At 68.5% G+C, this 56,841-nt stretch carries 50 protein-coding genes and 1 riboswitch (2 of these 51 only partly in view); of the genes, 20 read left to right on the plus strand and 30 right to left on the minus strand.

The features are described from left to right. The 7 genes from B3Z70_RS08695 to B3Z70_RS08725 form a co-directional block, all read right to left on the minus strand. Window positions 1-662, minus strand: partial view of a pyridoxal phosphate-dependent aminotransferase gene (locus tag B3Z70_RS08695; protein ID WP_292023942.1) — the 5' portion only. Its footprint begins 463 nt before the window's first position; only the first 662 of its 1,125 coding nucleotides appear in the window; its start codon is at window positions 660-662; its stop codon lies beyond the left edge, outside the window. 9 nt (window positions 663-671) lie between these two features. Continuing rightward, window positions 672-1,481 (minus strand): 16S rRNA (adenine(1518)-N(6)/adenine(1519)-N(6))-dimethyltransferase RsmA, encoded by an 810-nt coding sequence (gene rsmA / locus B3Z70_RS08700; protein WP_292023944.1) that lies wholly within the window; start codon window positions 1,479-1,481, stop codon window positions 672-674. Window positions 1,482-1,490: 9 nt separating this feature from the next. Beyond that, complete coding sequence (pdxA, locus tag B3Z70_RS08705) at window positions 1,491-2,495, minus strand: 4-hydroxythreonine-4-phosphate dehydrogenase PdxA (protein ID WP_292023946.1); 1,005 nt, start codon at window positions 2,493-2,495, stop codon at window positions 1,491-1,493. Further along, window positions 2,492-3,877: a peptidylprolyl isomerase gene (locus B3Z70_RS08710; protein ID WP_292045373.1), complete on the minus strand. Its 1,386-nt coding sequence runs from the start codon at window positions 3,875-3,877 to the stop codon at window positions 2,492-2,494. Before B3Z70_RS08710 ends, pdxA begins: the two co-directional genes overlap by 4 nt. 72 nt (window positions 3,878-3,949) lie before the next feature. After that, the gene (locus B3Z70_RS08715) at window positions 3,950-6,415 is read right to left on the minus strand and encodes an LPS-assembly protein LptD (protein ID WP_292019954.1); all 2,466 of its coding nucleotides are present in this window, start codon (window positions 6,413-6,415) and stop codon (window positions 3,950-3,952) included. A gap of 33 nt (window positions 6,416-6,448) precedes the next feature. Beyond that, window positions 6,449-7,600: an LPS export ABC transporter permease LptG gene (gene lptG, locus B3Z70_RS08720; RefSeq protein ID WP_292019955.1), complete on the minus strand. Its 1,152-nt coding sequence runs from the start codon at window positions 7,598-7,600 to the stop codon at window positions 6,449-6,451. Further along, on the minus strand, window positions 7,597-8,733 hold the full coding sequence (locus B3Z70_RS08725; RefSeq protein ID WP_292019957.1) for an LptF/LptG family permease: 1,137 nt from the start codon (window positions 8,731-8,733) through the stop codon (window positions 7,597-7,599). Before B3Z70_RS08725 ends, lptG begins: the two co-directional genes overlap by 4 nt. 142 nt (window positions 8,734-8,875) lie before the next feature. On the opposite strand from B3Z70_RS08725, the gene B3Z70_RS08730 reads away from it, so the two are divergent. Genes B3Z70_RS08730 through B3Z70_RS08745 form a run of 4 tightly spaced genes read left to right on the plus strand, consistent with a single transcriptional unit; the run spans window position 8,876 to window position 11,469 of the window. After that, complete coding sequence (locus B3Z70_RS08730) at window positions 8,876-10,351, plus strand: leucyl aminopeptidase (protein WP_292019959.1); 1,476 nt, start codon at window positions 8,876-8,878, stop codon at window positions 10,349-10,351. A 21-nt stretch (window positions 10,352-10,372) separates the two neighbouring features. Further along, a complete protein-coding gene (locus B3Z70_RS08735) occupies window positions 10,373-10,831 on the plus strand; it encodes a DNA polymerase III subunit chi (protein WP_292019961.1) in 459 nt (152 codons plus the stop codon). Further along, the gene (locus tag B3Z70_RS08740; protein WP_292045376.1) at window positions 10,789-11,145 is read left to right on the plus strand and encodes a hypothetical protein; all 357 of its coding nucleotides are present in this window, start codon (window positions 10,789-10,791) and stop codon (window positions 11,143-11,145) included. Before B3Z70_RS08735 ends, B3Z70_RS08740 begins: the two co-directional genes overlap by 43 nt. A 24-nt stretch (window positions 11,146-11,169) precedes the next feature. Continuing rightward, complete coding sequence (locus tag B3Z70_RS08745; protein ID WP_292019964.1) at window positions 11,170-11,469, plus strand: hemolysin; 300 nt, start codon at window positions 11,170-11,172, stop codon at window positions 11,467-11,469. A 4-nt stretch (window positions 11,470-11,473) separates the two neighbouring features. Here B3Z70_RS08745 and B3Z70_RS08750 read toward each other — a convergent pair whose 3' ends face one another. Then, window positions 11,474-12,400: a LysR family transcriptional regulator gene (locus tag B3Z70_RS08750; RefSeq protein ID WP_292019966.1), complete on the minus strand. Its 927-nt coding sequence runs from the start codon at window positions 12,398-12,400 to the stop codon at window positions 11,474-11,476. A gap of 120 nt (window positions 12,401-12,520) precedes the next feature. Here B3Z70_RS08750 and B3Z70_RS08755 point away from each other — a divergent pair, with 120 nt between their 5' ends. Next, a complete protein-coding gene (locus B3Z70_RS08755; protein WP_292019968.1) occupies window positions 12,521-13,219 on the plus strand; it encodes a pirin family protein in 699 nt (232 codons plus the stop codon). 84 nt (window positions 13,220-13,303) lie between these two features. Further along, entirely contained in the window at window positions 13,304-13,702 is a 399-nt protein-coding gene (locus B3Z70_RS08760; RefSeq protein ID WP_292045377.1) for a DoxX family protein, read from the plus strand. A 69-nt stretch (window positions 13,703-13,771) separates the two neighbouring features. On the opposite strand, the gene pip is transcribed toward B3Z70_RS08760, so the two are convergent. The 5 genes from pip to B3Z70_RS08785 all read right to left on the minus strand — a co-directional run bounded on the left by pip (window position 13,772) and on the right by B3Z70_RS08785 (window position 18,761). Beyond that, entirely contained in the window at window positions 13,772-14,746 is a 975-nt protein-coding gene (gene pip, locus B3Z70_RS08765; protein WP_292019972.1) for a prolyl aminopeptidase, read from the minus strand. A 29-nt stretch (window positions 14,747-14,775) separates the two neighbouring features. After that, window positions 14,776-15,132 (minus strand): DUF423 domain-containing protein, encoded by a 357-nt coding sequence (locus B3Z70_RS08770; RefSeq protein WP_292019974.1) that lies wholly within the window; start codon window positions 15,130-15,132, stop codon window positions 14,776-14,778. 43 nt (window positions 15,133-15,175) lie between these two features. Then, a complete protein-coding gene (locus tag B3Z70_RS08775; RefSeq protein ID WP_292019976.1) occupies window positions 15,176-15,784 on the minus strand; it encodes a hypothetical protein in 609 nt (202 codons plus the stop codon). 84 nt (window positions 15,785-15,868) lie between these two features. After that, the gene (locus B3Z70_RS08780) at window positions 15,869-18,454 is read right to left on the minus strand and encodes a tipN (protein ID WP_292045380.1); all 2,586 of its coding nucleotides are present in this window, start codon (window positions 18,452-18,454) and stop codon (window positions 15,869-15,871) included. A 124-nt stretch (window positions 18,455-18,578) separates the two neighbouring features. Then, window positions 18,579-18,761: a hypothetical protein gene (locus tag B3Z70_RS08785; protein WP_292019448.1), complete on the minus strand. Its 183-nt coding sequence runs from the start codon at window positions 18,759-18,761 to the stop codon at window positions 18,579-18,581. Window positions 18,762-18,933: 172 nt separating this feature from the next. On the opposite strand from B3Z70_RS08785, the gene B3Z70_RS08790 reads away from it, so the two are divergent. Next, window positions 18,934-20,412, plus strand: a complete 1,479-nt coding sequence (locus tag B3Z70_RS08790) for a phospholipase D-like domain-containing protein (RefSeq protein WP_292019446.1) — start codon at window positions 18,934-18,936, stop codon at window positions 20,410-20,412. Here the strand turns inward: B3Z70_RS08790 and B3Z70_RS08795 are convergent. The 5 genes from B3Z70_RS08795 to B3Z70_RS08815 all read right to left on the minus strand — a co-directional run bounded on the left by B3Z70_RS08795 (window position 20,397) and on the right by B3Z70_RS08815 (window position 24,483). Further along, window positions 20,397-21,134: an endonuclease/exonuclease/phosphatase family protein gene (locus tag B3Z70_RS08795; RefSeq protein ID WP_292019445.1), complete on the minus strand. Its 738-nt coding sequence runs from the start codon at window positions 21,132-21,134 to the stop codon at window positions 20,397-20,399. The genes B3Z70_RS08790 and B3Z70_RS08795 overlap by 16 nt on opposite strands. A gap of 74 nt (window positions 21,135-21,208) precedes the next feature. After that, the gene (locus B3Z70_RS08800) at window positions 21,209-21,886 is read right to left on the minus strand and encodes a TPM domain-containing protein (protein WP_292045383.1); all 678 of its coding nucleotides are present in this window, start codon (window positions 21,884-21,886) and stop codon (window positions 21,209-21,211) included. Further along, window positions 21,886-22,728, minus strand: a complete 843-nt coding sequence (locus B3Z70_RS08805) for a TPM domain-containing protein (RefSeq protein ID WP_292045640.1) — start codon at window positions 22,726-22,728, stop codon at window positions 21,886-21,888. Before B3Z70_RS08805 ends, B3Z70_RS08800 begins: the two co-directional genes overlap by 1 nt. An 89-nt stretch (window positions 22,729-22,817) precedes the next feature. Beyond that, window positions 22,818-23,501, minus strand: a complete 684-nt coding sequence (locus B3Z70_RS08810) for a LemA family protein (RefSeq protein WP_292045387.1) — start codon at window positions 23,499-23,501, stop codon at window positions 22,818-22,820. Between the two features lie 61 nt (window positions 23,502-23,562). Further along, entirely contained in the window at window positions 23,563-24,483 is a 921-nt protein-coding gene (locus B3Z70_RS08815; protein ID WP_292020297.1) for a bifunctional methylenetetrahydrofolate dehydrogenase/methenyltetrahydrofolate cyclohydrolase, read from the minus strand. Window positions 24,484-24,575: 92 nt separating this feature from the next. Here B3Z70_RS08815 and B3Z70_RS08820 point away from each other — a divergent pair, with 92 nt between their 5' ends. The 3 genes from B3Z70_RS08820 to B3Z70_RS08830 all read left to right on the plus strand — a co-directional run bounded on the left by B3Z70_RS08820 (window position 24,576) and on the right by B3Z70_RS08830 (window position 28,283). Continuing rightward, window positions 24,576-26,459 (plus strand): PPC domain-containing protein, encoded by a 1,884-nt coding sequence (locus B3Z70_RS08820; protein ID WP_292020299.1) that lies wholly within the window; start codon window positions 24,576-24,578, stop codon window positions 26,457-26,459. 7 nt (window positions 26,460-26,466) lie between these two features. After that, window positions 26,467-27,498 (plus strand): type 2 isopentenyl-diphosphate Delta-isomerase, encoded by a 1,032-nt coding sequence (gene fni / locus B3Z70_RS08825; protein WP_292020301.1) that lies wholly within the window; start codon window positions 26,467-26,469, stop codon window positions 27,496-27,498. Window positions 27,499-27,542: 44 nt separating this feature from the next. After that, a riboswitch (yybP-ykoY riboswitch) is annotated at window positions 27,543-27,686 on the plus strand. 27 nt (window positions 27,687-27,713) lie between these two features. Next, window positions 27,714-28,283 carry a manganese efflux pump MntP family protein gene (locus tag B3Z70_RS08830; protein WP_292020303.1) on the plus strand — a complete coding sequence of 190 codons (570 nt, stop codon included), beginning with the start codon at window positions 27,714-27,716 and terminating at the stop codon, window positions 28,281-28,283. Window positions 28,284-28,308: 25 nt separating this feature from the next. On the opposite strand, the gene hutH is transcribed toward B3Z70_RS08830, so the two are convergent. The 3 genes from hutH to hutG are packed head-to-tail and all read right to left on the minus strand — an operon-like array spanning window position 28,309 to window position 32,320. Continuing rightward, window positions 28,309-29,838: a histidine ammonia-lyase gene (gene hutH / locus B3Z70_RS08835; RefSeq protein ID WP_292020306.1), complete on the minus strand. Its 1,530-nt coding sequence runs from the start codon at window positions 29,836-29,838 to the stop codon at window positions 28,309-28,311. 2 nt (window positions 29,839-29,840) lie between these two features. After that, entirely contained in the window at window positions 29,841-31,505 is a 1,665-nt protein-coding gene (hutU, locus tag B3Z70_RS08840; RefSeq protein WP_292020309.1) for a urocanate hydratase, read from the minus strand. After that, window positions 31,502-32,320, minus strand: coding sequence for an N-formylglutamate deformylase (hutG, locus tag B3Z70_RS08845; RefSeq protein WP_292020311.1), 819 nt, complete (start codon window positions 32,318-32,320; stop codon window positions 31,502-31,504). Before hutG ends, hutU begins: the two co-directional genes overlap by 4 nt. A gap of 77 nt (window positions 32,321-32,397) precedes the next feature. Here hutG and B3Z70_RS08850 point away from each other — a divergent pair, with 77 nt between their 5' ends. Genes B3Z70_RS08850 through hutI form a run of 3 tightly spaced genes read left to right on the plus strand, consistent with a single transcriptional unit; the run spans window position 32,398 to window position 35,692 of the window. Next, window positions 32,398-33,789 (plus strand): formimidoylglutamate deiminase, encoded by a 1,392-nt coding sequence (locus B3Z70_RS08850; RefSeq protein WP_292045389.1) that lies wholly within the window; start codon window positions 32,398-32,400, stop codon window positions 33,787-33,789. Next, on the plus strand, window positions 33,786-34,499 hold the full coding sequence (gene hutC, locus B3Z70_RS08855) for a histidine utilization repressor (RefSeq protein ID WP_292019338.1): 714 nt from the start codon (window positions 33,786-33,788) through the stop codon (window positions 34,497-34,499). Before B3Z70_RS08850 ends, hutC begins: the two co-directional genes overlap by 4 nt. Beyond that, window positions 34,496-35,692 carry an imidazolonepropionase gene (hutI, locus tag B3Z70_RS08860; protein WP_292019336.1) on the plus strand — a complete coding sequence of 399 codons (1,197 nt, stop codon included), beginning with the start codon at window positions 34,496-34,498 and terminating at the stop codon, window positions 35,690-35,692. The genes hutC and hutI overlap by 4 nt, the downstream gene beginning before the upstream one ends. Before the next feature lie 5 nt (window positions 35,693-35,697). On the opposite strand, the gene B3Z70_RS08865 is transcribed toward hutI, so the two are convergent. After that, entirely contained in the window at window positions 35,698-36,075 is a 378-nt protein-coding gene (locus B3Z70_RS08865) for a response regulator (protein ID WP_292019333.1), read from the minus strand. Then, window positions 36,075-37,604: a sensor histidine kinase gene (locus B3Z70_RS08870; RefSeq protein WP_292019331.1), complete on the minus strand. Its 1,530-nt coding sequence runs from the start codon at window positions 37,602-37,604 to the stop codon at window positions 36,075-36,077. Before B3Z70_RS08870 ends, B3Z70_RS08865 begins: the two co-directional genes overlap by 1 nt. Window positions 37,605-37,735: 131 nt before the next feature. On the opposite strand from B3Z70_RS08870, the gene B3Z70_RS08875 reads away from it, so the two are divergent. Next, window positions 37,736-39,256: a carboxylesterase/lipase family protein gene (locus tag B3Z70_RS08875; RefSeq protein WP_292045391.1), complete on the plus strand. Its 1,521-nt coding sequence runs from the start codon at window positions 37,736-37,738 to the stop codon at window positions 39,254-39,256. 5 nt (window positions 39,257-39,261) lie between these two features. On the opposite strand, the gene gor is transcribed toward B3Z70_RS08875, so the two are convergent. Further along, on the minus strand, window positions 39,262-40,644 hold the full coding sequence (gor, locus tag B3Z70_RS08880) for a glutathione-disulfide reductase (RefSeq protein ID WP_292022291.1): 1,383 nt from the start codon (window positions 40,642-40,644) through the stop codon (window positions 39,262-39,264). A 167-nt stretch (window positions 40,645-40,811) separates the two neighbouring features. On the opposite strand from gor, the gene B3Z70_RS08885 reads away from it, so the two are divergent. From B3Z70_RS08885 to B3Z70_RS08895, 3 genes are all read left to right on the plus strand, one after another. Next, window positions 40,812-41,276 (plus strand): hypothetical protein, encoded by a 465-nt coding sequence (locus tag B3Z70_RS08885; RefSeq protein ID WP_292022290.1) that lies wholly within the window; start codon window positions 40,812-40,814, stop codon window positions 41,274-41,276. A gap of 102 nt (window positions 41,277-41,378) precedes the next feature. Then, window positions 41,379-43,754, plus strand: coding sequence for a TonB-dependent receptor (locus B3Z70_RS08890; RefSeq protein WP_292022288.1), 2,376 nt, complete (start codon window positions 41,379-41,381; stop codon window positions 43,752-43,754). Window positions 43,755-43,835: 81 nt separating this feature from the next. Next, a complete protein-coding gene (locus tag B3Z70_RS08895; protein WP_292022285.1) occupies window positions 43,836-44,999 on the plus strand; it encodes a metallophosphoesterase in 1,164 nt (387 codons plus the stop codon). Between the two features lie 28 nt (window positions 45,000-45,027). Here the strand turns inward: B3Z70_RS08895 and B3Z70_RS08900 are convergent, their stop codons facing one another. The 5 genes from B3Z70_RS08900 to B3Z70_RS08920 form a co-directional block, all read right to left on the minus strand. Further along, window positions 45,028-48,036: a TonB-dependent receptor gene (locus tag B3Z70_RS08900; RefSeq protein WP_292022283.1), complete on the minus strand. Its 3,009-nt coding sequence runs from the start codon at window positions 48,034-48,036 to the stop codon at window positions 45,028-45,030. Between the two features lie 86 nt (window positions 48,037-48,122). After that, on the minus strand, window positions 48,123-49,121 hold the full coding sequence (locus tag B3Z70_RS08905; protein WP_292045392.1) for a FecR family protein: 999 nt from the start codon (window positions 49,119-49,121) through the stop codon (window positions 48,123-48,125). Window positions 49,122-49,208: 87 nt separating this feature from the next. Next, on the minus strand, window positions 49,209-49,787 hold the full coding sequence (locus B3Z70_RS08910; protein WP_292020029.1) for an RNA polymerase sigma factor: 579 nt from the start codon (window positions 49,785-49,787) through the stop codon (window positions 49,209-49,211). Window positions 49,788-49,832: 45 nt separating this feature from the next. Then, window positions 49,833-52,583 (minus strand): TonB-dependent receptor, encoded by a 2,751-nt coding sequence (locus B3Z70_RS08915; protein ID WP_292020027.1) that lies wholly within the window; start codon window positions 52,581-52,583, stop codon window positions 49,833-49,835. Window positions 52,584-52,726: 143 nt separating this feature from the next. Then, window positions 52,727-54,562 (minus strand): Ca2+-dependent phosphoinositide-specific phospholipase C, encoded by a 1,836-nt coding sequence (locus B3Z70_RS08920; RefSeq protein ID WP_292045393.1) that lies wholly within the window; start codon window positions 54,560-54,562, stop codon window positions 52,727-52,729. Window positions 54,563-54,681: 119 nt separating this feature from the next. On the opposite strand from B3Z70_RS08920, the gene B3Z70_RS08925 reads away from it, so the two are divergent. The 3 genes from B3Z70_RS08925 (at window position 54,682) to B3Z70_RS08935 (ending at window position 56,322) form a co-directional block, all read left to right on the plus strand. Further along, a complete protein-coding gene (locus B3Z70_RS08925; protein WP_292020379.1) occupies window positions 54,682-54,894 on the plus strand; it encodes a hypothetical protein in 213 nt (70 codons plus the stop codon). Window positions 54,895-55,195: 301 nt separating this feature from the next. Further along, window positions 55,196-55,549, plus strand: coding sequence for a hypothetical protein (locus tag B3Z70_RS08930; RefSeq protein WP_292045394.1), 354 nt, complete (start codon window positions 55,196-55,198; stop codon window positions 55,547-55,549). Between the two features lie 95 nt (window positions 55,550-55,644). Continuing rightward, window positions 55,645-56,322 carry a CPBP family intramembrane glutamic endopeptidase gene (locus B3Z70_RS08935; protein WP_292020377.1) on the plus strand — a complete coding sequence of 226 codons (678 nt, stop codon included), beginning with the start codon at window positions 55,645-55,647 and terminating at the stop codon, window positions 56,320-56,322. A 13-nt stretch (window positions 56,323-56,335) separates the two neighbouring features. Here the strand turns inward: B3Z70_RS08935 and B3Z70_RS08940 are convergent, their stop codons facing one another. Next, window positions 56,336-56,841, minus strand: partial view of a response regulator transcription factor gene (locus B3Z70_RS08940; RefSeq protein ID WP_292020376.1) — the 3' portion only. The gene runs 169 nt beyond the window's last position; only the last 506 of its 675 coding nucleotides appear in the window; the start codon falls outside the window, past its right edge; its stop codon occupies window positions 56,336-56,338.

A 56,841-nucleotide genomic window follows, 5' to 3' on the forward strand; every position in this document is an offset into this window, starting at 1 on the left:
TTGGAGAAGCTGTTGATCACCACGGCATCCGGCGCGAACTGCAGCATGGACGAGGTCGGCCCGACGTAGCTGAGGCCGTGGTAGATTTCGTCCGAGACGATGGCGATGCCGCGCTGACGGCACACCTCGGCGATGGCGGCCAGTTCGGCGTCCGGAATGATGGTGCCGGTCGGATTGGCAGGGCTGGCGATGACGACCCCGGCAGGCGCGGGGTCCAGCGCCCGAAGTTGATCGGCCGTCAGCTGGAACCGGGTCTCCGCCCCGCAGGCGATCTCGACCGGCTCCAGGTGCAATGCGCGCAGGGTGTTGCGATAGGCGACATAGCCGGGCCGGGCCAGGGCGATCCGGGCGCCGGGCTTGAACAGCGTGCTGAGCGCCAGAACCAAAGCCGGAGAGGCCCCGCAGGTCAGCAGGATGCGGTCGGGGTTGACCGTGACGCCGTAGCGGTCGTCATACAGGCGGGCGATGCGGGCGCGCAGGTCCGGGCTTTCCCAATAGCCCATGGCGTCGTCGTCCAGCACCTGATGGGCGCGGGCGATGGCGGCGGCGGGCGCGCCCGTCGACGGCTGGCCGAACTCCATATGGATGATCGACCGGCCTTCGGATTTCAGCTGGTGGGCCAGACGGCTGACGGATATCGCGCGGAAGGGTTCGACGGTCATGTCAGATACTCAGGAAAGCGCATCGGCCAGGCGCAGGAATCCCGCCACGTCGATGGTCTCGGCGCGGGCGTCGGGCTCGATCCCGGCCGCTTGGCACAGGGCGGCGCCGCCCAGTTGCTTCAGGCTGGAACGCAGCATCTTGCGGCGCTGGCCGAAGGCGGCGGCGGTGACCCGCTCCAGCTTCTTCAGGCGCTCGGGGCTGGGGCGTTCGGCCAGCGGGACCAGATGCACGACGGCCGAGGCCACCTTGGGCGGCGGGGTGAAGGCGGCGGCGGGCAGATGCATGACGATGCGCGCGGTGCAGACGGCCTGGGAGATCACGGCCAGACGGCCATAGGCGTCTTCGCCCGGAGCAGCGGCGACACGCTCGGCGACCTCCTTCTGGAACATCAGGGTCAGGCTGTGCGGCAGCCAGGGGCCTGTCAGCCATTTGATCAGCAGGGCCGTGCCGACGTTGTAGGGCAGGTTGGAGACCAGATGGGCGGGGCCGGAGACCAGATCGGCCTCCTTCACCTTCAGGGCGTCCGCCTCGACGATGGTCAGGCGGCCCGAGCCGTCGTCCAGCTCGGACAGCAGGGGAACGAAGCGGGGGTCCTTCTCGACCAGAACCACCGGACCGGCGTCGGATTCCAGCAGGGCGCGGGTCAGGCCGCCGGGACCGGGGCCGACCTCGATCACGGGGCGCCCCTCGAACGGACCGGCGAGGCGGACGATCTTGCGGGTGACGTTCAGGTCCAGCAGGAAATGCTGGCCGAAGCTCTTCTTGGCCGAGAGGCCGTGGGCGTCGAGGGTTTCGCGGAGGGAGGGAAGGTCGGTCACGACCGTGTGTTAGCGCGCGGCGCGCGCCGCCGCCATCTCCGAAGCCAGACGGATGGCGGCGATCAGGCTGTCGGGGCGCGCGACGCCCTTGCCCGCGATGTCGAACCCGGTGCCGTGGTCGGGCGAGGTGCGGATGACGGGCAGGCCCAACGACACGTTCACGCCGCCCCAGAAGTCCAGCGTCTTGACCGGGATCAGCGCCTGATCGTGATACATGCAGATGGCGGCGTCATAGGTGGCGCGCGCCGCGTCGTGGAACAGGGTGTCGGCCGGCCTGGGATCGGTGATGTCGACGCCCTCTGCGCGCAGCTGTTCAGCGACCGGGATCAGAATGTCCATCTCCTGAAGACCCAGGGCGCCGCCTTCGCCCGCATGGGGGTTGAGCGCCGCCATGGCCAGACGCGGGCGGGCGATGGCGAAGTCGCGCTTCAGGCTTTCATCGACGACACGGGCGGTGCGGGCCACGCGCTCGGCCGCGACGAGTTCCGGCACCTGGTCCAGAGCGACGTGGATGGTCACCAGACAGGCGCGCAAGTCTCGCGCCGTCAGCATCATCACTGGGCCGCGCGTTCCCTGATAGGGGGCGTCGGCGGTCAGTTCGGCGATGAACTCGGTATGGCCTGGAAAGCGGAAGCCCGAGGCGTACATTGGCGCCTTGGCGATGGGGGCGGTGACGACGCCGGAGGCTTCGCCGGACAGGGCGAAACTGACCGCCTCCTCGATGCCGTCCGCGACAGCCAGGGCGTTGGCGGGATCGGGGCGACCGACCTCGACCGGGGCGGGCAGGGGTCTGTGAATGACGGGCAGGGCGCGGGCGAAGCGGTCGGCCGCGTCGCCGGGCGTGCTGACTTCCACCACCGGCACGTCCTGCGCGCGCATCAGGTCGGCGTCGCCGATGACGGCGAAGGCCAGCGGTTCGTGTCTCAGGGCAGTCCAGGCGGCGGCGACGATCTCCGGCCCGACGCCGGCGGGCTCGCCCAGCGTCAGGACCAGAGGCGCGACCGATCCGGTCACTTGAACTCGATCAGGGCGTCGCTGCGCAGGTCGCGCAGATAGCGCCGCTCCAGAACCTGAAGGTTCTGCGCCCGCAGGCGGTTTTCGACCTGCTGGCGGCTGGGGGCCTCGGGGCCGCCGACGCGACGGCCGCAGACGGCGACCAGGTGCAGACCCAGGGGCGTTCGGATCGGGGTGGAGACGGCGCCAAGCTCGCCGGTGCGGGCGAACTGCTGGAACTGGGGCGCCAGGTTGGCCACGTCCGATTCGCCCAGGTCCGCGCCGATCACGCCCTCGGTAGCGCGAGCCTGCGACAGGATGTTGTCGCAGGTCAGGCCCGCGCGCATGGCCTGAAGCTTCTGAGTGGCGGCGGTTACGTCCGCTTCGGACGCGGTCTCGGGCAGTTCGACCATGACCTGACGCAGCGAAACCAGGCTGGTCGAGGCGCCGTCGCGCTTGTCGCGCAGATAAAGGATATAGACCCCGCCATCGACGACGATGGGGTTGGACAACTGGCCGGGTTGAAGCTGATCGACCACGGTCTGGACGGCGGGCTGCAGCGAATCACGCACCACCCAGCCCGCGTCGCCCGGCACCCTCGCGTTGGCGGACGGCGCCGAGGAAAACTGCTGGGCCACGGCCTGGAAGGGCGCGCCCTGAATGATCTGCTGCACCAGTTGGCGCGCGCCGTTCAGCGCGGCCTGCGGTCCGCCCACGCGGGCGGCGTCGATATAGATTTCGCCCAGCAGGAACTGGGGCTTGGAGGCCGCCTCGTTCAGGCGGCGCAGTTCCTGATCGACCTGCAGGCTGCTGGCGCGGGCGCGGCTGTTGAAACGACCGGGGACCAACTGGCTCCAGCCGATCTGGGTGCGCAGGTTCTCGCGGAAGGCGGCGGGCTGAATGCCGCCCTGTTGCAGGAACTGCAGATAGTTGGCGGGCGTGGTGCCGGCGGCGCGGGCCATCTCGGCGATTTCCTGATCCACCTCTTCGTCGGTGACCTTCAGGCTCTCGAACTTGGCCATCTCCTGAACCTTCAGGCGGTCCTCGATCAGGGCGTTCAGCGCCGCCTGCTGGATCGCGGGCAGGTTCTGTTCGGTCGGTTGAACCTGAGACGAGGCGATCAGCATCAGCATCCGCTGGCGCAGATCATAGCCGGTGATGATCTTGTCGTTGACGGTGGCGACGATGCCGTCGGCCATTTCGAACTGAGGTTCGGCGCGCGCGGTCGTGGGGGCTTCCTCGGCCGCCGGATTGGGCGCGCCGGCGGCGACGCCTTGGCCCGGCGTCTGAGCCGGAGGCTGGGCGGACCCTTGCGGGCGGGCCGGGGCCGTCTGGCCATGGGCCGAACCGGCGAGCAGGAGCGCCGCGAGCGCAGCCCCCGTCGAATAACGCATCAAACCCATTGCTCGTCCTGATTCCTCACAGCGGTCCGCCAGCCAGACGGGCAGGCGGTCGCGCCCCGTAAAGCGTCATGCTCAACGCATGTCGCCCTGTCCATAACCTGAACCTCCGAAAGTGGCGAGGTTTAGGCGCACATAGATGCCTTCGGACGGTCCGCCCGGCCGGGCGCGGGTGTTGTCGCGGCGATAGCCCAGTTCGAACCGGAGGCAGTCGTCGTCGAACAGCAGGCCGACTTCGGACCGGGTGATCTCGTTCTCGTCCAGATCGGCGATGCCGGCGACGGTGAAGCCCCAGTTGCGATACAGGAACTGCTGGCCCGCCAGTTGAACGAACTCGTAGTTCCGGTTCAACGGGCCGTCGACCGGGTTGGACTGATCCAGGATATAGCTGACGGTGGCCAGGTTGCGCCGTCCCCAGCGACCATCCAGCGCCGCCTCCGCCCGGCGAACCTCGCCCGATCCGTCCACGGTGGCGTGGAACCAGCTGCGGATCCGGTCCGACGGCGAGAAGTCGCCCTGAACCACCCAGTCGGAGGTTTCGGACGCCAGCCCCGTGGGATCGTAGAGACGCGCCGGCGCGTCGGGGATGGAAGTCCTGAAATCGTCCTGCTGCTGGAAGCGATAGCTGCGGCCGATGAACAGGCTGGCCTTTCGTCCCTCGGACCAGCGGATCGTGGCGCGACCGCCGGCGGTCAGACGCGCCCCGCCTTCCAGCAGGTCGTAGCCGGAGAAGCGGTCCATGCGGAACAGGGACGATTCGTCCAGCTCCAGGACCTGGGCGTCCTCGATCGGAATGCGCGGGTCCAGATTGACCTTGTTGGACACCGAGAACTGGCCGACCGGCTCCAGGATGATGTCGGCGTCGCCGGCGCGTTTGATCAGCGGATAGGTCACGTCCACCCCGGCGCTGAGGCGAGAGCGGCTGATCGTGGCGTCGCTGTCGATCCCCATCATCGGCGGCAGGTTCGACATGGAATAGAGATCGACGCGGGTGTCCACGAACGGCTCGACCCGCACGCCGATCGGCAGGATGACAGTGCGCCGCCATTCCAGCTGGCCGGTGATGCGGCGGCTGTCCACGCCGGTGAGGCCAGCGGTGACCGGCGGCACGATCTCGGGGTTCAGGATCGGCGCGCCGACGAAGCTGTCGCGATAGAGCGACACCGCCGAGCCCTTCAGCCGAAGCCGGCCGCCCATGACCAGCTCATGCGGTTCCCACCGGGCGTCGATCAGGGGCGCGACCAGGGGCAGGGTGTGGTCGTCCTCGAACACCTTGAACCCGGCCGGGTCGCGGAAATCGGTGGCGGCGAAGGCGGGGTCAAGCCGCAGGCTCTGGATCGAGAAGGCGGCGACCGACACATAGGAGCGGTCGGTCTGATGCTCGGCGTAGATCTGGCTGATCAGGCGGCGCCGGTCGCCGTAATAGAGACCGTTGTCCTGATAGGGAGAGCGCACGTCGTAGCGGTCGAACAGCGTCTTGTCCGAGGTCCGTTCGGCCGTGAAGCCGAAGCGCCAGGGACCATCGGGATCGAACTCGCCATGCGACAGCAGATAGCTGCGGTTCTCACGGTCGCCGAAACGGACGTTACTTTCCAGCCGGCCGTCGCCGTCGATGTCGAAGTCGCCGAAGTTGCGCTCGTTGGTATAGCCGCCGCGCGCCACGATCATCCCGTTGGCGAATCGGCGCCGCCATTGCAGATTCAGCAGCGGGGCGACCTTGGTGTTGATCTGCGGGCTGATCAGCCAGTCTTCGGACGGGGAGACGACGTGCAGATAGGGAACCTCCACCGACACGCCCCGGCCCTCGTCGAAGTTGACGATGGGCACCAGCACGCCGGACGCCCGTTCGACCGAAGGATCGGGGTGGGCGAAGAAGGGCGTGTAGAAGACCGGCAAGGGGCCGATGTAGAAGACGGCGTTCCGATACAGGATGGCGCGAAGCTGCTCGTCCTGAACCACGCGCTCGGCCTGGATCGAGATGGTGGGACGGCGCGGCCCGTTCTCGTCGCAGATCGGGCAGGGGGTGAACCGGGCGTAGTTCAACTCGTTGACGTTCGCGCTGCGGCGCACGGCCGTGGCGGCCATCAGGCTGGCGCCATTGGGCAGGCGGGTGGCGAAATCCACGGCGACGCCGGTGGTCAGGTTCTGGTCCAGCTCCAGACGGCTGGCGTAGACGACCGTGCCGTTCGGGGCGATGGCCTCGACATCGCCCTGGCCCGTCGCCGAACCGGCGTTCAGATCGTAGGACAGGCTTTCGCCGCGCAGCACATGGCCGCGCGTGCGCACATAGGCGCGGTTCTCGGGCGTGCCGTTGACCACGATTGAGTCGCCGACCCGCTGGGCGTTGTCGGCATCCACATAGACGGCGTTCGGCGCCAGACCGTCGGACGGCGCGGCCACCTGCACCGCAGGCGGGGCGGACCGCGCGTCGGACTGAGCGAGGGCCGGCGTGGCCAGGGGCGCGCAGGCGACCAAGGCGGCGCCGGCGAGAAGCCTTGCTCTGAAAGCGTTGCGGCGCCGATCGTGGCGATCACCCTGCATAGGCCATCCGTATTCTGAGAAGCGAGCGCCCGATTAGCCGTCTTCGGTATAGAACAGCAAGGTAAAGGCTGCGAGCGCCGTCAGAACGGGCGGGAGCCACGCGGCGACGAAGGGCGCCACGACCTCGGCCGATCCCATGGCCGAAGAGAACTGGTTCAGGAAGAAGAAGGCGAAGCCCAGCACCACGGCCGCCGCGCTCATCCGCGCCAGGTCGCCTAGCCGCATCAGACGCAGCGAGAAGGCGGCGGCCAGGATCGACATGGCGGCGAACACCAATGGCGTGGCCAAAAGCTGCTGGAAGCGCAGTCGATAGGCGGTGGAGGTGAAGCCCGCGTTCTCGATCCGGCTGATCTGGTTGGGCAGGGACCAGAAGGGGGTCGACTGCGGTCGGGCGAACCGTTCGAACGCCTCCTCGTCGGCCAGGCTGGAGACCAGGGTCAGGCTGGAATAGCTGACCGCGCGCTGGCCGATCTGGGCGCCGACCGCATCGGTCAGCCGCCAGCTGCCGGCGTTCAAGGACGCGGACTTGGCGTCGATCCGCTCCGAGAAGGTGCGGCCGCCGCCGGGCGCGGTGGTGTAGATGAAGAAGCTGACGTTCAGCAGGCGCGCATTGGCGCGGTCCTGGCGGCCGGCGCGAATGATCATCTGGCGCTGGTCGTCGCCTTCGCGCAGCCAGATCGCCGCGTTCGGATCGCCGCCGGGCGCCGTTCCCGAGATGCGGGCGCGCTCGCGCTGCCACAGCCCGTCGCCGGCCGAGGCCAGAGGCCCCAGGACCGTGACCGTCAGCACGCCCAGCACGAAGGCCATCCCGGCCGCCGGCAACACGAACCGCCAGGCCGATACGCCCGCCGCGCGCATGGCGATCAGCTCGCTTCGCCGGTTCAGGCCGATGAAGGCCGACAGGGTGCCGAACAGGAACACGAACGGCATCAGCTGCAAAATCACCGAGGGCGACTTCAGCAGCACCAGACCGAAGATACGCACCGCCGACAGGTCCTGATCCGACCCCAGGCCACGCGAAACCTCCACGAAGTCGATCAGCATGACCAGGGCGGCGATCACCGCCAGCGAGACGGCCAGCGACTTCGACTGCTGCACCAACACATAGCGCTCGATGACGCCCAGGCGCGGGATGTGCGGAGAACGACGGACGGGCGCGGTCGAACGCGGGGTGACGGCGGTCATGCGAACCTCGCCTTCAGATCGCGCAGGACGCGGGCGCTGCGGCTGCGGCGCGGCTTCAGGGCGCGGAAGAGGACCCGCAGGGATACGGCGACGGCGACGATCGGCACGACATACTGCAGCACGTTCAGGCTGCCGTTCCAGGCGCTGCCGGCGACCAGGCCATAGCCGATCACGCGCAGCAGCAGGAACAGGCCCGCGGCCTTGGCGATCCGCAGGGTATAGCCGGTGCGGCTGAACGATCCGCCCAGAATGGCCGATAGCGCAAGCGCCATGGCGACCAGGGCGTAGAGGGGCGAGGACAGGCGCGAATGGGCCTCGGCCAACAGTTCGCCGCGCGTGCCAGCGACCTCCACGATCTTGGCCGTGGGGTTCAGCAACTGCCGCAGATAAAGGTCGGTGGGCTTGAAGCGCAGGGTGTCGGTCACGCCGACGAACGGCGCCAGGGAGAAGTCGTAGCGACCGAACGACAGGGTCTCCAGCACCCCGCCCGACGAATAGCGCTGTGCCGAGCCGTCGATCATGGTCAAGACCGGCGTGCCGGCGGCGTCACGGCTGAACCGCGCCTCTGCGGCGTTCCAGGTGGTCACCTTGTCCTTGTCGTCCAGATAGACGAACAGGTTTTTCAGCAGGCCGTTCTGCTCGATCTGCTGCACATAGACGGTCAGGCCGTCAGGCCCCTGAACGAACTGCCCCTCTTCGACCAGCAGGGCGGCCAGATCGGTGCGGATGTCGAACGCCTGGCGTCGCGCCTCCTGCTGCGCCCACGGCAGCAGGAAGACATTGACCAGCAGGGTGACCAGGGCGACCAGCACGGCGATGCGGGCGGCGGGGGAGATCACCTGCCACCGGGTCATGCCGCCCGCGAAGCTGGCCGTCAGCTCCTGCTCCCGCTGCAGGCGGGTCAGGGCGATCAGGGCGCCGACGAACAGGCCGATGGGCAGAATCACCGCCAGCAGCTGCGGCAGGGCCAGCAGCGTCAGCTTGACCATGATCCACACGCTCTGGCCCCGCTCCACGATGACCTGGAGTTGGTCGAGGCTCTGGCTCAGAATTCCGATTCCCGCCAGCGCCGCGCAGGCGGCGACCACCGGGAAGAGGATTTGGCGGAAAAGGTATCTTTGAATCAGGTTCATGGGCGGATGGACTTCGCCCGGTTGCAGGCGGCGACATTGAGGCGCATCTAGTAGCACATCACGGCGCGTCGGCGACAAGCGGACGCGCCATTGTCTTTTAGTCTTTGCAGACGCCGGGTGGGGCCTGGCTGGAGTTGGTTGAATGAAGATCGAATTCGTCGCCGCCGTGGACGCCGCCGAGATTGTCGCGGTTCCGGTATTCGAAGAGCGCGCCCTGACCTCGGCCGGTTCGGCGCTGGACGGCAAGGCGGGCGGCGCCCTGACCAAGGCGATGACGAAGGGCCGCTTCACCGGCAAGGCGGGCCAGAGCCTGCTGATCGCCGCCCCGACGGGCGTGGACGCGGATTCGGTCCTGCTGATCGGCGCGGGCGACAAGGCCAAGCTGGACGATCTGGCGGTCGAGGCCTTCGGCGGTTCGGCCTATGCGGCGGTCAAGCTGTCGGGCGCCGAGGTGCTGACCATGGACGCCTCTGACCTGACGCCCGAGCAGGCGGCGCGCGCCGGCTTCGCCGCGCGTCTGGCGGCCTATCGCTTCGACAAATATCGCACCACGCAAAAGGCCGACAAGATTCCGTCCATCACGGCGGTTCGCGTCGTCACCTCCGACCTGCGCGCCGCCGAGGCGGCGCTGGAGCCGTTGTCGGCCGTGGCGGACGGCGTGATCTTCGCCCGCGACCTGGTGTCGGAACCCGCCAACGTCCTCTATCCGGCCGAGTTCGCCAAGCGCGTCAAGGCGCTGGAAAGCCTGGGCCTGGAGGTCGAGATTCTGGGCGAGGCCGAGATGGAGAAGCTGGGCATGCGCACCCTGCTGGGCGTCGGCCAGGGCAGCCGTCGCGAAAGCCAGCTGGCCGTGATCCAGTGGAAGGGCGGCGAGGCGGGCGGTCAGCCCATCGCCTTCGTCGGCAAGGGCGTCTGCTTCGACACCGGCGGCATCTCCATCAAGCCGGCCGACGGCATGGAGGACATGAAGTGGGACATGGGCGGCGCGGCCGCCGTGACCGGAACCATGATCGCCTTGGCCGGCCGCAAGGCCAAGGTCAACGCCGTGGGCGTTCTGGGCCTGGTCGAGAACATGCCGGACGGCAACGCCCAGCGTCCGGGCGACGTGGTGGTGTCCATGTCGGGCCAGACGGTCGAGGTCATCAACACAGACGCCGAGGGCCGCCTCGTGCTGGCCGACGCGCTCTGGTACACGCAGGAGCGTTTCAAGCCCAAGTTCATGATCGACCTGGCCACCCTGACGGGCGCCATGATCGTGGCCCTGGGCCTGGATTACGCCGGCGTCTTCTCCAACTCCGACGACGTGGCCGATCCGATCCTGGCGGCGGCCAAGAAGGTGGGCGAGAACTTTTGGCGGATGCCGATCCCGGCCATCTACGAACAGCACATCGATTCCAAGATCGCCGACGTGAAGAACACCGGCAACGGTCGCGCCGGCGGTTCGATCACCGCCGCCCTGTTCCTGCAACGCTTCACCAACGGCGTGCCGTGGGCGCACCTGGACATCGCCCCGACCGCCTGGGCCAACAAGAGCCCCAACCCCACCGTGCCCGAGGGCGGCGTCGGCTTCGCCGTACGCACCCTGGACCGTATGGTGGCCGACACCTACGAAGCCTGATCGTCGGATAGGTAGGGCCGGATGAGCGGCAAGCCCGAAATCTGGTTCTACCACCTGGAGCGGTCCACGCTGGATCAGGTGCTGCCGACCCTGCTCGAAAAGACGATCGAGCGGGGCTGGCGCGCCATGGTGAAGTCGTCGCATTCCCATCGTCTGGACGATGTGGACGAACTGCTCTGGACGTTTCGCGAAGACAGCTTCCTGCCCCATGGTCGGGCCGACCAGCCCCATGCCGAGCGTCAGCCCGTGCTGTTGAGCGAAACGGGTGAGAACCTGAACGGCGCTCAGGCGCTGTTCATTGTCGACGATGCAGACATGGGCGCAACGGAAGGGTTCGAACGATGCTTCATAATTTTCGACGGGCGGGACGAACCGGCGCTGCAGCACGCGCGCGGGCGCTGGAAGACGCTGAAGGATCAGGGCGCCGATCTGGCCTATTGGAAACAGTCGGACGAAGGGCGCTGGGAAAAGGCGGCCTGATCGCGCTGGGCCTGCTGGCGGCCTGTTCGACGCCGGTGTCCGAGGCGCCGGCCCCACGCGCCGTCGAGCAGGCGCAGCTCAACCCGCCCGTCGGCAGCCGAATGCCGACCGGACAGACCGAAGACTTCTGCAAGGCCGGAGAGATGCAATATCTGGTCGGCAAGCCGCGCACCGAGATTCCGGTGCCGGTCGAGGTCGTCAATCGCCGCGTCACCTGCACCACCTGCCCGGTGCAGCAAGATTTCTCGGCCTATCGTCTGAATATTTTCTATAATGAGCAGACCGGCGTAATCGAACAGGTTCGCTGCGGCTGAGCCGACTAGGAAAAGGGACGGATCATGAAAATCATCGTCAGCACGCTCCTCGCAGCCGGCGCCTTTGCGCTCTCGGCCTGCGCCCCGACCCAGACAACGACGCCGCCGACGAGCGGATCGGAAACCGCCTTCAAGGCGTGCAAGGTCGAGGATTATCAGAGCTACGTCGGGCGCAATCGCTCGACCATTCCGACCGCACCGGCCGGCCAGACGTTCCGCGTCCTGTGCACCACCTGCCCGGCGACGATGGACTATCGCGAGAACCGGGTGAACTTCGTGTTCGATGAGGCCACCAACATCGTCAAGGACGTGAAGTGCGGCTGACGCCCTATCGCCCGACCATATCGCCGGGCCATAACGGCTTGCTGAACCGATCGGCCAGATAGTCCATCAGGGCCGTGACCCGCGCGGGTCGCGGCCCGCTGTTGGGCGCCACCAGGTGAAGCGCGATGGGCGGCAGGCTCCAGTCGGTCATGACCGTCTCCAGATGACCGCCCGCGACATCTCTCCAGTAGATGAAGTCCGGCTGGGGGAAGATGCCCAGCCCCGCGCACAGCGACGCTGTCAGGGCGTCCGAGTTGTTGGCGCGCAACGGCCCCTGCGGCCGCACCACCACCTCTTCACCCGCCGCATTGCTGAACCGCCAGATGTCGGGCGTCGGCATATAGGCGTAGCAGAGGCAGGCGTGGCGGTTCAGGTCGTTCGGGTGGGTCGGCCGCCCTCGTTGCGCCAGATAGGTGGGCGAGGCCACCAGGGCGCGTCTGACCGGCCTCAGCTTGCGCGCGGTCAGCGAGGAATCGGGCAGGGCGGCGATCCGCAGGGCGCAGTCGAAGCCGCCGCCCACAAGGTCGATCACCTCGTCTGACAGATGCAGGTCCACCGAAATGTCGGGATGGGTGGCCAGGAACTCGGGCAGGGCGGGGGCCACATAGGCCATGCCGAACGACATGGGCGCGGCCAACCGCACCAGACCGCGCGGCGTAACCGACATGTCCAGCGCCTCGGACACCGCCCCTTCCGCCTCGGCCAGCATATGGGCGGCGCGGGCGGCCAGGCTTCGGCCCGTGTCGGTCAGGGCGAACCGGCGCGAGGTGCGGTGCAGGAGCGTGGTCCCCAGCGACTGCTCCAACCGCGTCACCGCCTTGGACACCGTCGCCTTGGACAGGCCCAGCGTCTCGGCGGCGCCGGAGAACGACTGCGCATCGGCCACCTTGGCGAAGATGGCCAGGGCTTCGAGGTCGGGCAGGCGGTTCATCGGGGGCGACCTGTCTGGAAACAATGAGTTTCGGCGGTTTCTGTTTCTGATCGGTCGCCGATCTCTATCTTGGCGTCAAGCAAAGGCGTCGGACGGTTCCGGCGCGAAAGGACCCCACCGATGATCGAGCGCAGACCGTTTGAATCCCTTGGCGGCGCCAACCATGGCTGGCTGAACGCCAAACACCATTTCTCCTTCGCCAACTACTACGATCCCAACCGGATGAGCTGGGGCAATCTGCGCGTCTGGAACGACGACGAGATCGCGCCGGGCAGCGGTTTTCCGCCCCATCCGCACGCCGACATGGAGATCATCACCTACGTCCGCGACGGCGCCATCAGCCACGAGGACAGCCTGGGCAATAAGGGCCGCACGGTTGCGGGCGATGTTCAGGTGATGAGCGCCGGCACAGGCATCCGCCACGCCGAGTACAATGCCGAAACCGAGTTGACCCGACTGTTCCAGATATGGATCGAACCGACCCGTCGCGGCGAGAAGCCCAGCTGGGGCACCAAGCCCTTCCCCAAGGGGGAGCGTGCGGGACAGTTCGTGGTCCTGGCCTCGGGCTTTGAGGATGACGCCGACGCCCTGCCGATCCGCACCGAGGCGCGGGTTGTCGCGGCGACGTTGAAGGCTGGCGATGTCGCCGAATATCCTGTCGGCGCGGCCCGCCGGGCCTATCTCGTCGCATCGCTGGGCGAGATCGAAGTGAACGGCGTCAAGCTGAGCCCGCGCGACGGCGCCGCCATCGCCCAGGAAGACGTCATCACGGTTAAGGCCCTGTCGGACGCCGAGATCGTGCTGGTGGACGCGGCGTAACTTTCGGATCAAGCTTCACGGCCGGACTTCGGTACGGCCGTGAAATCCGCATCGCGCCAGCGCGTGCAAAAGGGAGGGAAGACAGTGTTCAACCAAGCAAGCACGTGGTCGCCAAGGGCCTTGGCGGCGCTACGGATCGTCGCCGGTCTGCTGTTTCTGGCCCACGGTCTGGTCAAGCTGTTCGGCTTCCCGGCCGGCGCCGAACCTGGCCAGCAGGAACTGTTTTCCCTGTTCGGCATCGGCGGCGCCATCGAACTGGTGACGGGCGTGCTGCTGGTGCTGGGCCTGTTCACTCGCCCGGCGGCCTTCATCGCCTCGGGTCAGATGGCGGTGGCCTATTGGATGTTCCACTTCCCGCGCGACCCGATGCCGGCGGTGAACGGCGGCGATGCGGCCATCCTGTTCTGCTTTGTCTTCCTCTACATCTTCACCGCAGGGCCAGGCGCCTGGAGCCTGGACGAGCGCGGTTCCAAACGGTTCTGAACTCAAGCAAGCGAAAGGGCCGCCACGTGATCGACGTGGCGGCCCTTTTTCTCTGACTTGCGATTGGCGTCAGGCGGTCGCGGCCCAGTCGGTGGCGCGCACCAGGCTGTCGACGATGCCCGGCTCCGACGAGGCGTGGCCGGCGTCGTCCACGATATCCAGACGCGCCTCGGGCCAAGCGCGGTGCAAGGCCCAGGCGCCGGAAATCGGCGTGACCACGTCGAACCGACCCTGGGCGATCCAGCAGGGAATGTGGCGCATTCGGTCCACATTCTTCAGGATCCAGCCGTCCTCCTCGAAAAAGCCGGCGTTGGTGAAGAACCAGTTCTCGATCCGGGCGAAGGCCACGGCGAACTCCGGCTCGGCGAACTTCTCGGGGCGGGCATTGGGGCCTTCCACGCTGACGGTCTCGCCCTCCCAGCTTGACCAGGCGACCGCGCAGCGCTCGCGTTCCGCCACGTCGTCGCCGATCAATCGCTTGTAATAGGCCGCCATCAGGTCGCCGCGCTCCGCCTCGGGGATGGGCTCAAGGAACCGCTCCCAGGCGTCGGGGAAGATCATCGAGGCGCCGTCCTGATAGAACCAGTGCAACTCCTTTCTGGTCAGCAGGAAGATGCCGCGCAGCACCAGGGTCCGAACCCGCTCAGGGTGCGTGATGGCGTAGGCCATGGACAGGGTCGAACCCCACGAACCGCCGAACACCACCCACTTCTCGACGCCGCACAGAACGCGCAGCCGCTCGATGTCCGCGATCAGGGTCCAGGTGGTATTATCCTCCAGCGAGGCGTGGGGGCGCGACAGGCCGCAGCCGCGCTGGTCGAACATGATGATGCGATAGACGGCCGGGTCGAAGAAACGGCGCATTCCCGGATTGACCGCGCCGCCCGGACCGCCATGCAGCACGATGACCGGCACACCCTGCGGATTGCCGGATTCCTCGTAATAGATCTCGTGCACGCCCTCGGTCGTCATCCAGCCCGAAGTGTAGGCGTCGACCTCGGGATAGAGGATACGACGCGGATCAGCGGGCGTGGGCAAGGCCATGGAAATGGGCTTTCTACTCAGACGAACAATCAGGAACGAAGGGCGGCGATGGCCAGGCACAGCCAGCCGGCGATCATCAGCACCCCGCCGACAGGGGCGACCGCGCCGAAGGCTGGCACGCCGAGGAAGGCGATCAGCAGCAGGGACAGACAGAAGATCAGGCCACCGACAGACGCCAACCAGCCGGCCACGGACGCCAGTCGTCCGCCCGCCTGCCACTGAACGGCGGCGACCGCCAGAACGGCGTGGATCAGCTGATACTGGGCGCCGGTGGTCAGCAGGGTTTTGATCTGCGGCCCCGCCCCATGGGCGGCGAAGGTGCCGACGGCGACCGCCATGGCGCCGTTCAAGGCGGCGAAGAGGATCAGTTTGCGACTCACGATCATCTGGCCAACCTAGACCGTGGATCGACCGATGTCTTTCGCCGGTTCAATTGACGCGGGGCAGGGGCGTCAGGTGGCTGGCCATGGCCGAGGCGGCGGCCTTGATACCCTTGCGCACGGCGGCCTCGTTGGCGGGGGCAGGCGCGCGCAGCAGGCCGATGGAGGGCGTCAAGGGGCCGTCCGGCAGATCGGCCAGAACCCGATAGAGCAGATAGGAGCCCGCGTCCTTCTCCGCCTCGGACGAGGCGTCGGCTTCAAGCCCCGCCGCCGTCAGGGCGCGCACGATGTCGGCGACCGGGGCGGTGGCGCGAGCGACGCCGGGGCCGGTGCTGGACAGGCGATGCTTGTGATCCAGGGTGCGGTTTTCGGCGCGCATCTGGACGCGGAAACCCTGGCCCTGATGCGTGCGGCCGACCAACAGGACGGCGCGGCATTCGCCGCTGCCCAGACGCGCCGCCAGGGTCGAGGCCAGGGCGTCGGGGTCGTCGCCGACGATGGGGACGGCGCGCGCGCCCACGGGGCTCCAGATTTCGCCGGACAGGTCCTCGACCAGGTCCCAGCCGGCATCCTCGCCTTCATAGGCGCAGATGATGATGCCGGGGCGTCGGTCGTCGTTTCGGGTGTCGGCGTCCGCCGGCCTGTCGATTTCACTCATCGTGCTGGCCATCGCCACGCCCATGACAGTTCGGTGACCCGCAAGTGGCGGCAACTGGAGGGCATCGTCAAGTCCCGTCGCTCCCTAGCCCAGATCGCCGACAGCGGCGTCCAGCAGCATGAAGGCGCGTCCGGCGTCCGACGCCAGCGCGGTCTGCACCGCCGCCGCATCGCCCGCGCGCGCGGAGGCGGCTAGGCCGCTGGCGAAATGGCGTACATAGCGTTCGGCGTCGGCGCGCAGTTCGGCGTCGCTGAGCACCCGGCGCGACACGCTGCGGACGGCGGCCGGCGCCACGCGGCGCACGATCTGGCGCCCGCCGTCCGGGTCGCCCTTGCCGATGGCGCGCGCCGCCTCCTCGACCCGCGAGCGCGGCAGAAGGGCGTTGGGATCGACGCCCATGCGGCGAATGGCGGCCATCACCCGTTCGGACAGGGCCTCGGCCTCGGCCGGCGTGGGGCCTGCGGCCGCAGCGGGCGTGTCCAGATCCAGCGGCGGCTCGTCCCCGTCATCCTGGGAGACCAGGTCGCTCCAGTCCAGGCGGTCGTCGGTCGATGGACGAGGGGGTTCGGTCGGCTCAAGCCGCAGGCGGCTGCGCAGGCCGAACTTGCGCTCTTCGACAGGCGGCGTAACCGGCGTCCGCGCCGCGCGCGGTTCGGCGCGTTCGGACTCGGGGGGCGGCTCGCGACGGCGGGCAGGCGAGGCGTCGCCGGACACGACGCCCATCAGCCGCACCGCCTCGGTCAGCATGTCGTAGTTGCGGCGCACGCGCTCCTGGAACCCCAGGTCCAGCGCCTCGGTGTCCTCGGCCGCCTTGCGCGAGGCGGCGGACAGGGACGCCAGGCCGTCCTCGACCGTGGCGCGCACGGCCTCGGCGCGGACGCGGGCCTCCTGAGGCAGGCGGGCGGCGCGCTCGTCGATGTCGGCGACGGCGGTGTCGATCTCGGACAGTGCCTCGTTCAGGCGACTGACCAGGGACTCCAGACGGTTGACCATTCGCTCGCCGGCCTCTTCCACGATGCCGGAGGTCTCGCCAACGATGCGGCGCGCATCCTCGATGCGGGCGTCGGCGGCGTTGTCGGCCTTCTGCGCCGCCTCGAACAGGGTTTCGCCCAGGCGGTCGGCGCGCAGACGGGCCTGTTCGGCGGCGTCGGCGGCCGCGGCGCGGGAATCCTCGGCGGTGGCGCGCATCTGCTCCAGCGCGCGACGTGTCTCCTCCATCAGGGCGTCTCGGGCCTCGGCGGCCAGGGCCTCGAAGCGGTCCAGCGCGACCTTGGTGGCGGAATCGAAGCCGTCGGCCTCACGCTGGGACATGTCCACCAGGGCGCGGAATTGATCGGCGGCGGCCTCGACCAGATCGCGCATGGCGTCGACCGAGGTCTGGGTCGTGCGGTCCAGATCGCCGGCGGCGGTGCGGGTCGCCGACAAATGCTCGACCAACTGGGCGCGCTGGCTCTCGACCTGGGCCGAGAAGTCCTCCTGATCGGTGCGCAGCGCATAGGCGGCGGTGACCAGCGAGGCGCGCTGCTGGCCCAGGCCCTCTTCCACCGACTGGATCTGTTCGGCCACGCCTGAGCCGGCGTTCTCCAGCCGGATCGTCTGGCGGGCCAGGTCTTCGGCGGCCACGCGGGCGGCGTCCTGGGCCTCGCCGGCGGCGGCGGCCAGATCGGCGGCGCGGGCGGCGAGCGCGGCTTCGGCCTCGCGCAACTGGGCCTGGGCCAGGTCGGAGGCGTCGGCGACCATGCGCGACTGGCGTTCGACCGCGTCGATCACGCCTGTCGCCTGGGTGTCCAGATGAAGGCCCAGGGTCTGCATCTGATCGCGTTCGCGGCCCAGGTTCTCGGCCAGGCGACGGGCGGTGCGACCGGCGTTGTCGGCCGCCTCGTTCAGGCGCGCCGTCTCCTCGGCCAGGGCTTCGCGCAGCAGGGCCATGTCGGTGCGCGCCCGCTCGGCCGCCAGGGCGGCGTGGTCGATGTCGGAGCGCAGGGATTGAAGCACGTCGCCGGTCTGCTGGGCGGCCAGCGCCGTGGGGGCCACCAGGGCCTCCGCCAGTTGACGCGCGCGACGGGTCTCGGCCGCCAGTCCCGCGCCCTGCCGCACCGCATGGGCCAGCATGATGGCCAGACCCGCCGGCGCCAGGGCGATCAGGGCGTAGATAGCGATCCGCAACGGATCCAGTTCGGCCCCGCCGGCTCCGAACTCATAGGCGGCCCAGGAGGCGACGCCCCCGATCCAGAGCGCGGAGGCGATGCCCGCGATCAGATAGGCGTGACGGCCGGACGGCTCGCCGGCGCGCTTGGCCACGACGGGCTTGACGGCCGGCGGCGACGACAGTTCGAAGGGGGCGGGGGGCTTGCCGGCCGCGACGGCCAGTTCGACCTTGGCCGGCGATTCCGGCGCCGGTTCGGCGGGCGGCTCGGGCGAGGCGGCGGCATGCTGGGCCTGAGCGGCGCGCTCCTCGGCCAGGCGCTGCTCTTCCAGCAGGCGGCGACGGCGACGTTCGGACATCGGTCGTTCGAACGTGGGCTGCACGATCTCCAGATCGGCGTCGGTCAACGGTTCCGGTTCGAACGGGGCGTCGGCGACCGGCGTCTCCTCGACGGACGGCGCATCGACGGGGGCGACGATCTCTTCGTCGGTCAGCTTCAGCGGCGGCCGTTTGGGAGACTTCATCAGCTCAAAAACTCGATCTCTACGCAGGCGTCCGACAGCGCCGCCAAGACCCTAGAACAGGAATGAGGCGGACGGAACCTGCTGGCGCGCGTAAGCTGTCGATCGACCAGGACCCTACACGGCGTCAGCAGTCGCGCTTGCCCTCGGTCATGACTGCGGACGAAGCGGCGACGTCGCGGCATTCGGCGACCCGTCTGACCTCGCGGTCGGAATGATTGGTGGTGTGGGTATCGACGCCGAACTGCGACAGGACGGCTGCGGCCAGCAACGCGATGAAGCCGGCGATCAGTTCGACCAGCGCCTGCATTCCACCCTCCCTCGCGGCCCGAACGGCCCTGCACCTTATGCCTCAGATCGACGAACGTCACAATCCCGCCTCACGGCCCGCTCCCTTCGGAGATTGACCCGACGCCAAGCGCGTGAAACGGAGGACCAGGGCGCTCCGACACCGTGTCACGCGAATCAGGCAGAGGGGTTGCATGGGGCAAGGCGGCGACAGTTACGACGGCAGTTTGCTGGAGCCGGGGCCGGGTCTGTGGACCTCGGCCGTCGCCCATCGGTTTTCCGTGCTGATGGAGAACCAGGCCTATTTCGACGCCCTGTCCTCGGCCCTTCAGAAGGCGGAACGGTCCATTGTCCTTCTGGGCTGGCAGTTCGATCCGCGCACCCATCTGGATCCCGAGACGCGGCCGGGCGACAAGAGCGCCGAGATCGGTCGCCAGCTGAGAATGCTGGTCAAGAAGAAGCCCGATCTGGATGTGCGTCTGCTGATCTGGAAGTCGCCGCTGCTGATCGCGGCGTCGCAGGGCTTCTATCCCCATCGCGCCCAGCGCTGGTTTCGCAAGCGGATGGTGGAGTTCCGGCTGGATTCGCCCGGCCCCATCGGCGCCTGCCATCATCAGAAGGTGGTGGTGATCGACGACAAGCTGGCCTTCTGCGGTGGGGGCGACATCTCGACCGACCGCTGGGATTCCGACGAGCATCTGGACGGCGATCCGCGCCGCGCCCTGCCCAGCGGCGTCATCTGCAAGGCGCGTCACGAGGTGATGTGCGTGATGGACGGACCGGCGGCGCGGGCGCTGGGCGATCTGGCGCGCGAACGCTGGTTCAAGGCGACCTGGGAACGAACCATTCCCGACCAGGTCGATGGCGATCCCTGGCCCGACGGCGTGCCGGTCCAGATGAGCGACGTCCCCGTCGGCATCGCCAGGACCGAACCCAAATGGGCCGGCCGGCATGAGGTGCGCGAAAGCGAGGCCCTGCATCTGGACTCCATTCGGCGCGCCAAGAAGCTGATCTATCTGGAGAACCAGTATTTCACCTCGCCGGTGATCGCCGCCGCCCTGGCGCAGCGTCTGGCCGAGCCGGACGGGCCGCAGATCATCGTCGTCTCCACGGCCAAGAGCCCCAGCTGGTTCGACAGCCTGACGATGGATACGGCGCGCGCGGAGGTGCTGTACCGGCTGGAGCAGGCGGACAGGTTCAACCGCTTCTTCGCCTTCGCGCCCCTGACCGAGGAGGGCGACCGGATCATCGTCCACGCCAAGATGTCGATCATCGACGACCGCCTGCTGCGGATCGGATCGACCAATCTGAACAACCGTTCGATGGGGCTGGACACCGAATGCGACATCGCCGCCGAGCCGACGGATGCGGCGGGGCGCGCCGTCATCACCGCCCATCGCCATCGCACCATCGCCCACTGGCTGGGCGTCGCGACCGACGACTATGCTGCGGTGGAAGCGGTGTTCGGCTCGGTCGGACAGGCGATCTGCAGCTTCGAGACGGATCGTCTGAAGCCGCTGGGTTCGGACCCGCCGACCCGGATCCAGCGGATGTTCGCGGAATGGCAACTGGGCGATCCCACGTCCTCGACCGACGCCTGGCGTCCGTGGAAGCGGCTGAACCGCTCGCACCGGACGCGACCGGCATCAGAGGGCGGTCAGGCGCCCGGCTGAACCACGTCGAAATCGACGATCAGCGGCAGATGGTCCGACGCCACCCGCGCCAACGGTGAAAAGGCCGAGCGAACCGCGCGTATGTGAATGTGCGGGCTGACGAAGCAGTGGTCGATACGGATGGCCGGAAAGGCCGAGGGGAAGGTCTTGACGCTGGGCTTTACGCCCAACTGACGCTGGCAGTCTTCAAGACTGCGGCACAGGGTCTGATAGGGGCGGGTGATCGAGGTGGCGTTGAAGTCGCCCGCCAGCAGGGTCGGTCCGGTGCAGCCGCCCAGCCATCCGGGTCCGGTCAGGGCGGCCGCCTGCAGGCGCTGCTCTCTGGGGACCAGACCCAGATGGGTGTTGAAGACGTTCAGGGCCACGCCGTCGATTTCGATCTCCGACCATATGGCGCCCCGCGGCTCCAGCCCCGGAATGCCGCTGACGGTCGGCAGGGCGTCGGCGCGGATCAGCCGTTCGGGATGGGCGGTCAGGATGGCGTCGCCATACAGTTCCGCCTCCACCCGCATCGCCGGGTGAAAACGCGAGGTCATGGCCAGGCCGTCGGCGATGGCGCGCGCCTGATCCACGCCGTTGGTGCGCGACCGGCCGACGTCCAGCTCTTGCAGGCAGACGATGTCCGGCTCGTACTCGCCGATGACGGCGACGATGCGATCCACGTCCAGACGACGGTCTGTGCCGACGCATCGGTGAACATTGTAGGTGAGAAGGCGGGGCATGGCGTGGGGATGTCGTCTGGCTTCGACCGTGGGCTAGGCCTTCTGGCCCCGGATTGCGACCCCGATACGACGATTCACAACAGGATCAGATGATCCGGCAACTCATTGGGATTGTCGGCGCGGGGCGGGAAGTGCTGGGCCAACACCTGGCCGCACAGGGCGATGGCGGCTGAAAAGCCCTCGACCGGACGGTCGGCGCGCAGTTCGCGGGTCAGGGCGTTCACCGCCTGGGCCCAGGCGTCTTCCTCGACCTTGGCGTGAATGGATTCGTCGGCGATCAGCTCGACCTGGTGTTCGTCCAGAGCGGCGAAGATCAGGACGCCGGTGCGTTCGCGCGTGACGTGGACGCCGTGGGCCAGGAACTGTTGCAGGGCCGCCTCCCGCACCCGGCCGCGTCGCACGCCGGCGGGCGTGGCGAGACGGCGCAGAACGGGAATTCGGGTCAGCAGGAAGACGCCCACGAACACCGCCGCCTGCGACAGGGTGTAGATCGCCAGGGCCTGCCCGGCGCCAGCCGCCTCGGCCGCCTGATGGGCCGCCTCCCAGCCGCCGCCTGGCCACCGCAGGTCCAGAACGAAGGGCACGAAGACGATGGGCGCGATCAGGGCCGCGCCGGCCGCCCAGGCCAGGCTGACGTCCAGATAGGACGAGACGCGCCGCGCCACGACACAGAAGATTTCGCCCGAGGTCTGCTGTTCGGCGCCGGCGATGGCCTCGGCGATGCGGGCGCGGTCGCTGTCCGTGATCTGCATCACCATCCTCCCGATGCGCCGCCGCCGCCGAAGCCGCCGCCGCCTCCGCCAAATCCGCCCCCGCCGCCGAAGCCGCCGCCTCCGCCGCCCCAACCGCCGCCGCCGCGTCCCGAGTTGCGCAGNNCGCCGCCGCCGAAGCCGCCGCCGCCTCCGCCAAATCCGCCCCCGCCGCCGAAGCCGCCGCCTCCGCCGCCCCAACCGCCGCCGCCGCGTCCCGAGTTGCGCAGGGCCTCGGAAGCCGCCCACAGCAGGACGGAACCCACGCCGCTGCGCCGCCCGCGACCGGATCGCGCCGCAGCCATGAACATGAACAGGAAGATGATCGCGACGATCACCAGGGGTGCGATGGAGTCGCCCTTGTCCTTGGCCTGTTCGTCCGCGACGGCCTGGGCGCGGGCCTGGGCTTCGGCGGGATCGAGCGAAAGCTGGGCGATCAGGGCGTCCACGCCCTTGACCACGCCGGTCTTGTAGTCGCCATCGCGGAAGGATGGCAGGATGTCATTGCGGATGACCTGCGACGAGAAGGCGTCGGTCAGGATCGGCTCCAACCCATAGCCGACCTCGACCCGGACCTTGCGCTCATTGGGCGCGACGATCAGCAGGGCGCCGTTGTCCTTTTCCTTCTGACCGATGCCCCAGGCGCGACCCAGCTGATAGCCGTAGTCCTCGATCTCCTGGTCCTGCAGGCTGCTGACTGTCACGACGACAAGCTGATCGGTCGTCGCGGCCTCCAGCGCCGCCAGCTTCTCGGTCAGGGCCTGTTCGGTCGCCGGGTCGAGCAGACCGGCCTGATCGACCACGCGGCCGGTCAGGGGGGGGAAGTCGATCTTGGACTGGGCCATCGCCGGAACGGCGAACAGCAGCACGACCGCCAGAGCGATCAGCCACGCGGCGACGCCGGTCGGACGTCGCCCCGGCGCGAGCAGGCGTGTCACTGGGCCGGCGGGGTGGAACCGGGCGCGACGGCGGCCGCGCCGCCGCCGGGCGCGGAGGCGTTCGAGGGCGGGGCGTTCAGGTTGAAGTTGACCTGCGGCGCCGACTGGGCGGCGGCGGTGGCGGTGAACAGCTGCATCGGCTTGGAGCCGCCATGCAGGGTCTTGGCCCAGATCACCTGCGGGAAGGTGCGCAGGGTGGTATTGTAGTCGCGAACGGCCTCGTTGTAGTCGCGGCGCGCGATCTGGATGCGGTTCTCGGTGCCTTCCAACTGCGACTGCAGGGTCAGGAAGTTCTGGTTGGCCTGAAGCTGGGGATAGGCCTCGACCGTGACCAACAGGCGCGACAGGGCGCCCGACAGCTGGCCTTGCGCCTCCTGATACTGCTTGAAGGCCTGCGGATTATCCAGATCGTCGGCCGAGACATTGACCGAGGTGGCGCGGGCGCGGGCGTTGATCACGTCCGTCAGGGTCGTGCGTTCCTGGATCGCGGCGCCCTGGACCGTGGCGACCAGGTTCGGCACCAGGTCGGCGCGCCGTTGATACTGGCTCTGCACATCGGCCCAGGCGGCCTCGGCGCGCTCCTGCTTGGTCGGAATGGTGTTGTAGCCGCATCCCGCTGCGGCCGGGGTGATCAACAGGGCGGCCGTTACAGCCAGCGCACGCGCATTGAGGCGAACCATGACATCTCCCTATCGGCGCAGATCGCCGTCAGGTCGAATATCGACCCGCCGCATCGATCCATCAAGCGTCCAATGGCTCCGGTTGGAGATTGTTGATGCGGCAGGCGGCCGAATAGGTGTTGGCCAGCAGGCAGGCGATGGTCATGGGTCCCACGCCGCCGGGAACCGGGGTGATGCGGCCGGCGACTTCCACGGCGGTCTTGGCCACGTCGCCGACGACGCGGGTCTTGCCCTCGGCCGCCTTGACCGGATCGGCGGAGAGGACGCGGTTGATGCCGACATCGATGACCGTGGCGCCGGGTTTGATCCAGTCGTTCTGGATCATCTCGGGCCGTCCCACCGCCGCCACCAGAATGTCGGCCGCGCGGCAGACGGCGGGCAGGTCCCGCGTGCGCGAATGGGCGATGGTGACGGTGCAGCTTTCGCCAAGCAGCAGTTGCGCCATCGGCTTGCCGACGATGTTGGAACGGCCCACCACCACGGCGTTCAGGCCCGACAGATCGCCCAACTGATCCTTCAGCAGCATCAGACAGCCCAGTGGCGTGCAAGGGACCAGGCCCGGCAGGCCGACGGCCAGACGCCCGGCGTTGACGACATGAAACCCGTCCACGTCCTTGTCCGGGTCGATGGCGTCCAGCACCACGGTTGCGTCGATGTGAGCGGGCAGGGGCAGCTGCACCAGAATGCCGTGAATGCCCGCGTCGGCGTTCAACTGGTCGATCAGGGCCAGAAGCTCGTCCTGGCTGGTCGTGTCGGCCAGGCGATGGGTGTCGGATCGCATCCCGGCGCGCAGGGTCGTCTCGCCCTTGTTGCGGACGTAGATCTGGCTGGCCGGATCCTCGCCGACGATGACGACCGCCAGGCCGGGCTTGACGCCGTGTTCGGTCCCCAGCCGCTCGACGGCGGCCGCCACCCGCTGAACCAGCGTCGCCGAAAAGGCCTTGCCGTCGATCAGGGTCGCGGGCGTGGATTCGGCTGACATGGCAGCTCCGTCTGGCGGGAAATCGGGATGGCGGCGATTTACAGCCGCGACGGTTCGGCGTCTATGATCCCTGTCCAAAGCTGGAGAAATTCATGAGCCGTCCCTCTCTCGCCGCCGCCGTCAGCCTGATCGCCCTGATCGGAGCCGCAGGTCACGCCCTGGCCCAGGAGGCCCAGCCGCTGCGGATCGGCGCCAGCGTCAGCGGGGCTCTGACGGACGGCGACGCCAAGGCGGCGGACGACGAATACCGCTACGACGACTACCGCTTCCAGGCGCGCGCGGGCCAGCGGCTGGAGGCCGTGCTGCGATCCGACGCCTTCGACGCCTATCTGGCGATCTATGCCGATGGGGCGATGGACGAGGCGCTGGCCGAAGACGACGACGGCCTGGGCGACGGCACCAACGCGCGCCTGCGCTTCACGCCCGAGCGGGACGGCGTCTATGTGCTGAGGGCGCGCACCTTGAGCGGGCTGGACGGCGGCGACTATCGCCTGTCGCTGCAGGAGCGCCCGCCCGCGCCCCGCGCCCCGCGACCGACCGGCATCCGCGTCGGCGCGAGCGTCAGCGGCGAACTGACGGATCGCGACCCCGAGCAGGAGGACGGTGGACGCTACGACGCCTACGCCTTCCGCGCGGCTGCGGGCGATCGGTTCGTCGTCACCCTGGACTCCAGCGACATCGATCCCCTGGTCCGGGTCGGCCGGATGAACGGGCCGGACTTCACGGAACTGGCCAACAACGACGACGCGGCCGGCGGCGGGCTGAATTCACGCTTGACCTTCACGGCGCCGTCGGCGGGCGAATACGTGATCCGCGCGACCGGCGTGGACGAACGCCTGGGCCGTTATGAACTGGGCCTGGCCGAAGCGCCGCCCGCGCCGCCGTCCAAACCCATCGCCGTCGGCGACGAGGTCAAGGGCGAACTGGGCGCCGACAGCGCCACCAACGACGACGGCCAGCGCGCCGACACCTATCGCTTCACCGGAACCGCCGGACAGCGCATCGCCATCGAGATGAAGTCCAGCGATTTCGACGCCTATCTGACGCTGCGCCGCGCCTCTGACGGCTCCATGGTGGCGGAAGACGACGACGGCGCCGGATCGGGCACCGACGCCCGCATCGGCCGCACCCTGGACGCCGCCGGCGACTATATCATCGAGGCGCGCGGTTTCAGCGACGAGGCCGAGGGCGACTACACCCTGAAAGTAACCGAGACCGCCCCGCCGCCGCCGCCCACGCCCGCCGTATTCGGCCAGGCGGTCGAGGGCGAGATCAGCGATACGAGCCCGCAAGGCGACGATGGCAAACACTATCACGCCTACACCTTCGCCGGGACCAAGGGACAGCGCGTCCAGGCCATCCTGCGCTCCGGCGACTTCGACGCCTATCTGGAGATCGGCAAGGCCGGCGACGCCTTCGAAGCCTTGGCCAGCGACGACGACGGCCTGAGCGAAGGCACGGATTCGCGCCTGACCTTCACCCTGCCGGACGACGGCGACTATGTGGTGCGGGCCATGCCGCTTAGCGCCGAGGAGAAGGGTCTATATTCCTTCGAACTGTCGGATCGCGGGCCGGAGCCCAAGGCCGGCAGCCTGCTGGTCGGCTCGACCGTCCGCGGGGTGTTGAAGGATGCGTCGGCCCTGACGGACGAGGGCGCCTATTTCGACGCCTATCGGTTCCAGGCCAAGAAGGACGAGAAGCTGCGGCTGACCATGGTGTCCAACGCCTTCGATTCCTTCATCGACCTGGGTCGCCAGGACGATGACGGCGATTTCTCCAGCCTGGCGACCGACGACGACGGCCTGTCCGACGCCCATGCCAAGCTGGATTGGACGGCGCCGGACGACGGCTGGTATCTGGTGCGCGCCCGCGCCTATGGTCCCAACCAGACGGGCGCCTACGCCCTGACGGTCGAACGCCAGCCCGCGACGGGCGCCCGCGGCGGCGAAGGGCGGAGCCAGACGTCGTCCGAGTAGTCTCCTCATGAGCGACGCCGCCCCGCCCGACCGCAAGGACCAGCATCTGGACGTCGTTCTGGCGGGGCGGGGACGTCACGCGCGCGACGCCGGTTTCGACCGCGTGCATTTCGTCCACGAGGCCCTGCCGGACCTGGACCACGACAAGATCGACCTGGGGGCCGACTTTCTGGGACGGCGGCTGAAGGCGCCCCTGCTGATCAGCGCCATGACCGGAGGCCCCAGCCGCGCCGAGGCCATCAACGCCCGCCTGGCCGAGGCGGCCCAGCATCTGGGCGTCGCCTTGGCGGTGGGATCGCAGCGGGCGGCGATCGAGGGCCGCGCCAGCGGGGGCCTGGACCGGACTCTGCGTCGTCGCGCGCCCGATACGGTGATCCTGTCCAACATCGGCGCCGCCCAGCTGACGCGCGGCTTCGGACTGGACGAGGCGCGACGCGCCATGGACATGATCGACGCCGACGCCCTAGTCGTTCACCTGAACCCCTTGCAGGAGGCCTGTCAGCCGGAGGGGGATCGCGATTGGTGGGGCGTGGGTGCGGCGCTGGAGGCGCTGATCCTGAAACTGAACGCCCCGGTGGTCGTGAAGGAGACGGGCGCGGGCCTGTCGGGCCGCACCGCCCGGCGGCTGATCGACATGGGCGCGGCGGCGGTGGACGTGGCGGGCGCCGGCGGCACCAACTGGGCGCTGGTCGAGGGCGAACGGGCCTCGGACCCGTTCGATCAGGCGCACGCCGCCGTCTTCGCCGACTGGGGCGCGCCGACCGCCCAGGCCCTCGTCGATGTGCGACGCGCCTGTCCTGAGGCCGTGATCATCGGCTCCGGCGGCGTCCGCGACGGGGTGGATGCGGCCAAGGCGATTCGGCTGGGCGCGGATGTGGTGGGCCAAGCGGCGGGCGTCCTGGCGGCGGCCGCGACCTCCACGGAGGCGGTGATCGCACATTTTCAGCAGATGGTGCGCCAACTGCGAACCGTCTGTTTCTGCACCGACTCCGCCAATCTGGCCGCGTTGCGCCGTGCGCCCCTGCGACCCTTCGACTGATCGCGGGCGGTTGCCAAGCGCGCATCGGGTCGTGTAGAGCGCCGCCTCCTGTTGGGGAGTAGCTTCCGGCGTCGCATCGTCGGGATCGCGTCAACACACTCGCGCTTCGGCGCGTGGCGCGATCAGCGGACCACCGCCTAGCGAGACCAGCGTGTTCCACCGCCGCACCGGCCGGCGTGGGGACCGCTGTCGCTTGCCCGGTGGAGTCAATTCGCGTGACCCCAGGAACCATCGCCGTCTTGTCCCTCAGCATGTCCACGGACGCCTTCGCGGCCGCCGTGGGGCGCGGGGCGTCGCACCGACCGACCCTTCCGGCCGCCGTCAAGGCCGGCCTGGTGTTCGGGGTGATCGAGGCCATCACGCCGCTGATCGGCTGGGGGCTGGGCATCATCGCCGCCGGCCTGGTCGAGCGGATCGACCACTGGATCGCCTTCACCCTGCTGCTGATCGTGGGCGGCAAGATGATCTGGGAAGGCGCCAAGCCGCGCGACGGCGACGAGGACGCCGCCCCCCGCCGCTCGGGTCCGTGGGCCCTGATAGCCACCGCCATCGGCACCAGCATCGATGCGGCGGCGGTCGGCGTGGGTCTGGCCTTCATCGGCGCCAATATCTGGGTGATCGCCGCCTCGATCGGCTTCACCACCTTCGTCCTGACCACCATCGGCATGCTGATCGGCCGGGCCGTGGGCCTGAAATTCGGCAAGGCGGCCGAGATCGTGGGCGGCGTGGCCCTGATTGGCCTGGGCACGATGATCCTTATGGAACACCTCGGCGTTCTGGGCTGATCCCAGGGCTCAAGCCGGGCAGGGATCAGGCGGACGGCAGCAGGTCGTCCGCAAACGCCCGATAACGCCCCGCCCGGACGCCGTCGGTGGCGCGGGCGATGTCGGGTGCGAAATAGTGGTCGCTGGCGTAGGGAGCGGCGGCTTCGCGCACGATGGCGAAGACCTGTTCCAGCGCCGGCGAACTGGTCAGGGGGCGGTGGAACTCGATGCCTTGCGCCGCCGCCAGCAGTTCGATGCCCACCACCGTCGCCGCGTTTTCGGCCATGTCCAGCAGGCGCCGCGCGCCATGGGTGGCCATGGAGACGTGATCCTCCTGATTGGCGCTGGTCGGGACCGTGTCCACGCTGCACGGATGGGCCACCATCCGGTTCTCGGCGATCAGGGCGGCGGCCGTCACCTGGGCGATCATGAAGCCGGAGTTCAGCCCGCTTTCCTTGACCAGAAAGGCCGGCAGTTCGCTCATCTTCGGATCGACCAGGATGGCGGTGCGACGCTCGGAGATATTGCCGATCTCGCACAGGGCCATGGCGATCTGATCAGCTGCGAAAGCAACGGGTTCGGCGTGGAAGTTGCCGCCCGAGATCACGTCGCCGTCCTCGATGAAGACCAGCGGATTATCGGTGACGGCGTTGGCCTCGCGCTCCAGCGTCGCGGCGGCGGTCCTCAGCACGTCCAGCACGGCGCCCATGACCTGGGGCTGACAGCGCAGGGAGTAGGGGTCCTGCACCTTGGCGCAGTCGTCGCGATGGCTGTCGCGAATGGCCGAACCGTCGATCAGGGCGCGCAAGGTCGCGGCCACGGCGATCTGGCCGGGCTGGCGGCGCAGGGCGTGAATGCGCGGATCGAACGGGGCGTCGGATCCCTTCAACGCATCGACCGACAGGGCGCCCGCCGCCAGGCCGGCCGCGAACACCGCCTCGGCCGCGAACAGGCCCGCCAGCGCCAGCGCCGTCGAACACTGGGTGCCGTTCAACAGCGCCAGACCCTCCTTGGGGCCGAGCGTCAGCGGCGCCAGGCCCGCGAGCGCCAGCGCCGCTTCGGCCTCCAGCGTCTGGCCATCCACCCGCGCCTCGCCCACGCCGATCAGGGCGCAGGACATATGGGCCAGCGGCGCCAGATCGCCGGACGCCCCGACCGATCCCTTGGACGGAATGCAGGGCAGGATGTCGGTGTTGACCAGGGCGACCAAGGCCTCCAGCGTCTCGCGCCGGATGCCCGATGCGCCGCGCGACAGGGAGGCGATCTTCAGCACCATCAACAGCCGCGTGACCGCATCGGGCAACAGCGGACCGACGCCGCAGGCGTGGCTCAGCACCAGATTCTTCTGAAGGGTTTCAAGGTCCTGCGGCGCAATGCTGGTGTTGGCCAAGAGGCCAAATCCGGTGTTCACCCCATAGACGGTGCAGCCCTCAGCCACGATCGCCGCCACCGTCGCCGCGCCCCTTTCCACATCGGCCCAGGCGCGGGACGTGATGGTCACCATTACGGGGCCGTCCAGCACGGCGCGAAGCTGGGCCAGGGTCAGGGGCGCGTCGCCGATGGTCAGCATGGTCATCGTCAGGCCTTCAGGCTGGGCAGGTTCAGTTCGTGGTCGCGGGCGGCGGCGCGAGCGATCTCGTATCCCGCATCGGCATGGCGCATGACGCCGGTGGCCGGGTCGTTCCACAGGACGCGCTCCAGCCGCCTGGCGGCTTCCGGCGTGCCGTCGGCGACGATGACGACGCCCGAGTGCTGGGAATAGCCCATGCCGACCCCGCCGCCGTGATGCAGCGACACCCACGACGCGCCCGAGGCCGTGTTCAGCAGGGCGTTCAGCAGGGGCCAGTCGCTGACCGCGTCCGACCCGTCCATCATGGCCTCCGTCTCGCGATTGGGGCTGGCGACCGAGCCGGAATCCAGATGGTCGCGGCCGATGACGATGGGGCCGGACAGTTCGCCGGACGCCACCATCTCGTTGAGCATCAACCCCGCGCGATGGCGGTCGCCCAGGCCGATCCAGCAGATGCGGGCAGGCAGGCCTTGGAAGGCGATCCGCTCGCCCGCCATGTCCAGCCAGCGATGCAGCCCCGCATTGTCGGGGAACAGACGCTTCATCGCCGCATCGGTCTTTCGGATATCCTCCGGGCCGCCGGTCAGGGCGGCCCAGCGGAACGGACCGACGCCCCGGCAGAACAGCGGGCGGATATAGGCGGGCACGAAGCCGGGGAAGTCGAAGGCGTTCGTCACCCCCTCGTCGAAGGCGACCTGACGGATATTGTTGCCGTAATCGACCACCGGAACGCCCGCCTTCTGGAAGTTCAGCATGGCCTGAACATGGGCGACAATGGACCTGCGCGCCGCCGCCGCCACCGAGGCCGGATCGCTGACCCGCCGATCTTCCCATTGCGCCACGGTCCAGCCGGACGGCAGATAGCCGTTGACCAGGTCATGGGCGCTGGTCTGGTCCGTCACCAGATCCGGCCGCACACCGCGTCGCACCAGTTCAGGCAGCACATCGGCCGCATTGCCCAACAGGCCGACGGATATGGGTTTTCCGGTTTCCCTGGCTGTCTCGATCATCGCCAGCGCCTCGTCCAGCGTCTCGGCCATGACGTCCAGATAACGGGTCTTCAGCCGCATCTCGATCCGGCTGCGCTGGCATTCGACGGCCAGGCAGGATGCGCCGGCCATGGTCGCCGCCAGGGTCTGGGCGCCGCCCATGCCGCCCAATCCCGCCGTCAGGATCCATTTGCCGGACCAGTCGCCGCCGTGATGCTGGCGCCCCGCCTCCATGAAGGTCTCGTAGGTGCCCTGCACGATGCCTTGGGTGCCGATGTAGATCCACGAACCGGCCGTCATCTGGCCGTACATCATCAGCCCCTTGCGATCGAGTTCGCCGAAATGCTCCCAGGTCGCCCATTTCGGCACCAGATTGGAGTTGGCGATCAGCACGCGGGGCGCATCGGCATGGGTGCGAAACACGCCGACCGGCTTGCCCGACTGGACCAACAGGGTCTCGTCCGCCTCCAGCGCGCGCAGGGCCTCCACGATGCGGTCGAAGGCGGCCCAGTCGCGCGCCGCCTTGCCGATGCCGCCATAGACGACCAGATCCTGCGGCCGCTCGGCGACCTCGGGGTCCAGATTGTTCATCAGCATCCGCAGGGCGGCCTCGGCGGCCCAGGTCTTGGCGGTCATCTCCGGCCCGCGCGGACTGCGGACGATGCGGGTGTTGGGCGTGTTCATCTCTGGCTTTCCGCAAAGGCGATGCAGGCGCCCAGCACGCGGCGCAGATGGCCCCGCATCGGCGCCGCGCGTTCCGGCTGATAGGGGCTGGGCCAGGTATCGGGCGACACCGGCCCGGCGGGATCGGCCATATAGCCCCGGTCGGCCAGCTCCATCTGGATGGCGTGCATCCCCGCGCTCGGCCGCCCGTAATGTCGCGTGGTCCAGCCGCCCTTGAACCGGCCGTTGACGACCAGGCTGGAGCCGCTGATCGCGCAGGCGGCCTCGACGCCCTGGGTCAGTTCCGGCGCGCAAGTCGCCCCGTCATTGTCGCCGATGTTGAACTGTGGCAGTTCGCCCTCGAACAGGCGCGGCACGACCGAGCGGATCGAATGGGCGTCGTAGAGGACGACGGGGCCGCGCGCGCTCAGCCGATCCAGTTGGCTTCGCAGCGCGGCGTGATAGGGATCGAACCAGGTCGCCCGTCGCATTGCGATCTCGGCCTCGTCAGGGGTCTGGCCGTCGCGATACAGCGGCTCGCCGTCGAAGGTCTCGGTCGGGCAAAGGCCCGTGGTCGTCATGCCGGGATAGAGGGAGGCGCCGGACGGATCGCGGTTCACGTCGATGACGCTGCGTGAAATCGCCGTCCGCACCAGGGTCGCGCCCATGTCGGCGGCGAAATCGTAGAGCCGGTCCACCCACCAGTCCGCGTCCTTGCGCGCCAGCCAGGGCGAGGTCATCCGCGCCTCGATCTGGGGCGGAATCTCGGTTCCGGTGTGCGGCAGGCCGATCACCAGCGGCGCCGAACCTTCGTGGACGGTCAGCCAGTCCTTCATCCGCTCAGCCTCCCTCGCCAAATCGATCCGTCGTGGTATGTCTAGACATATTGATCGTAGAGACGCGGACCTGTCCAGTGACCCCTGAAGCGCACCCTGTGGATCGCAGCCTCTGGTTCCAGGCCGCCCTGCTGCCGGACGGCTGGGCGAAAGGGGTGCGGATCGGGCTGGCGGGCGGGCGGATCGCCAGGGTGGAGACCGGCGTGGCGCGCCAGCCGGCGGACGCGGGCGGCGGCGTCGCGCTGCCCGGGATGACCAATCTGCACAGCCACGCCTTTCAGCGGGCGATGGCCGGCCTGACCGAGGCGCGCGGGCCTTCGGACGACGACTTCTGGACCTGGCGCGCGCTGATGTATCGCTTTCTGGACCGGGGCGGGCCTGAGGAGATCGAGGCCATCACCGCCCTGTCCTTCCTGGAGATGCTGGAGGGCGGCTTCACCCGCGTCTGCGAGTTTCATTATCTGCACAACGATCCGTTGGGCGCGCCCTATGACGACATCGCCGAGATCGCCGGCCGGATCGTCGCGGCGGCCCGGACGACGGGGATCGGCCTGACCCTGCTGCCGGTCTTCTACGCCCACGCCGGTTTCGGCGGCCAACCGCCCGCGCACGGCCAGCGGCGGTTCGTCACCGATCTGGACGGGTTTTCCGATCTGGCAGGCCGTTGCCGCGCTTTGACGGCTGGTCTCGACGGCGCCGTGGCAGGCGTGGCGCCCCACAGCCTTCGTGCGGTCGCGCCGGACGAACTGGCGGTGATGCCGGCCCTGGCGAGCGACGGACCGATCCACATTCATGTCGCCGAACAGACCAAGGAGGTTCAGGACTGCCTGGACTGGTCGGGCGCGCGTCCGGTCGAATGGCTGCTGGCCAATGCGCCGGTCGATCCGCGCTGGTGCCTGATCCACTCGACCCATGTGACCGAGGCGGAATGGCGCGGGATCGTGGATCGGCAGGCCGTGGTCGGCCTGTGCCCGATCACCGAGGCCAATCTGGGCGACGGCGTCTTTCCAGCCGTCGATTTCGCTCAAGGCGGCGGGCGGTTCGGTATCGGCACCGATTCCAACGTCCAGATCGGCGTGGCGGAAGAGCTGCGGATGCTGGAATACAGCCAGCGGCTGGCGCGGCGGGGCCGGGCGGTCATGGCCGATCCACAGCGCTCGACGGGGCGGGCGCTCTACGACCGCGCCCTGGCGGGCGGGGCGCAGGCGGGCGGGGCAGGGGCGAACCTGGTCGTGGGCGCCTGGGCCGACATCGTGTCGCTGGATGTGGACGGGATCGCCTTCGCCGGGCGAGACGGCGATGCGGTTCTGGACAGCTGGATTTTCGGTGCGCCCCGATCCGGCGCGATCCGCTCGGTCTGGCGGGCCGGACGCGAGGTGGTGACGAACGGTCGCCATGTGGCCCGCGACGCGGTTCAGACGCGCTATCGCCAAGCCCTGCTGCGGATCTTGGGCGAGGCGGCGGCATGACGCTGCACCAACGCATCTACGCCGATCTTGAGCGTCGCATCCTGTCCGGCGATCTGTCGCCCGGCGACCGGATTCCGTTCGAGCATGAGTTGACCGAAACCTACGACTGCTCGCGCATGACCGTCTCCAAGGCGATTTCCGAACTGGCGGGGCGGGGGCTGGTGACGCGCCGCCGTCGCGCCGGCACCTTCGTCGCCCAGCCCAAGGCCCACGCCGCCGTCCTGGCCATTCCCGACCTGCAGGCCGAGGTCGCGGCGCGCGGGCAAGCCTATGGCTATGTGCTGCTGGATCGGGCGGAGCGAAGCGCCCGGGACGACGACGAAGCCGAACTGGCCGCCGGCGGGCGCCTGCTGGACCTGACCTGCCTTCACAGCGCGGACGGGACGCCCCTGGCGCTGGAGCATCGGCTGATCGCGCTCGCCGCCGCGCCACAGGCTGTCGAGGTTGACTTTCAAACGCTTGCGCCCGGAAGCTGGCTGCTGACCTCAGAACCCTGGACCGAGGCGGAGAACCGCATTTCCGCCATCGAGGCCGACGCCATGGCCGCGCGCCTGCTGGGCCTGAAGCCGGGCGCCGCCTGCCTGTGCGTCGAGCGGCGGACATGGCGGGACGGGCAGGGGGTGACGCGGGTGTGGCAGACCTTTCCCGGCGACCGCTACGATCTGGTCGCCCGCTTTTCGCCCGCCCACATGAAGGACATCCGCCGATGAAGGTCGACCGCGTGCTGATCGACTGCCATGTCGCGACCATGGCGGAGGGCGGCGCGCCCTACGGCGCGATCACCGACGCGGCGGTCGCCATCGCGGACGGGCGCATCGCCTGGGTCGGGCCCCGCGCCGATCTGCCGGCCATCGACGCCGCGCACACCGAACGCCTGGAGGGACGCTGGGTCACGCCCGGCCTGATCGACTGCCACACCCATCTGGTGTTCGGCGGGGATCGTTCGGGCGAGTTCGAGCAGCGGCTGGGCGGCGCCACCTATGAGCAGATCGCACGCGCGGGCGGCGGCATCGTCTCTTCGGTCAAGGCGACGCGGGCGGCGTCGGAAGACGAACTGTTCGCTTCGGCCATGAGCCGCCTGGCGGGCCTGAAGGCGACCGGCGTGACCACCGTCGAGATCAAGTCGGGCTATGGGCTGGATCGCGAAACCGAGCTGAAGATGCTGCGCGTCGCCCGCCGGATCGGGCGCGAGGGCGGGGTGCGCGTCCGCACCACCTATCTGGGTCTGCACGCCGTGCCGCCCGAGCATCGCGAAGACCGCGCCGCCTATGTCGATCTGGCCATCGACGACATCCTGCCGGCCGCCCATGCGCAGGGTCTGGTGGACGCGGTGGACGCCTATTGCGAGCCTATCGCCTTTTCCACCCAGGAGGTCTCGCGCCTGTTCGACAAGGCGCGCGACCTGGGCCTGCCGGTCAAGCTGCACGCCGACCAGCTGTCGAACGGCGGCGGGGCGGCTCTGGCCGCGCGTCATCGGGCGCTGTCGGCGGACCACATCGAACACGCAAGCGAAGAGGGCGTCGTCGCCATGGCCGCCGCCGGCGTGGTCGCGGTCCTGCTGCCCGGCGCCTATCTGATGCTGCGCGAGACCCAGGCGCCGCCGGTCGATCTGCTGCGCCGTCATGGCGTGCGAATGGCCGTCGCCACCGACTGCAACCCCGGCACCTCGCCCGTGGCCTCCATGACCGCCGCCCTGAACCTGGCCTGCGTGCAGTTCCGCCTGACCCCCGAAGAGGCCCTGGCCGGCGCGACGCGAGAAGCTGCGCGGGCGCTAGCCTTGCTGGATCAGGTCGGCACGGTCGAGCCGGGCAAGGTCGCCGACCTCGCCGTCTGGAATGTCACGCGCCCGGCGGAACTGGCCTATTGGCTCGGCAAACCTCTGCTGCACGCCGTCTATCGGTAGCGCACTCAAACCTCGGCGACGCCGATGGCCTTCATCAGGGCGTCGCGGATGGCGGCTTCGGTGAAGGGTTTCTGCACGGTGGGCTGGCCGCGCCATTCGTCGGGCAGGCCGCCCTCGCCATAGCCGGTGGAGAAGACGAACGGCACGCCGCGCGCCTTCAGCACCTCGGCGACGGGGAAGATCTGCTGGCCGGCGACATTGACGTCCAGAAGCGCGGCGTCCAGCGCGTCGGTATCGCGCGCCAGGGCCAGTCCCTCGTCGATGGTGGAGGCGGGGCCGACCGGCACGCACTCCATGTCTTCCAGAATGGTCTCGATCAGCATGGCGACGAGCGATTCATCCTCCACGATCAGGACGCGGCGGCCGGTCAGAGGCTGGGTCATTATGCGGCGGTCCTGTCGAGCGGAATCGTAAGCTCTGCAATCAATCCTTCAGGGGCGTAGACCAGATCGATCTCTCCCGCCAGATCATGGCGAATGTTTCGTTCAATCAACCGACTACCGAAGCCTCTTCTGTCCGGTATCGTAACTTTCGGGCCGCCGATCTCGCGCCAGGTCAGGCGCAGTTTCGGCGCGCGCTGATCGGCCAGCGCCCAGTCGATCAGAACGCGGCCGTCCGGTGTGTGCAGGGCGCCGTATTTCGCGGCGTTGGTCGCCAACTCATGGAAGATCATGCCCAACGACAGCACCACCGCCGGCTCCAGCGCGACGGGGGGGCCGACCAGGCTGACCCGTGTGGGGCCGTAGGCCTCGGTCTCGTGCTCCAGAATGGCGCGCAGGTCGGCGCCTTCCCAATGGCTTTGGGTCAGCAGATTGTGGGTGTGGGACAGGGACATGAGCCGCGACTGGAAGGTCTCGGCGAACCCGGCGGGGTCGGTGTTGGACCGCGCGGTCTGGATGGCGATGGACTGGACCGTGGCCAGGGTGTTCTTCACCCGGTGGTTCAACTCGTCGATCATCAGCTTCTGGCGCTGGGCGGCCTGGACGTTGGCGGTGACGTCGTGGCCCTGCACGAAGATGCCGACGACGGCGCCGGACCCGTCGCGGATCGGCTGATAGATGAAGTTCAGATAGACGGTCTCCAGCATCCCTTCGGGCGTGCGCTGAAGATCGGCGGCGCTTTCGCGGCCCTCATACGGTTCGCCGGTGGCGAAGACGCTGTCCAGCAGATCGAAATAGCCCTGGCCCGCCAGCTCAGGCAGAGCCTCGCGCACCGGCTTGCCGGCGATATCGCGGTGGCCGATCAGCTGGCCATAGGCGTCGTTGTGCATCTGGAACCGATGGTCCGGCCCGGACAGGATGGCGACGAAACCCGGCGCCTGCATGAACATCTCGACCAGGCGATTGCGCTCGCCCTCCAGGCGGCGATTGTCCTCCTGCACCGACTGGGCGCGGCGAAGGACCGAGCCGCCGACGATGGCGTCCAGAGCCGTGGTGGGCTCTTCCGACCTGATGGCCGGCGACAGGTCGGTGACGTCCGTGGTGTGCTGCAGCAGCAGTTCGACCTCGCCGGCCGCGTTCAGAAGCGGCGTGTGGGTCGCGCTCCACACCCGTTCGACGAAGCCCAGACTGCCGTCCGGCATGGTCCTCTCGATCGAGAAACGCACCAGCGCCAGATGATCGCGTTTTCGAGTGTCGCGCGCCTTTTCCAGCGAGGCCCGGACCTGCCTCACATTCTCGGGCGCGTCGGAACTCGGTCCTGAATCGAAGGCCGCGAACAGCGGCTGGCCCACGATGTCGATGCGGTTGGCGCCGGTCACCTCCTCATAGGCTCGGTTGACTGCGACGATCCGCAGGTCGGGCGTCAGCAGCACATAGGGATTGGGCGACGATTCGAACACCGCGCCCATGGCCGTGGATGCGGTGTCAGCCTGACCGGCTGTATTTGAGGCGGTCAGCCGGTCTGGTTTCATTGGATCGTTCAAACGCATGCCCCGCTAGCTTGGCGATAACGCACGATCCGGGAAACGGTTCGCCGAAGAGATTTCGCCGACTGTGATCGCAAGATCATTGGCCCGTCGCCAGGATTTGCTAATCAGCGAGGATGACAATCGCCGGCGTCTTCGCCACCCTCTCGCTCATGATGGCGCCCGCAGCCGACCAACCCACCGTCCGCATTTCGCAGGGCGTCCTGACCGGACGCGCCGAGGCCGACGTGGTTGCGTTCAAGAACATTCCCTACGCCGCGCCGCCGACGGCTGCGCGCCGGTGGCGGCCGCCCGGACCCGCGCCGACCTGGCAGGGGCAGCGCGACGCCGGCGCCTATGGGCCGATCTGCATCCAGGCGCCGCCCAGCGGCGATCCCGGCGTCGGCCCCCTGCCGATGAGCGAGGACTGTCTGAACCTGAACGTCTGGCGGCCGGCCGGCTCCAGTCAGCCGGCGCCGGTCATGGTGTGGATTCACGGCGGGGGAATGGTCAACGGCTCTGGCACCGCGCCGCTGTACGACGGATCGGCCCTGGCCCGGCGGGGCATGGTGGTGGTCAGTCTGAACTATCGGCTCGGGCGGCTGGGCTTCTTCGATCATCCGGCGCTGGCCGCCGAGCGGCCAGCCGGCGAGGCGGCCGCGAACTATGGCCTGATGGACGTGACGGCGGCGCTGAAATGGGTGCGCGCCAATATCGCGGCCTTCGGCGGCGACCCCAGGAACGTCACCATCTTCGGCGAATCGGCGGGCGGGGCCATCGTGACGCGGCTGATGATCTCGCCGCCCGCGCGGGGCCTGTTCGACCGGGCCGTCGTCCAGTCTGGGCTGGGGCGCGAGTTGCAGACGCCGCTGGACCGCAAGGGGCCGCACGGCGCTCCGTCCGCGCGCGAACGGGGCGAGGTCTGGGCCTATGGCGCCGGCCTTCGCACGGCGGCGGACCTGCGCGCGGCGCCGGCCGACCTGTTCCTGACGCCGCCGCCGGTGTTCGCCAACGGCGACCTGACCCTGATCGACGGTCGCGTCGTGCCGTCCACGGTCGAGGCCGCCTTCAAGGCCGGGCGTCAGGCGGCGGTGCCGCTGATCATCGGCACGAACAGCGCCGAGTTCTGGTGGATGCGCCCGACCGACCGCAACGGCTATGGCCAGATCGACGACGACATGACCTGGCTGGAGCGGGCCGACGCGGTTCAGGCCTATGGCGGGCTGGAGGCGTTCGACAAGCTGGTCGTCACCGACCTGGTCTTTTCCGAACCGGCGCGGATGCTGGCGCGCCTGCACAGCAAGGCCGGGCATCCGGCCTGGCTCTATCGGTTCGACATCTCGTCGCCGCAGAACCCCGAGCCGCACGGCGGGGCGACCCACGCCATCGAACGGCCCTATGTGTTCGGCACGCTGAACACCTTGCCGTATCCGGTCGAGGATCGGGACCGCAAGGCGTCGGACGCCATGATGGGCTATTGGACCGCCTTCGCGCGCTCGGGCGATCCGAACGGCGTGGGCCGCCCGGAATGGCCGAAGGCCAGGGCAGGGGACACCCGGCTGATGAACTTCGGCAACGCCGGGCCGACCGTGACGCCCGTGCCGTTCAGCGCGCGGCTGGACCTGTTGGAGCGGTTCCGCGAGCGGCCGCGCCCGTAAGCAGTTCAGCCGGCGGAGGTTGCCGGCGACTGCTTCTCCTTCAGCGTCACCAGTTCCTCGGCCATGGTCGGGTGAACGGCGCAGGTCGCGTCCCACTGGGCCTTGGTCAGGCCGGCCTTCACGGCGATGGCGGCCAGCTGGATCATTTCCGGGCTGTCGGGGCCGACGATGTGGACGCCGACGACCCGCTGGCTGTCCGCGTCGACCACCAGCTTCATCAGCACCCGCTCGTCCGAGCCGGTGAAGGCGTATTTCATCGGGCGGAACCGGGTGACATAGACGTCCACGCCGTTCGAGCACGACCGCCGCGCTTCCGCTTCGCTCAGGCCCACGACCCCGACCGGCGGCTGGCTGAAGACGGCGGTGGCCACCGCCTCATAGTCGAAGTGCTTGGGATTGTCGCGATAGACGGTCTGGTGGAAGGCGACGGCCTCGCGAATGGCGACGGGGGTCAGGTTCATCCGGTCGGTGACGTCGCCGATGGCCCAGATGTTGTCTGCCGTCGTTCTGGAATACTCGTCGACCCTGATGGCGCCCGCGTCGTTCAGCTCGACGCCTGCGCTCTCCAGACCCAGGTCCTTGACGTAGGGGATGCGGCCCGTGGCGAACATGACCACGTCCGTCTCCAGCTTCATGCCGTTTTCCAGGTGGTTGACCAGGCCAGTCTCGGTCTTTTCGATCTTCTCGTGCTGGCACCCCAGCACGACCTTGATGCCGCGCTTCTCGATCTCGCCCGCCAGATGCGCGCGCACGTCGTCGTCGAAGCCGCGCAGGATATTGGGGCCGCGATAGATCAGGGTGGTCTCCACCCCCAGTCCGGCGAAGATGCCGGCGAACTCCACGGCGATATAGCCGCCGCCCGCGATCAGGATGCGCTTGGGCAGTTCCGGCAGATGGAAGGCTTCTTCGGAGGTGATGGCGTGTTCGATGCCGGGCAGGTCGTCCGGCTTCCACGGCCGGCCGCCGGTGGCGATCAGGATCTTCTCGGCGGTGATGGTGCGGTCCTTGCCGATGATCTCGACCGTATGGGCGTCCTTCAGCACCGCCCGGCCGTGGACCAGTTCGACGCCCGCCTTGCCCAGATTGGCGGCGTAGATGCCGGACAGGCGCGCGATCTCGACATCCTTGGCTTCAAGGAAGGTGGGCCAGTCGAACTTGGCATTGTCGAACGACCAGCCGTAGCCCTCGGCGATCTCCAGCGCGTGGCTGACCTCGGACGCCATGACCATGAACTTCTTGGGCACACAGCCGCGAATGACGCAGGTGCCGCCGACGCGAAACTCCTCGGCGACCGCGACCCGCTTTCCATCCAGCGCCGTCAGCCGCGCCGCCCGCACGCCCCCGGAACCCGCGCCGATGACGAAGAGATCGTAGTCGTAGTCGGCCATGGCGTGCGTCCATTCAGCAGGGACCCCATCCGAAGGGGCTCTGGCATTTAAGCCGCCCGCCGCGAAATCCAACCCCGCCCGCGCGTTCGGTTCGATGCGCCCACGGCGGAACGGGCGTCTATCGTTCGGGGTTCTGCCGTTGATCTAGGTCGTGAAGGGACGCGGATATGCAACGGGTGAAGTTGGGATCGGCGGTGTCCATCGTCGCGCTGTGCGGCTTTGTCTTCGTGGCGGGTTGCGACCGCCAGCCGGGGCAGCCCCGTCCCGAATCCACGACCGCCGCACCGACGCCCAAGCCGACAGAGGACACGACGCCTGAAAAGACGGCCGAGACGTCGCCGGCTTCATCGACCCAGGCCTGCTACCTTTCTGTCGATGGTCAGGTGCGGGTCGAGGGGCCGTGTCTGGTTTTCCCGTTCGGCGATGGCGGATACACGATGAACGCCTGGTCGAACGGCAAGCCGGCGCAGTCGCATTTCGTGGTCGTCACGACCAATGGTGACGGCACGGCCGACGCCACCTGGAACGCCGATCCCGACGACACGCGCGCTGGCGATCCGCTCGGCACGGTCGCATTCGCGGATGGATGCTGGACCAACGACCGCGCCCGGATCTGTGCGGGGATGCGATGAGGACGACAGCCTTTCGGGCCTGTCTCGAAGTTGTAACGAAAGCGTAGCCGTATCGTATTCGCAGCGGCTTAGACGCGGCCCCTTCAACGGGGGATATGCGTCATGGTGTCACGGTTTAAACGTCTGAGTGTGGCCAGCCTGCTTGCGGGCACGGCTCTGTCGGGATGGGCGGGGGCCGCCGCAGCCGAAACCACGGCCGCCGACCCGGCCGTCGATCAGGTCGTGCAACGGTCGTCGGTCGATCAGCTGGACGAGATCGTGGTGGTCGGATCGGGTCAGACCCGCTCGGTTTCGACCCTGACGCCGGCCAACCTGGAAACCCTGCCGCCGGGAACCAGCGTCCAGAAGGCGCTGAACTTCCTGCCGGGCGTCAGCGCCCAGTCGATCGACGCCCTGGGGGTCAACGAGCAGTCGCTGACCCTGCAGGTGCGCGGGTTCAACACGACCCACCTGGGCTATACGCTGGACGGCGTGCCGTTGGGCGACGGCGCCTATAACAACTATAACGGCCTGACGATCAGCCGCGCGCTGATTTCCGAAAACCTGGGCCGCGCCGACCTGGCCACCGGCATCGCCGACCTGGCCATTCCGTCCACCAGCAATCTGGGCGGCGCCCTAATCTACACCTCGCGCAATCCCAGCCGTTCGTTCGGCCTGGCCGCCAGCCAGGGCTTCGGCAGCGAGGCGTCCAAGCGCAGCTTCCTGCGTGTGGACACGGGTGAGCACAACGGCTTCTCGGCCTATGTGTCCGGCCAGTACAGCGAGCAGGACCTGTTCGTGAACCAGGGCGACTACAAGACGTCCTGGGGCCGTCAGTTCAACGGCAAGGCCATGTACCGCTTCGATCGCGGCGCCATCACCGCCTTCGCCGACCTGTCGCGCACCAACCAGGCGGACGACGCCTATCTGTCCAAGGACATGCTGAACCGGCTGGGTTGGGACTGGGCCGGCTATGCGCCCGACTGGCAGTCGTATCTGGGCGTCGCCTATTGCGGCGTGACCAATCCGACGGCGACGGCCAAATGCGTTGCGGCGCCCGCGCCGCAGAAGAATTCGGACGTGACCTTCACCAATGGTCAGATCCTGCGCAACGACGACCTCTATTATCTGGCCGGCGATTACGATCTGACGGACAATCTGAAGATTAACGCCAAGGTCTATCGCCATACGGACAAGGGCGCCGGCAACAATTTCATCACCGGCTGGTCCACTCAAGGGACAACGACGACGGCCGACGACGTGCCGGTTCAGATCCGCGACACCCGCTACACCATCGATCGCTCGGGCGTGCTGGGCGGCCTGAGCTGGGTCTTCGGTCCCCACCACGTCCAGGCCGGCTTCTGGTTCGAGGATAACACCTCCAGCGCCGCGCGCTATATCCGCACCGACGTGACCGGACCGTTCAGCCTGGCCCACTATCTGGACGGTCAGCCGGCCCGCGCCCAGTGGGTGCAGGAGACGGATTGGGAGACGCGTCAGTTCTACATCCAGGACACGCTGTCGCTGCTGAACGACGCGGTGACGGTCGATTTCGGCTTCAAGAGCACCTACGCCAAGTCGGACGCCAAGGCGATCGACGGCATCGCCGCCACCCCGCCGCCCGCCTCCAGCCAGTTCGCCAGCGGCAGTCTGACGGCCAAGGATAACTTCCTGCCCGAGATCGGCCTCCACTGGCAGGTCGCCGAGGGCCATGAACTGTACGCCAGCTATGCCGAGAACATGGCTATGTTCCAGGGCGGCTTCAAACTGGGCCCGCAGTCGGTGTCGCAGGCGATCTGGGATCTGCAGGGCCAGTATCTGAAGCCTGAGACCTCCAAGAGCTTCGACGCCGGCTATCGCTACATCAGCGGGCCGCTTCAGGTCGCGCTGGCGGCCTATCGGGTCAAGTTCGACGACCGGCTGCTGCAATACAATCCGTGCCCGACCAACCAGCAGCAGAACCCCGGCTGCGGCAACTCCTTCCACAACGCCGGCAGCGTGACCAGCACGGGCGTCGAACTCGGCGTGCTGTGGAAGCCGACCCCCTGGTTCAACTGGTATAACTCGGCGTCCTACAGCAAGACGACCTATGACGACGATCTGAACTGGTGCACCACCACCTGCGTGGTCAAGGCGACGGCCGGCAAGCAGCAGGTCGATACGCCTAAGGAGATGCTGTCCAGCGTGGTCACGGTGAACTGGCGCGGCTTCTCCGGGTCCCTGATGGGCAAATACACGGGCGAGCGGTTCTACACCTACACCAACGACCAGGGCTTTGGCGGCTATACGACCTTCGATCTGGGCCTCAGCTACGACCTGAGCGAAGTCGGAGCGACGGGGTTGAAGTTCGCTGTGAACGTGACCAATCTGACCGACAAGCGCTACGCCTCGAACTTCGACGGCAGCGTCTTCGCGCCGGACGATGCGACGGGCAGCATCGTGGTCTTCCACGCCTCGGCCCCGCGTCAGGTGTTCGCCACCGTGAGCTACGCCTTCTGACCCTTACGTCGGCGGCCCCTTTTCGCATCCGCGCGGAAAGGGGCCGTGCCTGATAACAGACCGCCTTCTGGAGACGCACCGATGACGATGCCGCGCTGGATGAGAACCCTGGGAGCGATGCTGGCCGCGTCGTGGCTAGGGCTTGCGGGGGGCGCCCGCGCCCAGGACTTCACCGTCGCGGTGGTGCCGGACACCCAGAACTATTCAGACGTGACGATGGCTCAGCCGCGCGGCGAGGAGACCTTCGCCCTGGAGATGCAGTATCTGGCCGATCAGCGCGAGGCCAAGAGCATCGCCTTTGTCACCTTCGTCGGCGACATCGTTCAGCATGGCGACGGGCGTTTCCGTATCGCGGCCGTGGGCGACGCGCCGGCGCGGATCATGGACACCCGGGCCGAATGGGACATCGCCAACCGCGCCGTTTCGATCCTGAGCCGCAGCGGCGTTCCGTTCGGGATGTCGCCGGGCAATCACGACTACGACAACTATTCCTGGTGGTCCGAGCCTGACGGGCCGGGCGCATCGCGGCCCCTGTCCGGCGGTCGCGCCTGGGGCTTCTATTTCGGGCCGACGTCGCCTCATTTCGTCGGCAGGGACTGGTACGGCGGCGCGTCCGCCAACGGGCTGAACAGTTGGCAGACCTTCGTCGGCGACGGGCAGCGGTATCTGAATCTGTCGCTGGAGATGGATCCGCCCGCCAGCGTCCTGGACTGGGCCCAGGGCGTCGTGGACGCCCATCCCGGCCTGCCGGTCATCGTCACCACCCACGAATGGCTGTCGCCCAGCAAGACCGGCGAAACCCAGCGCGGCGACAGCACCGCCAACAGCTTCGCTGGGACCGATCACCTGTCGCCCGATCAGGTGTGGGATCGCTTCATCCGCAAGAACCCCATGATCTTCCTGGTGTTGAGCGGCCACGCCTATCTTCCTGCGGTCGACGGGGTCTCGCTGGGCGAGAACCTGAGGATCGACCGCAACGACGCGGGCCATCCCGTCTATCAGGTGCTTCAGGACTATCAGGCCAATACGGTCGGGCCGGACGGCCAGGCGGGCTCGGCCAACGGCGGCGGCTGCTGGCTGAGGTTCATCCGCTTCGACGTGACGCGGCGAAAGATGCATTTCTACACCTATTCGCCGCTGCTGGACCGCTACGCCGGCCGGAACGGCGAGGCGACCTTCGGCGTGGCGCCGGGCCTGTCCGACTTCGAACTGGATTTCCCGCCGCAGATCCCGGTGAAGCGCTAGGTGGTTCGGATTTTGGCTGTGGGGCGGGCTACCAGTTGAACTCCAGCCCGATCGCAAACTGTCGGCCGGCCGAGCCTAGCTGGAGCAGTCGCGCCGTCGAACCTTCGTAGGCCAGGTCGCGCGTGTCCGTCAGGTTGGTCGCCGCGATAGACAATCGTGTCCGCTGGTCGATCCGATAGGTCGCCTGGGCGTCCATATAGCCGGCCGGCCCGACGACGAAGGCCGAGACGCCGCCGCCCTGAAGGTCCGCCTCGGACCGGAAGGCCGAGCGCCATGACCACGACAGGTTCACCGCCACAGGCCCGCGCTCCAGATAGGGGTTGATCGACCAGGCCAGGTCGGACACGCCGGTCAGCCGCTCGCCGTTCCCCAGGCGGCTGTGGGTCCAGGTGGCGTTGGCCCAGACGCCCAGGCCGCCCGGCAGGCGTCGGTGCAGTCCCATCTCCAGCCCGTCGATGCGGGCGCGACCGACGTTGCGCGGCCGCGACATCAGGACGTCGGCGTGGACTGCGACGCCGGTCCTGGTTTCGAAGACCAGGGTCTCGGTCGCCGTTTCGGTCTGAATGAAGTCGTCGATGGTCTTGTGAAAGACGGCCAGGCTGAAGCTGGTCCGGCGGCCGGTGATCTCGTAGGACAGGTCGAGGTTGGTCGCGAGATAGGGCGTCAGCGCGGGATTGCCGCCGACGCCGCTGAAGATCACGCCCGGTTCGGGGCGATCGACCGCCGCCTGACCGTGGACGGCGATGGCCGAGATCAGCACGCTGGCCGGCACGGTGGAGGCGCGCAGATCGGCCAGGGAAGGGCGCGTCAGGCTGCGCGACGCCGCCAACCGCAGCATCCGGCCGTCGCCGAAATCCGCCGCCAGGTTCAGGCTCGGCAGCATCTGGGCGTCGCGGCGGTCGTGGGCGACCGGCCGCACTTCGGCGCGTCCCTGCGCGTCGATCATGCGCGCGCCTTCGACGTGGGTGCGGGCGCGCACCAGCCGGAGCCCCGCATTGCCGGACCAGGTCAGCCCCGCGCCCGATCCCTCGAAGTCGAGCCGGGCATAGGCCGCGCCGACCCGCTCCTGGACGCCATAGCTGTTCTGCAGGTCCGTGCCGGTGGCGACCAGATCGCCGGGACGGAACACCACGTCCGCCCGCTCGCCCGGCGCGGCGAACGCCGCCCGCACCCGCGCGAAGTCGCTGACGATCCAGGGGCCGGGACGTGCGCCGACCAGATCCGAAAAGACGTCGGCGGGGACGGCCGCATCGAACAGTCCGGCGATGCCGTCCGCCTCGTTTCGCAAGGCGGCGCGGCGGTCGCGACGTCGATAGTCGCGGCTGCGTCGGCCCCACTGTCCCCCCACGCGCAGGCTGGTGAACCGCAGGCCGTCCGACCCCCAGTCCAGCCGGCGCCGCACGTCCAGAGCGGCGGTCATGTCGTCGTCGCGCGACTCCACCGCTCGGATCGCCAGCTGCGCCAGCGTCAGCCGCGACGGGTCCAGCAGATCGAACTCGGTCGTCAACCGCGCAGCTTTCCGCCGGTCCGCCGCATCGGCCAGATCGAAGGCGTAGCCGACGCCTTCGGGTGACTGGACCGACAACCGTTCCAGAGGCGTCTCCAGAACCGAATGGGCGCTGGACAGGCTGACGCGCGGGACCAGGCGCCAGTCGCCGTGCTCGATTTCGGCGCCAATGGAGGCGGCCAGGTTCAGATGCGACTGGTCGGAGAATTCGGTGTTGTTGTCGATGCGGCCATCGACGACCCGGCCGGCGACGACGACGCCGTCGCGCACCTGAACGGCGCCGCCCGGCCGCATCAGTCGCTCGCCCAGGCCGAAGACCAGCCGATCCTCCTGTATGGCGTTGTCGAAGGTGGACGCCAGGGCGTCGAAGTCGAAGCGAACGCCCGGCCTGGCCTGCCAGTCGGCGCCCAGGAAGGCGCTGCGTCTGCGGCGATCCTCCTGCTCGACCGTGGTGCGCACATCGTTGGGAACGGCGATCGTGCGCCCGTCCAGCATCTGCTCGCCATAGCGCATGATCTGGAAACGATCGTAGCGCACCGCCCGGCCTTCCTGAGACAGGCCCGCGACCACGCCGAAGGCGCCGCCCGGCGACACCCAGCGGCCGGCCAGCGACCCATCGGGGCCGAGATCGGGCCGCCGTTCGGAGGCTTCGGCGCCCAGCCGCGCCGTCAGGAAGGGTGCGCCGTCCAGGCCGCCCTGCGTCTGGATGTCGATGTTGGAGCCGATGCCGCCGTCGGGCAGGTCGGCGGCGGCGGATTTGGTCAGCCTGGCGCCCGCCAACAGATCCACCGACAGGGCGCGAAAGCGGAACTGGCGCCCGCTCTGGGTCGAGTTGCGGATGTTCTCGTTGAAGGCCACCGGCGCGCCGTTCAGGGTCACGGACTGGAACAGGGGGCCCAGGCCCCGCACGCTGACGAACTGGCCCTCGCCGACCTCGCGCTCGATGGCCACGCCCGGCACGCGCTGAAGCGCCTCGGCCAGGTTGGCGGACGGCAGGTCGCCAATCCGTTCCGCCGACACGCCGTCGGAGATCACGTCGGCGTCGCGCTTATGACGAAGCGCGCGGTCGATCTGGTCCGACAGTCGCCCCACGACCTCGACCGCCTCCACCTCGGTCGCGGCGACGGGCGCGACGGCGCGGTGCGTGGGGGCGGGGCGTCTGACGTCTGGGCGACGGGGCTCGACCCACAGGCGCACGCCCCGGGCGCCGACGAGCCGATAGCGCAGATCGGTGCCCTGCAGCATGGCGTCCAGCGCCGCGCGCCAACTCATGCGGCCGTGGACCGCGCGGGTGCGGACCTCCCGACCCGGATGTTGCACGAAGGCCAGTTCGCAGCCCGCCTGAAGACACAGGTGCAGCAGGGCGGACGGCGCGGCCTGGCTGTCGATGTCGAAGGTCTGGATCGCAGCCCCCGTCTGGGCCTGGGCTGGCAGGGCCGCCGCGAGCACGAGCAGGACGCCGGTCGCGGCCAGCGCACGGCCTTCGCCGCGTCGCGCGCCGACGGGCAGCGATGCAGCGAGGGATATCAACGGCGGGCCTCGGGCAAGACAGGAACCGTGAAGGCCTTAACGCAGCCGCGTGACAAGTCCGCGAAGCGGCGGGGTCGCGCCGGGTCCTATTCGCGCCTGACGATCCGGCGCCCGTCGTCGGCGGTCTCGATGCGGATGGGCAGAAGCGCGGTCAGGCGCTGCTCCAGCGGCTGCGGCCCCTCCAGCGGCAGGACCACAGTGACGCGCGTGCGGCCCAGGGCGGGGTCGGCCAGGATCAGCGGATGATCGCCATAGCGTGCCGCCGAGGCGATCACCTGCGAGAGCGGAGCGTCCTGGAACACCAGCCGCCGCTGGCGCCAGGCCGTGGCCATGTCCACGTCGGCGTTCGTCTTGCGCACACCGGGCTGTCCCGGCCGAAAGTCCGCTTGTTCGCCGGGCGACAGGACCAGCGCGTCGTCCAGCGCGTCCTTGGCGCCGACATCGCGCATCGAGATGGCCACCCGGCCCTGCAGCAGCGACACCCGGGCCGCGTCGCCGGTCAGGGCTGTCACGAACCGGGTGCCGGTCACGATCACGTGGCGATCCGCGACCGCCACATGGAAGGGGCGCGCCGTATCGTGGGCGACGTCGAAATAGGCGGCGCCGCGCTCCAGCGTGGCGCGTCTGGCGTCGCGCCCCAGGGCGACGCGCACGGCCGAACCGGCGTCCAGCGTCATGTGCGATCCGTCGTCCAGGGCGACGTCGGTGATCCCGCCCGGCGCGCTTTCGTACAGGCGCGCCTCAGGCGCGGCCGTCATCATCGGGACCAGAACCGCCGCGCCGACCGCTGCTACGACCACGCCCCCGGCCAGGGCGCCGGTCAGGACGGAACGCCGGACCACCGGCGCTCGACGCGAGGATCGCAGCGCCGCCAAATCGTCGGCGAAGGCGCCTTTCAGCGGTTCCAGCGCGGCCTGATCCGCCTTGGCCTGCCGATACTGGCGCAGGTGATCGGGGTCCGCCTCGAGCCAGGCCAGCAGGGCCGCCTGCTCGCGCGCGCCGACGCCCGGCCGCGCCATGCGGGCCAGCCACGCCTCGGCCGTCCGGGGACGTCGCGCGAGCGGAATGTTCAGGCGCTGCAGCATCGGCGTGGCGATCTCCTCTTCACCGGGCGTCGCGGTCCGCCGTCGCGACCCGTCTTGAAACCTACAACGATCCGAAGGCGCGACACCTCAGTCATCGCGCGATTTCTTCAGTTGACGGAGCGCTTCGGCGATATGTTTCTCGACCATGCTGACCGAGACGCCCAGCCGGCCGGCGATCTGGCGATAGGTCAGGTTTTCGAAACGATGCAGCAGAAAGGCGTCGCGCGTCTTTGGCGGCAGGGCGCGGATCACGGCGGCGGCGGCGGCCAGGTTCTGGCGTCGTATCAGGCCGTCTTCGGCGTCGGGCGTTTCGCTGGCGATGGCCTGGGGGCCGTCGACCAGATCGTTGATGTCGTGGGGGCTGCGCCGCGCCGTCTCCCGTCCCGCGGCCTTCCAGCGGTCCAGCTGAAGGTTGCGTGCGATCACGAAGAGCAGGGGGCGAGCATCGGCGGCGCCCAGGTCGTGGCCCGCACGGTGGAAGCGAACGAACGCCTCCTGCACCAGGTCCTCGGCGTCGGCGTCGCCGCGCGTCTTGCGTTGCAGATAGGCGATCAGGTCGGTGCGCAGCCGTTCGATCTCGCCCGCCCCCGAACCCTGCGGCGCACGCGCAAAGACGCCCCCTCCGGCGGAGGGAGCGTCTCGGCGAGGCGAGCGCGAGGGGATCACGCGCCCGCCAGCCGGTCGGGGTTCGACGTCGGGGTCACAGGTGCGTCAGAACTCCAGCCGAAGCCCCAGATTGATGCGGCGGCCCGACAGTTCGTACATCGTCGGGAAGGACGGGTTCATCGTATAGCCCTTGGTCGCCTCGTCGGTGACGTTGATGCCTTCCAGATTGATCTGCAGCCTGTCGGTCAGATTGTAGCTGGCCGACATATCCAGCTGGCCATAGCCCTCGCGCCAGATCGGATACATCTCGTAGCCGATGCCTTCGACGTATTTGTCCTTGTAGTTATAGGACGCCCGCGCCTGGAACTTGGCGTTCTCGTAGAACAGGGTGACGTTGTAGGTGTTGTCGGCCAGACCGACCGGCGGAGTGGGGATGCCCAGTTTGGACGACCCGGTCAGCGAGCTGTCCAGCACCGTATAGTTGGCGTTGATCCCGAACCCTTCCAGCGGCGCATAGAACTGTCCGAACGGCACGATGGCGACCAGTTCGACCCCGCTGACCTCGTAGGAGCCCGGCTCGTTGATCGGCTGATAGACGTCGAAGGTGTAGACGCCGTCGATGGTGCCGTTGGCGTTGTATTTGGTCACGTTCGGCACCGTGCCCGTCAGGGCCTGGCGCACCACGCCCTCGATCTCCTTCCAGAAGTAGGAGACCGCCAGAAGGCCGCCGTCGCCCAGATACTGCTCCAGGCCGACTTCCCACTGTTTGGCGTAGGTCGGCTTCAGGTTGGGGTTGCCGTCGGTGAAGCGGAACGAGTTGAAGCTGGCCGTGCGTTTGTACGCCAGATCGGTCAGGGCCGGACGGATCAGGGTTTCGGACGCGGCGGCGCGCAGGATCAGGCTGTCGGTCAGTTCCGCCGTCACGTTCACGCTGGGCAGCACCTTGTCGTAACCGCCGTCGCTGGACACCGGATCGGACGTATAGCCGGTCGAACCGTTCGGGTTCTGGATCTGATGATAGCCCGAGGAGGTGATGGAGGTGTCGATGTAGCGGGCGCCGCCGTTGACCGAGACCGGCACCGGACCGATGTCGAAGTTCAGGTCGGCCATGGCGTAGAGGGCCAGCACCTTCTCGGACACTTCGTAATAGTCGCCGACGTTGAACGGCGTGAAGAAGCCGTCGTAGCGGAAGGTGCGCCGGGCGTAGTCGTTCGACACCTGGCTCCAGTTCAGGTCCCGCACCCGGAAGCGGCCGCCGGGCACCAGATCGCCGATGGGCGTCAGTTCGCTCTGGGTCATCGGGCGGTTCAGATAATCGACCCGCCCCGGTCCGGTCCCCTGGATGTTGAGCGATCCGTACTGACGTTCCTTGGACTTGTCCGTATAGCGCGCGCCGATCTGGATGCTGGTCAGGGCCGGGAAGACATCGAGACCCAGATATTTGGTGAAGTCCACCTGGGCGGCGTATTTGTCGTCCTGGATGTGTTCCAGCGTCGTCTCATAGGCCTCGAACAGATAGCGCTCGGGGCTGTTGTACATGTCGATCGAGGCGGGGTTGGCGCTCTTGATCGTCTCGCCGCCGTCCGCCGTCCAGCGGGTGCGCGACGGCGCATAGGCGACGTGTTTCAGATTGGCGTAGTCCAGCGTCTTCTCGGCGCCGGAATAGCCGGCCAGGGCGTGCAGCTTCCAGCTGTCGCCGCTCCAGTTCAGCTCGGTCCCGAACTGGCGATAGTCGGTCTCGTTGATCTGCTCCTTGGAGAGCATCTCGTGCTGGGTGGCGGTGTAGGAGACGTCGCGCAGCACCACCATGCCGTATTCGGCCAGGGTGGTCTTGTCGAACTCGTGGATGGTCTCCAGCGTCGAACGGCTGGAGGCCGAATAGGCCGCCGCGTCATACTGGTCCTCGGTCGTCTCGTAGCGGCCGATCAGGGCGTCGAACGCCAGGCTGAAGTTGGACGACGGCCGGTATTGCAGCGAGACGGCGCCGCCCCACTGGTCCTGGGTGTTCAGATAGGCGCGGTCGCCGACCTTGTCCTGGAAGATGATCCGGTCGGTCTCGGCGGTGTTGGCGCGGTTCTGGACCACCACGCCGGCGTCGCGCGCCAGCACGGCCTGGGCCTGGGCGCCCCGCGCGCCGGTCGATGTGGCCAGAAAGCGCGTCAGCGGCCGGAAGTTGATGCCCGATTCGGAGTCCGTGCGGTTGGTGCGGCGCGCGGCCGAAAACGACACCAGACCGCCCCAGTCGCCCCAGGTGTCGCTGGCCAGGAACGACAGTTTGGGATCGGTCTTCTCGGAGATGGAGTTATAGGCGCCCTCGGCGGAGGCCACGACGCGGCGACCCTCATAGTCGAAGGGGCGGGCGGTCGAGATGTTGACCGAGCCGGCGATGCCGCCTTCCTCGTCCGCGGCGCGCGGCGACTTCTGCACCGTGACCTGCTGGATGATCTCGGAGGCGAAGATGTCGAACTCGACATCCCGGCCGCCGCTGCCCGAGGCGGTCGCCAGGCCGTTGATGGTGACGAAGGTGAACTCGCTGGGCAGGCCGCGCACCGACACCCGCTGGCCCAGGCCGCGATTGCGTTCGATGGTCACGCCGGGAATGCGTTGCAGCGCCTCGGCCAGGTTCTGTTCGGGGAAGTTGGCGACGTCGGTCGCCACGATGGAGTCGGAGAAGCCGACGCCCTTGCGCTTGATGTCGACCGCCTGCTCCAGGCTGCGGCGATAGCTGCCGGTGACGACGATCTCGTCCACCTGGGCGACGTCCGACGACGTCGGGGCCGCAGTCTGCGCGAAGGCGGCGAAAGGCGTGGCGGCCGCGACGACCAGGGCCGTCGTGCCGAGGATTTGGTTCTTCATTTGGACTACCCCCAGAGAGCCTGGCGCGCCTCGTGGCGAGACGCGCCGACCGGCCCCGTGGCGTCTCACGCCGGCCGATCTAACGCCCTCAACGACGGGCCTGTGCGGTCCCTCAGTATGTGACAGTCGATTTCACTCAAGGTTCACGGCGCTGTCGCGTTCGGGGCCCGAACCGGCGCGACCCCGGCCTTTGCGAGCGCTGCCTGAACCTCGGCCCGGGCCGCCTCCATGTCGCGGCGGAACACGTCCGACCGCTGCTCGGCGCCATAGATCACCGCCCCCGACAGGATGCCGGCCTCCACGGCGCTGTAGGTGTGCGAGCCGCAGACGAACCGGCTCTCGGCGAACTCACGCCCCCGCGCATAAAGGGCGTTGGCCCGCTGGGGGGCCAGTTCGGCCAGGATCATGGCGATATGCATCCCATGCGCCGAATGGCCGGACGGATAGTCGGGATTGCCCGCCAAGTGATCGCTCTTGGCCTCGCAGATCGGCAGGTCCGTGCCGAGGTAGGGCCGCTTGGTCCCCCAGTGGTCCTTGGCCACGCCGACGACCGATCGGTCGTTGCCCGACCGATCCAGCAGGGCGGTCAGCACCGGCGCCGTCTCGGGCGTCAGGCGCACGCCCAGGGCCTGGGCGAAATGGTCGTATTTGTCGCCCGACACGTCCGCCGTCGCCAGGTCCCAGCGCGGCGTGCCCTGCAGCGCGCGGGTCTCGCGGAACACCTCGGCGTTGGCGCGGTCGCGGGGCGATCCCGGCGCGGGCGGCGGGGCCAGGACCGTCGTCAGGTCGGGCCGATCCGCCGCCGCCAGATAGCCGCGCATGGGGGCGCCCGTCACCATCTCGACCGCCAGGCCGTCGCAGCGCGCCGCGGCCCGCACCGGATTGCAGGCCGCCGCCTCGGCGCCCGGCAGGCGCACCTCATAGGTCGGGAAGCGCGGATCGGCCCAGTAGTAGTCGGTCGACACATATTGCGCCCCGCTGGCGAAGGCGGCGGTGCGGCGCGACACGTCGGCGGTACGGGCCTCCACCGTGTCGGCGTCGGCGCGGGTCCGCACGATGAAGCCCTGGCGCACGGCTTCGCGAATGCGCGCCTGCTGGCCCACCGGATCGTTCAGCGTCAGATAGGCGGCGGCGGGGCTGGCCTCGTCGGTGTTGACGAACAGGACCCGGCCCTCCAGCGACGGCCGGCCTTGGGCATAGGCGGCGACTTTTTCCGGCCCTTCGTCCAGGGCGAAGAAGACCTTGCCGCGCGCGGCGCCCAGCGCGGGCCATCCGCCCGCCATCACAGCCTCGCGCAGGGTGGCGCGGCGTCCGCGCACCTGATCGGGCGTGATCAGATGTCCGGCCTCGAACACCGAGCGGATTTCCGTATCCAGCGCGTCCCAGGCCGTCGCGTCGAAGTCCAGCGGCGCGACCCCGCCCGGCATCGAGGCCGAACCCGTCTTGGCGTTCAGCAGGATCAGGATCGGCGCGTGATCGGGATGGGCCGCCGACCAGTCGCGAATCTGCGTCAGACAGGCGACCAAGGTCAGGCAGCTGCTGCGAAAGTCCACGTCGGGCATATGCAGCACCTTGAACCCCGGCCGCGTCATCGCCTGCTGGAAGGCCGCACCGACCGGCGCCCCGGCGCCGGGCCGTCCCAGCGCCGACAGCGGGTGGGCGTAGCGCCCGCCCTGCGGATCGTTCAGCACGTCGATCTCCAGCTGGCGCGCGCCGGCGTCCAACTGTTCGGCGAGCGGTCGGTGGGCGTAGTCCAGGCCCGCCGCGCGCGGATCGACCGCCGTCATCGCCGCCAGCTCCGCCTCGGGAATGGCCAGCTTGTAGGCGTTGTGGGCGCCGACGGCGGCGATGTCGTTCATCCGCAACGTCCGGTCCATCCAGGCTGCGGCGCAGGCGTCGCCGCCCGCCGCACGCACATCGGCGGCGGCCGGGTCGCAGGCGGTCGCGGCGAGAAACAGGGTGGCGAGAAGGGCGCTCATGATCGATCTCCGTGGGACGCCGCCAGACATCGCGCGTCCCTTGAACAACGATCCTGAACCACGCCTCCTCAACAGCCGCATGACACCCCAAAGACGTAATCGAACGGGCGGGCATCCGCATGGCGGTCGGCGAGGTCCGGGCGATCGACTCGCGCGACGCCCGCGTCCGGGCCAAGGCGCTTCGTCGCCTCAGATCGGCCTGCGGTCGCGTAGACGAGGCGGATAGACTTCTCGCGCTGTCCATCGCCTTCGAAGCGCTTCTGGATGACGAGAAGAATGAGCTGACCTTTCGCTACGCCCTGCGTGCAGCGCTGTTCCTTCGGCGTAACTAAAGCGGAGCGTAAGGCCATCCGAGCCTCGGTCGCTCGGATGTATTCACTCCGCAGCAAGATCGTGCACGGTTCAACGGTGACGGACAATCTGCGCGAAGTTGCGCAAGGCGCAATCCGCCAGCTCGTTCATCTCGTCCGGATTTCTGTCGGCCTCGGCCAGGGCCGACACAAGGTGCCGCGCCGCGCGCCATGTCCACGCAATGTTGCGCTGGGATTCTGGGATCAGGCGAGAGCCCGAGGCGATGCGTGGTGCGCGTCGTGATCGGGTCGCCGTTCACAGCAAGGATCGGAGATCAGTTCCATGTCATTCCCTCTTATGCGTGCGCCGCGCCGCGCTCTGTCACTGGCCGGCGCCGGCGTCCTTGCCGTCCTCGCCCTTGCGGCCTGCGGGACCACGGCCGAGAGCCGCCAGGTCGCCTTTCACGAGGACGCACGAACCTGTTCGGCTTTCGGCTCGGATTACGGATCGCGCGCCTACAGCGAATGCATGCTGGAACAACAGCGCCGACGCGACGAAGCCCAGCTCAAAACCCTGGAGGAGATGCGTCTCACCAGCGAGATCGCCCGCGAGGGCCAGATCATGGCCGATCAGGCGCGCCGCGAGCGTTGCCGCCGGGATCCCGATCGCCGTGAGTGCCGTCGCGGCGGCCGCTGAGCGGGAGCCTTCTGGACATCGTAACCTGACCCGGAGCGGGGAGGGCAGGGCGTGCCCGCCCGCTCCGGATGTCGTCTCATGACCCAGGATTCCAGATGACTGCTGAACTCAAACGTCCGGGCTGGCTGGAGATCATCGTCGGGGTGGTCGCCTTCTTCCTCCTGCTCATTCCGACCGCCGTCATGGTTGGATATCTGCAGGATCAGCCCGTCCTTCAGGGTGTCGTCGCATCGACCGGCGGCGGCACGGCCGGCCTCGGCGCCTTCCTGCTCGTATATCTGCTCCGGATCCGCTCGCTCGCGGTCTTCGGGTTCAAGAGCGTTTCCCTCCGCTGGCTTCTCGCGGGAGCGGGACTGGCGGTCGTGGGGTACGGGCTGAGCCTGCTCATCCAGTACGGCTGGCTTCATTTCGTCGGCGCGGATCAATCGCAGAGCGTCCTTCACAATGCCGCCCAGGCCGGCGCGCTCGCCTTCACCCTGTCGCTCATCGGGGGAGCGGTTTTGACGCCGCTGGGCGAGGAGTTCCTTTTTCGCGGGGTCGTGGCCAACGCCCTCAACCGCTACGGCGCATGGGCCGGGATTGGTCTGAGCTCTGTCATCTTCGGCCTGATCCACGGTGTCGGCGTGGTTCTGCCGGTCGCCATCATGGTGGGCGTCCTGTCCGCGATCCTGTTCCGCAAGACCGGCTCGGTCTGGCCCTGTGTGGTGCTGCACGCCGTCTACAACGCATCCCAAAGTCTGGCTTCCGCGCTGGGCTCCGCCCCGATGCAGTAAGCGAGACGCCGGTTCACGGGGCTTCGCGAAGCAGATAGCCGACACCGCGGATGGGGTGGATCTCGATCAAGGCGCCGGCGTCGGAAAGCCGGCGGCGCAGGCGCGAGATATGGGAGTCGAGGGTGTTCGACTGCACGGCGTCGTCGAAACCGAAGACGGCCTGCTCCAGCGACTCTCTCAGCACGGTCCTGCCGCGTCGCTGCAGCAATGCAGCCAGGACCCGGAGCTCTCGGCGGGGGAGTTTTAGCAGAACGCCGTTGATTGACGCCTCGTCGTTGGTGACGCTGAAGACGAGTTTGCCCGCGTGGACCTCCTCGTCCACTACATCAGCGGGACGACGGCGGACCGCGCGGATGCGCGCCAGCATTTCGTCGATCGCGAACGGCTTCATCAGATAGTCGTCCGCCCCCTCGTCCAGCCCGAGAATGCGATCAGAGATATCCCCCCTGGCGCTAAGAATGATGACCGGGATACCGGGAGTCTTCGCGCGCAACGCTTCGATCAGCGACAGGCCGTCGC

This window comes from Brevundimonas sp. UBA6550, assembly GCF_002434505.1.
Lineage (GTDB): Bacteria > Pseudomonadota > Alphaproteobacteria > Caulobacterales > Caulobacteraceae > Brevundimonas.

Excerpts from the sequence above, each read along its gene's own strand:
- B3Z70_RS08895 (WP_292022285.1), top strand. The coding sequence starts at position 43,836 with ATGACGATGCCGCGCTGGATGAGAACCCTGGGAGCGATGCTGGCCGCG.
- hutG (WP_292020311.1), bottom strand. The coding sequence starts at position 32,320 with ATGAAGGACTGGCTGACCGTCCACGAAGGTTCGGCGCCGCTGGTGATC.
- B3Z70_RS08775 (WP_292019976.1), bottom strand. The coding sequence starts at position 15,784 with ATGAGTGAAATCGACAGGCCGGCGGACGCCGACACCCGAAACGACGAC.
- pip (WP_292019972.1), bottom strand. The coding sequence starts at position 14,746 with ATGGCCTTGCCCACGCCCGCTGATCCGCGTCGTATCCTCTATCCCGAG.
- B3Z70_RS08930 (WP_292045394.1), top strand. The coding sequence starts at position 55,196 with ATGTCATTCCCTCTTATGCGTGCGCCGCGCCGCGCTCTGTCACTGGCC.
- B3Z70_RS08780 (WP_292045380.1), bottom strand. The coding sequence starts at position 18,454 with ATGAAGTCTCCCAAACGGCCGCCGCTGAAGCTGACCGACGAAGAGATC.
- B3Z70_RS08755 (WP_292019968.1), top strand. The coding sequence starts at position 12,521 with ATGATCGAGCGCAGACCGTTTGAATCCCTTGGCGGCGCCAACCATGGC.
- B3Z70_RS08725 (WP_292019957.1), bottom strand. The coding sequence starts at position 8,733 with ATGAACCTGATTCAAAGATACCTTTTCCGCCAAATCCTCTTCCCGGTG.
- B3Z70_RS08935 (WP_292020377.1), top strand. The coding sequence starts at position 55,645 with ATGACTGCTGAACTCAAACGTCCGGGCTGGCTGGAGATCATCGTCGGG.
- B3Z70_RS08790 (WP_292019446.1), top strand. The coding sequence starts at position 18,934 with ATGGGGCAAGGCGGCGACAGTTACGACGGCAGTTTGCTGGAGCCGGGG.
- B3Z70_RS08925 (WP_292020379.1), top strand. The coding sequence starts at position 54,682 with ATGGCGGTCGGCGAGGTCCGGGCGATCGACTCGCGCGACGCCCGCGTC.
- B3Z70_RS08890 (WP_292022288.1), top strand. The coding sequence starts at position 41,379 with ATGGTGTCACGGTTTAAACGTCTGAGTGTGGCCAGCCTGCTTGCGGGC.
- B3Z70_RS08750 (WP_292019966.1), bottom strand. The coding sequence starts at position 12,400 with ATGAACCGCCTGCCCGACCTCGAAGCCCTGGCCATCTTCGCCAAGGTG.
- B3Z70_RS08810 (WP_292045387.1), bottom strand. The coding sequence starts at position 23,501 with ATGGTTCGCCTCAATGCGCGTGCGCTGGCTGTAACGGCCGCCCTGTTG.
- B3Z70_RS08920 (WP_292045393.1), bottom strand. The coding sequence starts at position 54,562 with ATGAGCGCCCTTCTCGCCACCCTGTTTCTCGCCGCGACCGCCTGCGAC.
- B3Z70_RS08735 (WP_292019961.1), top strand. The coding sequence starts at position 10,373 with ATGAGCGGCAAGCCCGAAATCTGGTTCTACCACCTGGAGCGGTCCACG.
- B3Z70_RS08870 (WP_292019331.1), bottom strand. The coding sequence starts at position 37,604 with ATGAAACCAGACCGGCTGACCGCCTCAAATACAGCCGGTCAGGCTGAC.
- B3Z70_RS08885 (WP_292022290.1), top strand. The coding sequence starts at position 40,812 with ATGCAACGGGTGAAGTTGGGATCGGCGGTGTCCATCGTCGCGCTGTGC.
- B3Z70_RS08730 (WP_292019959.1), top strand. The coding sequence starts at position 8,876 with ATGAAGATCGAATTCGTCGCCGCCGTGGACGCCGCCGAGATTGTCGCG.
- B3Z70_RS08785 (WP_292019448.1), bottom strand. The coding sequence starts at position 18,761 with ATGCAGGCGCTGGTCGAACTGATCGCCGGCTTCATCGCGTTGCTGGCC.
- gor (WP_292022291.1), bottom strand. The coding sequence starts at position 40,644 with ATGGCCGACTACGACTACGATCTCTTCGTCATCGGCGCGGGTTCCGGG.
- B3Z70_RS08905 (WP_292045392.1), bottom strand. The coding sequence starts at position 49,121 with ATGCTGCAGCGCCTGAACATTCCGCTCGCGCGACGTCCCCGGACGGCC.
- hutI (WP_292019336.1), top strand. The coding sequence starts at position 34,496 with ATGAAGGTCGACCGCGTGCTGATCGACTGCCATGTCGCGACCATGGCG.
- B3Z70_RS08875 (WP_292045391.1), top strand. The coding sequence starts at position 37,736 with ATGACAATCGCCGGCGTCTTCGCCACCCTCTCGCTCATGATGGCGCCC.
- B3Z70_RS08710 (WP_292045373.1), bottom strand. The coding sequence starts at position 3,877 with ATGGGTTTGATGCGTTATTCGACGGGGGCTGCGCTCGCGGCGCTCCTG.
- B3Z70_RS08770 (WP_292019974.1), bottom strand. The coding sequence starts at position 15,132 with ATGATCGTGAGTCGCAAACTGATCCTCTTCGCCGCCTTGAACGGCGCC.
- B3Z70_RS08915 (WP_292020027.1), bottom strand. The coding sequence starts at position 52,583 with ATGAAGAACCAAATCCTCGGCACGACGGCCCTGGTCGTCGCGGCCGCC.
- B3Z70_RS08865 (WP_292019333.1), bottom strand. The coding sequence starts at position 36,075 with ATGACCCAGCCTCTGACCGGCCGCCGCGTCCTGATCGTGGAGGATGAA.
- B3Z70_RS08745 (WP_292019964.1), top strand. The coding sequence starts at position 11,170 with ATGAAAATCATCGTCAGCACGCTCCTCGCAGCCGGCGCCTTTGCGCTC.
- hutH (WP_292020306.1), bottom strand. The coding sequence starts at position 29,838 with ATGACCATGCTGACCATCGGCGACGCGCCCCTGACCCTGGCCCAGCTT.
- B3Z70_RS08815 (WP_292020297.1), bottom strand. The coding sequence starts at position 24,483 with ATGTCAGCCGAATCCACGCCCGCGACCCTGATCGACGGCAAGGCCTTT.
- hutU (WP_292020309.1), bottom strand. The coding sequence starts at position 31,505 with ATGAACACGCCCAACACCCGCATCGTCCGCAGTCCGCGCGGGCCGGAG.
- B3Z70_RS08800 (WP_292045383.1), bottom strand. The coding sequence starts at position 21,886 with ATGCAGATCACGGACAGCGACCGCGCCCGCATCGCCGAGGCCATCGCC.
- lptG (WP_292019955.1), bottom strand. The coding sequence starts at position 7,600 with ATGACCGCCGTCACCCCGCGTTCGACCGCGCCCGTCCGTCGTTCTCCG.
- hutC (WP_292019338.1), top strand. The coding sequence starts at position 33,786 with ATGACGCTGCACCAACGCATCTACGCCGATCTTGAGCGTCGCATCCTG.
- fni (WP_292020301.1), top strand. The coding sequence starts at position 26,467 with ATGAGCGACGCCGCCCCGCCCGACCGCAAGGACCAGCATCTGGACGTC.
- B3Z70_RS08820 (WP_292020299.1), top strand. The coding sequence starts at position 24,576 with ATGAGCCGTCCCTCTCTCGCCGCCGCCGTCAGCCTGATCGCCCTGATC.
- B3Z70_RS08795 (WP_292019445.1), bottom strand. The coding sequence starts at position 21,134 with ATGCCCCGCCTTCTCACCTACAATGTTCACCGATGCGTCGGCACAGAC.
- B3Z70_RS08715 (WP_292019954.1), bottom strand. The coding sequence starts at position 6,415 with ATGCAGGGTGATCGCCACGATCGGCGCCGCAACGCTTTCAGAGCAAGG.